Consider the following 57,671-nt stretch of genomic DNA (forward strand, 5'->3'; position numbering starts at 1 on the left):
GAGCTCTATCTGTCCGGCACCGGCTTGGCCATGGGGTACGTCGGCGCCGCCGCGATCACCGCGCAGCGGTTCGTCGCCGACCCGTTCGACGAACCGGGCGCCCGCATGTACCGCACCGGTGACCTCGCCAGCGTCCGGCCGGACGGCGCGCTGGACTTCCACGGCCGGGTGGACGACCAGGTCAAGATCCGCGGGTTCCGGGTCGAGCCGGGCGACGTCGAGGCGGCCCTGACCACGCACCCGGCCCTCGCCCACGCGGCCGTGGCCACGGGCCTGGACCGGCTGGGGGACAAGCGGCTGATCGCCTACGTGGTTCCCGTCGAAGGCGGCGTCGTCGACGAAGAGGACCTGCGCACGCACGTCGCCGAGCTGCTTCCCGACTACCTGGTGCCCGAGCTGTACGTGGAGCTGGCCACCTTGCCCGTGACGGACCTGGGCAAACTCGACCGGCACGCGCTGCCCGAGCCGGGGTCGACCTCGATGGCCGTGACCCGCTCGCCGCGGACCGTGGGCGAGAACGCACTCGGCAAGCTGTTCGCCGAAGTGCTCGGCCTGCCGTCGGCCGGCGCGGACCAGGACTTCTTCGCCTCCGGCGGCCACTCGCTGCTGGCGCTGAAACTCCTGCTGCGGATCCGGTCGTACTTCGGCGTGGACCTGAACATGCGGGATCTGTTCGAGGCGCCCACCCCGGCTCGCCTGGCCGACCGGGTCGGGCTGGACGACCGGGAGAGCCCGTTCGCGGTGCTGCTGCCGGTGCGGGTCGGCCGGGGCGCGCCGCCGCTGTTCTGCGTGCACCCGGCCAGTGGCATCGGCTGGAGCTACGCGGGGCTGATCCCGTTCGTGCCGCCCGAGCACCCCCTCTACGCCCTGCAGGCCAGGGGGATCGACACCGCCGCCACCAAACCCGCGTCCATCACCGAGATGGCGGCGGACTACGTCGCGCAGATCCGCTCGGTGCAGCCCACCGGGCCGTACCACCTGCTCGGCTGGTCGTTCGGCGGACTGGTCGCGCACGAGATCGCCGTGCAGCTGCAGGCCGCCGGGGAGGAGGTGGCCCTGCTGGCCCTGCTCGACTCGTACCCGCTGGTCGACAAGCCGGCCGAGTCCCGGGTGCCGGTGTCCTTCCTGGCGCGCGAAGTGATGCGCGAGAGCTTCCTGACCGACATGGTCGGCGAGCTGAAGGTGTCCGACCTGATCCACGTGGTGTCCAACAACGTCGGGATGTCCCGGCGGTTCGTCCCGGGGCGCTTCGACGGTGACGTGCTCTTCTTCAACGCCACCGAGAAACGGCCGGAAGGCCTGCCGGAGTACGACATCTGGACGGACTACGTCACCGGCACCATCACCAAGCACGACGTCGCCTGCGGCCACTACGAGATGATGAAACGGTCCGCCATGGCCGAGGTCGCCCAGGCGCTGTGCGACGCACTGGCCGGTGACGGGCGATGACCGGGACACCGCTGGTGTGCCTGCCGTTCGCGGGTGCCGGGCCGTCGTTCTACCGCGCGTGGGCGGGGCTGGCCGACGGCTTGGACGTGGCGCCGGTGTCCTTGCCGGGCCGGGAACGGCTCATCGACGTGGCGCCGTACCGGGACGTGCACGCGGCCGCCGACAGCGTGGCGGCCGGGCTGACCGGTCCGGTCGTCCTTTTCGGACACAGCATGGGCGCGGTGCTCGCCTTCGAGGTCGCCCGCCGGCTCGGGTCCGAGGTGCGCCACCTGGTGGTCAGCGGCTCACCCCCGCCGGGGGGCCGCCGGGTGCCCCGGGTGTCCGGGCTGCCCGACGACGAGTTCCTCGCCGAGGTCGAGCGGATGACGGGGTACCGCCACCCGGCGTTCGACCACCCGGAGATGCGGGCCCTGCTCCTGCCCCCGCTGCGCGCGGACTTCCGGATGGACGAGGACTACGTCCCCGACCCGGCCGGTCGGGTCGCCGTCCCGGTCACGGTGGTGCGCGGGGCGGACGACGAGCTGGTCGGCGCGGCGGACGCGGCCGCGTGGCAGGCGTTCACCACCGGCGGGTTCGCCACCGCCGAGCTCCCCGGCGGGCACATGTACCTCGCCGAGGACCCGCATCCGCTGCTGCGGTTGATCGCCCGGACCGTCCACGAAGGACGGTTGACGTGCTAGGCCCGCCCGGGTGGGGGCTGGCCGGACCCGGGGCGAGCGGCACGGCGACCGTCACCGTGCCCTTGGCGCAGCCGTCCGGTGACCGGACGGGCTGGCTGGGTGCCCTCGCCGTCACGCTCGGGCGGTACTCGGGCCGGGACTCCGTCGTGCTCGGCACCGACGACGGCCCGGTGCTGGTTGATCTCACCGGCACGATGGCGCAGTTGCGGCCGGTCCCGGCGGACCAGCCGGTCACCGCCGGGCTGTCGTCCGGGGACAAGGGATCCCGGTTCCCGTTGACCGTCTTCGTCCGCGAAGACCACCTGCTCGTCGAATACCGGCGCAGCCACTTCGCGCACGAGATCGTCGAGCAGTTCACACGCCACCTCGTCCACGTGCACCGGCAGGCTCCGGCCGGCCCGGTTGCGGCGATCGACCTCCTGGACGCCGCCGAGCGGACCCGGATCGCCGCACTGGGCCGGTCACCGGAACCACTGGTGACTTCCCGCGGCTGCCTGCACGAGGCGTTCGGGCGGGTCGCCGCCCGGACCCCGGACGCGGTCGCCGTCTCGGACGGGGACACCACTTTGACCTACGGGACGCTGGACGTGCTGTCGGCCAGGCTGGCGGGCGGGCTGTGGGCCGCCGGGGTGCGCGCGGGTGACCGGGTGGGCCTGTGTCTCGACCGGTCCGCGGACTTCGTCGTGGCCGTGCTCGGGGTGCTCAAGGCCGGAGCGACGTACGTGCCCGTCGATCCGGCGCACCCGGCCGAACGGCTGGCGCGGGTCCTCGACGGGGCCGGCGTGCGGCTCGTCGTCACCGGCCGGACCGGCCTCGCACCGCTTGTGCTGACCGTCGGGGAACTCCTGACGTCGGAACCGCGGGCGACCCGTCCCCGAAGCAGTCCGGACGACCCGGCCTACGTCATCCACACGTCGGGGTCGACCGGACGCCCCAAGGGCGTCGTCGTCCCGCACGCCAACGTGATCGCGCTGGTCGACGCCACCCGGGAGCTGTTCGGCCTCGGCGCGCACGACGTGTGGAGCTTCTTCCACTCCGGCGCGTTCGACGTGTCCGTGTACGAGATGTGGGGCTGCCTGCTCACCGGCGGCCGGCTCGCGGTGGTCCGGCACGACGTGTCCCGTGACCCGGCGCGCTTCCGCGACCTGCTGGTGGCCGAGCGGGTGACCGTCCTCAGCCAGACCCCGTCGGCTTTCGTGCAGCTGCTCATGGCCGACCACGGGCCGGTCGCCGCGAGGCTGGTCCTCTTCGCCGGGGAGCCGCTGGACGCCCGGGTCCTGATGCCGTGGTTCGACCGGCACCCGAAGTGCCGGATGGTGAACCTGTACGGCATCACGGAGACCACCGTGCACGCCTCCCAGCTGATGGTCACGCGCGAGCTGGCCGAGGCCGGGACCCGGTGCGTCGGCACGGCCCTGCCGGGCTGGCACTTCTACGTTCTCGACGAAGCGGGCCGCCTGCTGCCGCCCGGGGTCGTCGGCGAGATCCACGTGGGCGGCGCGGGCGTCGCCGCCGGCTACCTCGGCCAGGAAGAACTGACCTCGCAACGGTTCCTGCCCGACCCGTACACCGGCGGGGTGATGTACCGCAGCGGCGACCTCGGGCGGCTGCGCCCCGACGGCTCGCTCGACCACCTGGGCCGCGCGGACCACCAGGTCAAGATCCGCGGCTTCCGGGTCGAACTCGGCGAAATCCGCGCGGCCCTGCTGGAGGAACCCCGCGTACGCGCGGCGGCCGCGCTCGTGCGCCACGGTGACCCGGCCGATCCGGCGACGGCCCGGATCGACGCGTACGTCGTGCTGGCCGACGGCACCACCGACGGCATCAGGGACCGGGTGGCCCGGCTGCTCCCGGACTACATGGTTCCCGCCACGATCACCCCGCTGACGGAGCTACCGATCACGCCCAACGGAAAACTCGACACCGCGCGGCTCCCGGAACCCCGTTCCGGGTCGGCCCCGACCCCCGAGGACGAGAACGACCTGGTCGGCCGGCTGCGGCGGATCTGGAGCACGGTCCTCGGCGTGGCCGTCGGACCGGACGACGACTTCTTCGAGCTGGGTGGGAATTCGATGTACGCGGTCCGGCTCAGCACCGCCATGACGGAGGCCGGGATGCCGCCGATCGTCCTGGCGAACCTTTATCGGGCGCCCACGGTCCGCGCAGTCGCGGCGGGCTTGGAGAGCAGGGACTGAACGGGCCGAGTCATCCTCGTCGTTGTCGCGCAGGCCCGGCGCCGGCAGCTCGCCCTCGGGCGCGGGCGCACTGTTCGTGGGTGCCCTGGACCTGTGACGCCGGCTCGTTGAGCCGTTCGGGTGGCGGTTCGGTCGGCGGCCAAACCTCCCGGGGCTGCCGGGCGTGGTGGGGGAGACGGCCGACTCCCGGGGGAACCATGTTCAAGCGAACTCTTCTACTCGTGGCGGCGCTCGGCGCCGCCCTCGTGCCCGGCGCACAACCCGCGGTGGCGGCGGGCTGCACCTGGGCGATGACACCGCTGGCGCTGCCGGCGCCCTACACCAGCAGCGAGGTCTACGCGGCGGCCGAAGGCGGCTGGTTCGTCGGAGCGGTGCGCGGCCCCGACGCGTATTCGCAGGTGCGGTGGCACGGCGGTCAGGTCGTGTCGTCGTTCCGCCTGGTCGAAGTGCGCGACATCAACTCCTCCGGAGACGTCGTGGGGGACGGGGGGACCGGTGATTGGTGGGCCGCGAAACCCGTCGTGTACCGCGGTGGCCAATACGTGAACCTGCCCATGCCGCAAGGGTTCCGGTCCGCCAAGGCCACGCACGTCAACAACGCCGGGGACGTCATCGGTGTCGCCTACGGTCAGTTCGGCGGCGACGTCCACCCGGTGCTGTGGGCCGCCGCGCGGCCGGGCACGGCCGAGGTCCTGAACCCGGATCCGCAGCACCTCTACGACACCTACCCGGTCGACGTCGACGAGCAGGGCCGCGTCCTGCTCTACACCGACGTCGGCGAGCGCTCGGGCGAGGTGTTCGTCCGCGCCACCGACGGCGGTTACCGGCAGCTGCCCCCGCTGTACCCCGGCGGCGCGGTCTACCTCGAGGCCTTCCACGGCGGCCGCATCGCCGCTTCGGTCGTCACGCCCGAGCTGACGATGGTCGCCATCGAGGCGGACCTGGCCGGGAACGTCGTGCACACGACCACCGAAGCGGCCGACACCCTGTTCCTCGACGCCGGCACGACGATGGCCGGCGTGGCCCACACCTCCGGCCCCGAGAACTACGAACTCCGCATCTGGGACAACGGCGAACCCACCGCCGACCTGGCCGGCGACGCCGACTTCAACGCGGCACCGCGGCCCGCGGGGCTCACCGACGACGGAACGCTGGCCGCGACCATCAGGTTGCCGGGCACGACGCAACCGCGGGCGGTGGCCTACCACCGCGGCTGCTGACGTCGCTTGCATGCGGCCCGGAACCGGGCGGTTCGGCCGGTTCAGTGGCCAGGGTGGGGTCGGTGGTCAGGCGTCGGCGAGCTCGCGGCACACCTCGGCGATGTCGGTCAGCCGAGCCCGCGCCCACACCTCGGCGTCGCGGACGAACCGGTGTCAACACCGGCATGTGGGAGTTGCCCGCCTTCGTGTTCGTCATCGAATTCAGCGGTCGGTCGATGCCACCAGACCCGGTGACACCCCCCGAGATCATGGGTTCGCCTGGGGCGCAAGTCATGCCGAGCCTGGCGACCACAGCTCCTTGACCAGAAACTACCAAGACGGTAACGGGGCGCGGTGTTCCGGTGGTCAGTGGTGAAGGTGGTCGGACAACCGCCGGATCACCTCCCTTCGTCCGGTCGGAGGGGGAGCCGGGGAGGGCTCTTCACCGGTCGCGGAATCGCTCGAGTTGCCGGCCTGGTTCGGGATTTTGCTGGCAGTGACTTCTCTGGCTCCCTGACTACTGTTTTCGCTGGTCAGTGCGGGGACTTGAGGTGGGGAAGAGCTGGGGAGGACATGGGGATCCGGGGAGTTCTCCCCGATCGCCTCCCCGGCTTCTTCGGTGGTGTTTCGACGGGTGAGTGCGGCGGTCACATCGGCGGCGCGCACGGTCATGATGCCGTGGGACTTGCGGGCGGTGACGCCGTGGTCGGCGAGCATCGCGGCCAGCGCGGCGAAGCTCCACCCGCCGTAGTGCTCCGGGTTGTGCTCCCCCAGCCGCGTCAGCACCTGTTGCATGCGCATCCGGGCATCCCCGCCGATGACCTTGGCGAGATCGGTCAGCTCGTCCACCTCTGCCGGTCCGCCCGTCTCAAGTTGCGGGCGTGCGCTGGTTTTGACGGCCCGGCCCGCCTCCTCGATCACCGCCAGGGCCCGGCCGATAACCGGGGTGACGTCGTCGGCTCCGTCCTCGAACGGGACGTAGAACGTGCGGACCAGCTCGAACGTCTCATCGGTGATGCCGGCTGCGACGCAGGTTCCCCGGTCGGTGTTGATCCGTAGTTCGGTCACACGGATGCCGGCCGCGTACTTGCCCGACCCGAGTAGCCCGTCGTTGGCCACCTGATCGGCGACGCTGAACGCGACGCCGCAGGACACGTTGCGTGTGATCTCCCGGGGGATTGTCCTTGGTCGGTGACTGGGTGGCAAGCAACAACGTGATGCCGTACTTGCGTCCTCGCTTGATCAACCTGACAGCCAGCTCGGCTTCCGTGAAATGGAGAGGGTCCCGCCCGATCGGAAGGGCGGGACCCTTGCTCGTTATCTCCCTCCTCGCGCGCGAGGAGGGAGATTTAGGGAGAGACCTGCTTGACAATCATGCTGGCTGCGTCGACTTCGGTCGGGATGACACCGAGCTGTTGCATCAGACGCGGCACGCGCTGAAGACGTCTCGCGTCGAGAGTCGATGTGAACCGCGGCGCAACCATCAGACTCGCGTCCTCAGGCTCCACCTTCGCGTACTTGACAACCAGCGGCTCCCAGGTCGCGCGGGAGGCGTTGACGTCGCGAGTCGCCTTCAACATGGCGCGCTGGAACGCCGCCATCGTGTTGGGGTACTTCTCGGTCCACTCCCTCTGGGCGGAGTAGCCGAGAACCGGGAAGTCCTCCGTGCTCGTGCTCGGGTGTGCCACATCGATGAACGCTGTGGCGCCGACTGTCCGAGCGGTCTTTTGAGCGAACGGCTCCGGCTGGTAGGCCGCATCCGCCTGACCGTCCCTGAGCGCCGCCGCCATGTTCGGCAGGGGCAAGAAGACCCAGGTGACCTTGCTGTAGTCGAGCCCGTGGTCCCTCATCACGGCGCGGGTCAGGATGTCGGAGGTCGAATTCTTCGACGTGATGGCGATCCTCTTGCCCGGCAGGTCGGTGACCGCCTTCACCGGCGAGTTCGGGACCGTGAACAGCTGGTTGCTCTTGGGGCTCGCCGCCGTGCCATCGGCCACGAACCGCAGATCCACCGCCCCGCTCTGCTGGGCAACGAACGCCACCGGGTACGTGATTCCCCCGAGGTCGGCGTCCCCGGACTTCACCTTGGCCAGAACCGTAGGGCCGTCGTTCCCGACGACCGTCTGAACGTCGAGGCCCTCGGCCTTGAAGTAGCCGCCGTCCTGCGCCAGCCAGACCGGCGCGGCATCCACGGACGGCTGGATAGCAATTTTGAGGGAGGTCTTCTCCAGCCCGCCCGCGCCGGGCTTGTCCGGCTCATCGCTCGAACCCCCCAGGGCGGAGCATCCGGTGAGGCCAACGACCGCCGAGGAAGCTATGCAGCACAGCATTTTCCAACGTCTGACAGCCATGTTTCTGCCTTCTCTTGTGGTGGGGATGGGGTGCGCGCAGACCCCGGGTGCTGTCGCTCATCCCCGGGGTCTGCGCCTATGGCGCTCACGTTCGCGACAGAGCTAGAGCGCCAGCTTTCGAGGGACCTAGCGATGGTCCCGGTACGCCTCCAAGGAGGCAATCGCCTGGCGCTTGCGCTCGGGGTCGGGGAGCACGCCGGCTTTCCATGCGATCGTCACACGCTTGTGCGCGATGCGCTCGAACATCGCGTCCTTGGCTGCCTCCTCGAACAGCGCCTCGAACGTTTCGGGACCCTCTTCGGTCCACTCCCAGCCGAAGACCGCGATGTCGCCGTCATTGACGCGGAGAGCGAGGTGCGCGAAGTCGGGCACCAGGACGGCGGACAGGACATCCTCGGGTTCGTCGTCAGCCACAGGTCGGCTCCTCTGTGCTTCGGTGGCCCGGCCCCGCCCCCCGAGGGATGCGGGGAGGCGGGAGGCGGAGCCGGGGGCTGGGGCCTGTCCCGGCCCCGGGGGCTGGGTGTGCCGGGCCGGGACAGGCATGGAGGTGCGGCGAGGCGCGGAGCGGGATTGGAGCGCGCGCTCAGCCGCACCGAGGCGACGGGTCGGACGGAGCAACGGGGGCGAACACCTGGACTGCGGCGGTCGGGACGGCATGGTGCTCGTCAGCGGTCGTCACGACGAACGGCGGCCGGTCCTCCGAGGAGTCGGCCTTCACGGCTTCGAACGCCGTTTCCAGCGCCGCGAACACGATGTCCAGCGCGGACTTCCCTCGTGTGGGATTGACGCGTTGGTCGTCGATCGCCGCCTTGAACTGCATCAGGCCGACGAGCGCGCCGAACGCCGTGAACAGGTGCAGCGCCAGCTCGCCAACCGTGACCGGCACGACGAGTAGTACTACGACCACCTCCGCCACGGCTAGGAACACGGCTTCGGGCACGGGATGGGGAGGTAGCGCGGGTGGCCCGCCAACGCTGCCGGCCCGCAGTGGCCGGAGGCGGCCAGCCGATCGTGGTCGTAGCTACCGTGATCGCGTGCGGCAGACATCGGAGAATCCGGGCGGCCAGGGAAGACCGGTGCCTTCGAGTTCGCTCACAGCAGCACCGACCGGCTTGCCTGGTACCGGCTGATTGTGCTGCGCGGACCTTCCGGCGCCGGCAAGAGCACCATCGCGGCCGCGGCCCGCGCCCAGGACGCCCGGCGAGCAGATCATCACCGCGACGTCGACCGCGACGGAGACGGAGACGGAGACGGAGACGGAGACGGGTGCATTGCATCGTGACGCTGTTCGCCGGCCCGGCCAGGGACCTGGCGAAGAACCCCAGCTGACCCGTCGACCGAACGCGGGCTGGGCCCGGGCGTCGCGAACGTTCACATGGACCTGAGCCGATGCCGCCCGGTGATCCCGGCCGCGACTGATTGGCGCGTTAGTGGTCGCGCTCGACTGAGTCCGGAAACAAGGACGAAATCCTAGAGAATATTCCTTGGGAGGGGTCCCCGATCAATCGAGATAATATTGGCTGTTTCGGCAAAAAAATGCAGTCGTTAAGATTCATCCAAATGCACCTATATCCCGTTGCCTGAAGCTGTGACACTCGAAGTTGAACTTGCAAGTTCAACGGCTACTGCGTCAATCTCTGCGCCCTCTGTCGAGGGGCGCTTCGCCAATGAAAGGAGTCTCATGAACAAGGCTCTAGCGGCGATTGCCGGCCTGGCCTCAGCTGCTGGCATCATGCTGGTTGGGTCCACTGCCGAGGCTGCACCCAGCACGCCTGCCACCAGTGCTCCCAGCGCCGTCGCGGAAGGCACCCGTTGGATTGCCAATTACCCGTACGAGTGGCAATGCGACTATTATGGATCCGCGTACATCGACCAGTGGTGGCCCGCATATACCAGCTATGACTGCACGCCCCGGAACGGCAGGTGGGACCTTTGGGTAAACAACTAGCCTGAGCATCACTGGCCCATAGTGCCGCCCCGTTGCTCGGTCCGCTTCGGCCCGACCAATCGGGTTGAGGCGCGCAGCCGGCCGGGATGTTCGACCCGCCGCGATCGCCAACCGGTTCTCGCTCGTACCGGCTGGCGATCGCGAGCGGCCGATCACCGCGACCTACGAGGTCAGCGATGGAGATAGCGCTGACGTTCTCGCCACGCCGCGTAGCCGTCCAGCTCGGCGGCGAGCTGGACGCCGAATTCGCTGCGCAGCCGGGCCAGCGCGGCCGGGTCGCCGTGGCCGGAGGCGCCCAGCAGCGTCGGCAGGGGATAGGTGAGCAGCTGGCCGGACCAGCCGCAGTAGACCGCGATCGTGTCGAGGGTGAAGGTGTCGTGCCGGTCGGGCGCAAAAACTTCGACCGGCTGCGCCGGGTGTGGCGCAAGGTGCTGACAGTGGCCTGGGCGACGCCGATCCTGGCCAGCGTGGCGTGGATCGTGGCGCACGCAGCTGGCGACGTCGACGGCACATCGGCGACCGTCGCCTTCGGCGAGCGCGTCACCGCCATCACCCAACCCGGGGTTCCCCCGGCCGTGGTGCAGGAGTTCGACGCGCCCGACGGCCACCACGAGTTCGTCCCGGCCATGCGTGCGCTCGACGGCGCGCTGCGGCTCACGGCCGGCCAGGGCGCCCAGCTGGTGTTCGTCGTCAGCGACGGGCGCTACGGCTTCCACATCGAGCGGCAGGCCGCCGACATCGTCGACCGGTTCACCCGCCACGGCGTCCGCGTCCTGTGGCTGGATCTGGCCTCCGAACACGCCACCACGATCGTCCCAACCGGCGCGATCCCGATTCGGATCGCCGACATCGACGAGGTTCCGCGCCAGGTCGAGCACGCGCTCGTCGACGTCTTGCGCCAGGCCTGACCTCGCGGCAGGGGAGCGGGCGCGCTCCCACGGTGAGCCCGGCTGGTGACCGACAACCAGCGCAGCGGCCGGGCCCGGGGGCAGTCAGGAAGGGCGCAAGGCGCCGCTGACGCGGAAACCCTTGCCCACCCCGGGCCCGGTCGCTGCGCGTTCGCCCGTCACCGCCCATCACCGATCGGAGCGCGCCCATGCCCGACCTCGTCAACGGCTTCGCCGGCGACCACCTGTTCCTCAGCAACTTCTACGAGCACCCGCTGACCTGGGACGGCGACGCCTACCCGAGCGGCGAGGCCGCCTACAACGCCGGCAAGACCCTTGACCCGCAGCGGCGCGCCTGGATCGCCGCTGCGGCGTCTCCGGGGGAAGCGAAGCGCCGCGGCCGCCGGGTCGAGCTGCGTCCCGGCTGGGACGACTTACACCGCTACCTGGTCATGCAGCAGGTGCTCGAGGCGAAGTTCGCCGACCCGGTGCTGGCTGAGCGGCTGCTGGCCACCGGCACCGCCTGCCTGATCGAACGCCACACCTGGCACGACCAGACTTGTGCACGGTTGGTCAGTGACTGGTTAGCTAACCACGGATCCGGGTCAGAACCTTGTGGCGGATTCATCATACGTCTAACCTTCGAGTGAACCGTGTGCGCGGGCATGATGACGGCTCTCATCCGTGACTATGCGCTGTAAGGGGATCGCCGATGCTCGACCCTCCGCCACTCACCTGAGGCATGCGCCTGCCGGGCCACGAACTCGACCGAACTCGGCGGCCAACCCGCACCTTCCGCGGTTCATGTGGCGGACGTGCGGCCGGCGTTGAAGTCATCCGCGAGGAACGCGCGGCGCCCGATCGCTCGCCACCGTTCCACGCCGACAAGTGGCCACCTCCATGGATTTCAGGGGCAGCGGTGACCGCGCCAACTGACGACAGCGAGGAATGTGTGAACCCACTGAAGCGGCGCCCGGTCGGCCCTCACCGAGGGCGGACCCGTGGCAGAACGACATTGGCGGCACTGAGCGCGCTCGGCTCGGTCGTGCTCACCCTGTCCTTACCCAGCAACGCCATCGCGGCCGCATCCGTCCAGGTGGCCCCCTTGGCGCCCGCCGATTCGCCCGCCACGATCATCATGAAGGCCGCGGACATCGTGCCGTCACCGCGCCAACTGGCTGGCAGCGGCTCGAGCAGTACAACTTCATCCAGTTCGGCATCAACACCTTCACCGGCAGGGAGTGGTGCACCGGCACCGAGAACCCGAACTCCTTCCAACCCACCGGCTTGAACACCGACCAGTGGGCGGTCGCGATGAAGGACGCCGGGTTCAAGGGGGCGATCCTCACCGCCAAGCACCACGACGGCTTCCTGCTGTTCCCGTCGAACTACTCCAGGTTCGGCGTGACCTCCTCCTCGTGGGCCGGCGGCCGCGGCGATGTGCTCGAGAGCTTCACGGACTCGATGCACAAGTACGGGCTGAAGGTCGGCTTCTACGTCTCACCGGCCGACATGCGCGAGAACCAGCCCGGCGGGAAGTTCGCGAACGGCAGCCCCTCCAGGCCAGTGAACATCCCGTCGCACCCCGCGGATGTCGTCGACGGGGTGACGTTCCAGTTCAACTCCGACGACTACAACACGTACTTCGAGAACACGCTCTACGAGCTGCTCACCCGCTACGGCCCAGTGACCGAGATCTGGCTGGACGGTGCCAACCCCACCGGCCGCAACCAGCCCTACAACTTCGCAGACTGGACCGCCATGGCCCGCAAGCTGCAGCCCACGGCGGTCCTCGAAGGCGACGGCGGGCCGGACGTGCGCCGGATCGGCAACGAAGACGGCTACGCACGTACGTCGGAGTGGTCGGTCGTGCCGACCAACGGCAACATCGCCAACGCCGCCGACACCGCACTGCCCGTGCCCGGCTTCAACACCGCCCCCGACGTTGCGAGCGACGCGGTGCTGTCCCGGCGGAACTCGAACGGGACCAGCGCATGGAACGTGCTGCGATGGTCCCCCGGCGAGTGCAACGGCACCTTGTCGGCGCGCCACAACTGGTTCTGGCAACCCGGTGACAGCTGGCGACCCCTGCCCGAACTGCTGAACATCCACTACGGGTCGGTGGGGCGCAACTGCAACTTCCTGCTGAACATCTCCCCGAACCGGCAGGGACTGCTGGACCGCCTGGCCGCCCCGGTCTCCACGAGCCGGCTACGGCTGCGGATCACCGGCTCCCGAGCGGTACCGGCCATCGCCGAGTTCGGCCTCCACCTCCGGCCCGGCAGCGTCGGTGGCGGCACCACCTCCACGATCGTCGGCGGCCAGTCAGGTCGCTGCATCGACCGCGGGGCGGCGGCCAACGGCACCCAGGCGCAGCTGTGGGACTGCACCGGTGGCACCAACCTGCGCTGGACGTACACCGCGAACAAGCAGCTCACCGTCGGCGGCAAGTGTCTCGACGCCTACGCCTGGGGCACCACCAACGGCACCGCGGTGGTGACCTGGGACTGCAACGGCGGCACCAACCAGCAGTGGAGCCTGCGCAGCCGACCAGCGAGTTCCATCCCCACGGTCGCTCCACACACTCCTGAGTGACACCGTACGAGAGGAATCGATGAGCGTGAGCACAAGGATCAGTCGCCTCATGGCCGCCGCGGGATTACCGCTGCTCCTGGCCCTCAGTACCGCCAGCTATGTCGTCGCCGACGCGCCGAAAGCCTGGGCCGCCACAGTGGGCCCGTGCGACATCTACGCCTCCGGCGGCACGCCGTGCGTCGCCGCGCACAGCACCACCCGGGCGCTGTCCGGCGCCTACAACGGTCCGCTGTACCAGGTCCGCCGCTCGTCGGACAACACCACCAAGGACATCGGCGTGCTGAGCGAGGGCGGGGTAGCCGACGCGGCCGCGCAGGACGCGTTCTGCGCCAGCACGAACTGCGTCATCACCGTCATCTACGACCAGTCCGGCCGGAACAACCGCCTCACCCAGGCCATGGGTGGCGGCGTGCCGGGCCCCGGCCCTGGCGGGTCGGACAACCTCGCAGACGCGAAGGCGGCGCCGATCAGCATCGGCGGTCAGAAGGCGTACGGCGTCTACATCGCGCCCGGCACCGGCTACCGCAACAACAACACCAACGGCATCGCGAAGGGCGACCAGCCGGAGGGCATCTATGCCGTCCTCGACGGTACGCACTACAACGACGGGTGCTGCTTCGACTACGGCAACGCGCAGACGAACGCCATGGCCGACGACATCGGCATCATGGAGACCATCTACTTCGGCAACAACAGGGTGTGGGGCTACGGGGACGGCAGCGGCCCATGGATCATGGCCGACATGGAGTGGGGACTGTTCACCGGGGTGAACGCGCGGTACAACCCCATGCCCCCCATCAGCCACCGCTTCCTGACGGCCATCGTCAAGGGCGAGCCGAACCACTGGGCGATCCGCGGCGGCAACGCGCAGTCCGGCGGGCTGACGACATTGTTCGACGGACGCCGCCCCAACGGCTACCACCCGATGAAGAAGGAAGGCGCCATCCTGCTCGGCATCGGCGGCGACAACAGCAACACCGGCCGCGGCACCTTCTACGAGGGCGTGATGACCTCCGGCTACCCGACCGCGGCGACCGAGGACGCCGTACAAGCCAACATCACAGCAGCCGCCTACGCACCGGGCGACCCGCAGCAGGGCGCCCAGATCGTGGGCGGCGCGTCCAGCCGCTGCGTCGAGGTGCCGAACGGCAGCACCACCAACGGCACCCAAGCGCAGCTCTGGGACTGCGGTAGCGCCAGCCAGCAGCGCTGGACGCACACCGCCGGGAGACAACTCCAGGTCTACGGCAACAAGTGCCTCGACGCCTCCGGCCGAGGCACCAGCAACGGCACCCAAGTCGTCATCTGGGACTGCCACGGCCAGAACAACCAACAGTGGAACGTCAACGCCAACGGCACCATCACCAGCGTCCAGTCCGGGCTGTGCCTCGACGCCAACGGCGCCGGCTCCGCCAACGGCACGAAGCTGATCCTCTGGGCCTGCCACGGCGGCAGCAACCAGCAGTGGAAACTCCGCAGCTGATCGTCGGAGAACGTCCGGTCGGGCGTGCCGCCGTCGTGGTCTTGCGGCGGCACGCCCGGCCCTCTCCGGCACTTCATCGACCCATCACCGCGGCACCAGGCCGGGCACGCGTGAATGGAGATGGATGGACGCAGGAAGAAGAACAGGCGGCATCATGCTTGCCGCGGCGACCTCACTCGCGCTCGTCGCGAGCACCGGATTCGTCCTGCTCTCGGGCGCGCCGAGCGCCCAGGCCGCCACCACCGGGCCCTGCGACATCTGCGCCTCGGGTGGCACACCCTGAGTGGCGGCGCACAGCACCACGCGAGCGCTGCCTTGAGGCGTGCGCGATCACTTGACGAGCACGCCGACGGTGGTGGGAGACGAGCGCACGAGGACCGCCCAGCCCGCCGCGGAGACGATCGCCTGTATCAGCACCGGACCCCAGCCCAGTGCTTCTGACCCGGATCCACGGATAGTGGGGTCATGATCGGAACGCATCGCTGGTAGTCGATGGGTGATGTGGTGTTTCGGTCGGTGGGCATGCCGGTAACCCAGGTGGCGCCGGGTCGCTGGTCTCCGTGGGCTGGGACAGGGCCGATGGGCCGAGTGGTCAGGTCCAGATGGGTAGTCGGCGTAGCCGGGCCAGCACCTGAGCTAGTAACTGTTGCCCTGGTGCACGAATCGCTGTTGACCGAGTTGAACGGTGCCGGCGCGCTGGACTGGTCGCGGGCGGTGATCGACGGCTCGCACCTGCGAGCCATGAAGGGTGGCCCAAAACCGGGCCGAGCCCGGTCGACCGTGCCCGGCCTGGCTCGAAGCATCATCTGATCACCGAAGCGCACGGCATCCCGTTGGCGGTGTCGCTGACCGGCGGCAACCGCAACGACGTCACCCAGTTGATGCCCTTGATCCAGGCCGTCCCCGCGGTGCGGGGCCGTCGCGGTCGTCCGCGCCGACGACCCGACGCCCTCTACGCCGATCGCGGCTACGGCCACGACAAGTACCGCAAGCAGGTGCGAGAGGTCGGGACCGCGCGAGCTTGCTCCGCGAGGTGGCCTGGGCTGACGCTTGGCCAGGACCACTCGTGGGGCGGTGGTTCACACACTCGATATTCTTTCACAGCACCGAATTGACCGGGTTCGCCGGGCACTCGACGCCGCTGGCACGCCGCATGAGTTGCACTCGCCTGGTTACTGACCGCCAGAGCCCGTGTAATTTTCCCGAGTGCGTTCCGGATCAAGATGGCAGGTGTTCTACACGGCTCGGGATCTGCCTGCCGTTGACAAGCCGATGGGGTTTCTGGCCGGGTTGCCATCCGACCTGTCTGGCTGTCTGGACGCGGAGGACGTTCCGGACGGAACTCCATACCTCCTGTCGCCGACATTCCAGTACGACGTCACGCTGAACTCGTACTTTCTGTCCCACCAGGTTGTCGGGGCACCGGAGAACACCAGCGTGAACCAAGCTGGAGCCTTGAAACGGTTTCTCGACTTCCTGTGGGGAGCGAGGTCTGGCCGCTCGTGGCGCGATGCCACCCAAGCTGATCACTTGGCCTTTCACCAGTGGCGCCGCCGGGACGAAAACGGGCCACGGGTGGCCGCCACGACTTGAAGCCAAGAGGTCTCTCACGTCAACCAGTTCTATGCGTGGGCTGTGAAGGCCGGACACGTCCACGCGAACCCGATTCCACAACGACGGCGCCGATCAGCACCACCCGGCGCGGTTCAGTGGCGAGGTTCCTCATCGGACACGGTCCCGGCGACCTACGCCTACGACGAGAACGGCCGGCGCATGGAGTGGCTGCCGCCGGTGTCCTACCGCAGGTGGCGCGATGTCGGGCTCCGCGGTTACGGCAGGAACGGGGTGCCGGACACCCGATTTCGGGGCCGGTGGGCGTCACGAAACGCGACCTACGCGGATCTGATGGTCCGCACCGGGATGTGACTGACCGAGCAGTCGAGCCTGACGGTGCTGGAGATCCCTGCTCCGCGCGGGCTGGGCGGCTACCAGCGGTTCTGGCTGCCGGGAACGATCGCGAAGTACTTCTCGGCACGGCTCTGGTTCCGGACGGCTGGGAGGACCCGCGGGACATTCCGTTGTCCCAACTCGACGACGCTCACATCGCCGACCGGTGACTACGAGCCGCTCGACGGCCAGCTTGACGTCGATGAGGGTCCGCCCGATGACCAGGTCGGGGACCGCGTAGCCGGAGGCGAGCTCGGGCGCCACGATCACCTTCTCGCCTCGCTCCTGGAACCGCCGGCGGCCGTGGGCGAGGTAGGTGTTCCAGCAGTGCTCGAGCGCGGCGAGCAGCATCTGCGGGGGACCGGCGTTCTCGTCGGCGAAGTCGATGATCGCGCTGGTGAACAGCGCTCGCCGCTGCTCCACGTCCTGGTCGCGGATCAGCCGGTGGTGCATGACCTTGCGGAGCGAGGCCAGGTCCAGGCAGGTGGTGAACACCGCGCGGCGCGCGTTGTCGAGCGCGCTGGGGTGGTCGGCGCGTTTCCAGTGCCGCAGCAGCGGGTCCGCAGCAGCGTCGGCGGGTGGCCCGGCGATGGGGTGGTGCTGGTAGCCGGCCGCGGTCAGCAGCGCTTCGTAGCGGTCGGCGAGCAGGAAGGACAGCTCGCGTTCGCTGCAGTTCGCCACCGGCACATTCGAGCGGCTGCGTGCGGTGGTTCCTTCGGAGGCAGCGGAGGTTCTGCTTCCTGGCGCTGAACGTCCGGTCACAGCTTTGCGCAAGGTGCAAGACGGGTTCTACCTCGCTCGGCAGTTCGGCGCGGACGAGATCGATGTTGTGAACAACGGTTTCGGGACGAACGAGGCGCACCCGCATCGGCGTGACGAACGCACTCTTGGCGCATCACGACGGCGACGTGCCCCATGACATCGGATTCCTGGGATACCTGTACCTCTTGGACTTGATGACCCAGCCGGAGATGCTGAGGTGCGCGCTATACCGCGGAGACAGATCTGATGCAGCCGAACCGGCCGCTGCATCCTGCAGTTGACCGGCAGCCTTTCCGCGTCTGCGGGTACCGAAACGGCTGGTCGGCGGTTCGCTCGCGGAAGTGCCGGCCGACGGGGTGCCGCCGTTCCGGCCGTCGGCCGAACTCTTGCTGGTGACTCTGGCCGTGACCGCCGGATCGCGAGTGATCGCGGTAGCGCTGTCCGGGCAGAGTGACAACGCGACGGCCGGTGCTGCGGCGCCGCCGAGCGACCGCTGGATCCTGATGAGTCCACTTTCACCACATCCGCTGCAGACCTGCGTAGTTGCGTAAGACGGCCGGGAGCCCGACCGATCGGGGCCTGGCCGGGCGTGCGCATTTCTCGTCCACAACGCTGTCCGACGCGGCCGGCGGCGCATGCGTCGTTGGCATGAGGTCAACTGAAGAATTCGGCGATTCGCGCTCCGGCCTCGGCTCGGCCGGCGAGTGCGAAGCTCTTGGTGCGCGCGGCCGGCAACTACGCGGGCTGGGGCAACGTGGTCAGGTTCAAGGCGTGCACGGCCGCACGAATCGGCGAGGTCTCCGGGGTACAAACGCGGCGAACCGGACGTTCTGCGGCGGAACGGGCGCGCGGCATGGCGAGACGTCGCCCTCTTTCCGGCACCTGCCGCACCGCGCTGCGCAGACGGGGTAGCACCACCCGTGAGAAATTCACGGTCCAAGTTGGGGGCACAGGAGAAGATGACCGTTACGTGAGCACGTTCGTACGCTGCGAGCAGGGTAGGGAAATCTCGACGCAAGTTGAGAACGAGGGGAATTCGCTGTGCGGGGAAACGATGCGGTGGCGGTAGTGGGAATGGCCTGCCGGCTGCCGGGGGCGGCCGATCCCGCGGCATTCTGGCGGCTGTTGCGCGAGGGCCGGTCCGCGGTGGGGGAGACCCCGCCGGGACGGGGCTGGCAGTGGGCACGGCCCGGCGGTTTCCTCGACGACGTAATGGGTTTCGACGCTCCATTCTTCGGTATCTCCGCACGCGCGGCCGCAGTGCTCGACCCGCAGCAGCGGCTGATGCTCGAGCTCAGCTGGGAAGCACTGGAAGACGCCGGAATCTCCGCCGGCCGGGTCCGAAGCGCGCCTGGCGGGGTCTATTTCGGCGTGACGGCGGGGGACTACGCCACGCTCATGCGGGAGCAGGGCGCCGCAGCCACGGAACACACCCTCACCGGCACCAGCCGGGCCATGGTCGCCAATCGGGTGTCCCACTTCTTCGGTCTCACGGGACCGAGCATGGTGGTCGACACCGGCCAGTCGTCGTCGCTGGTCGCCGTGCACCTCGCCGCCGAGGCGCTCCGCTCGGGCCGGTGTGAAATCGCGTTCGCCGGCGGTGTGAGCCTGATGCTGGCGGAATCCACTGCCGAGGCCACCGCTCGCTTCGGCGCGCTGTCCCCGGACGGTCGGTGCGCTCCGTTCGACGCCCGTGCCAACGGTTACGTTCGCGGCGAAGGCGGTGGCGTGATCGTGGTCAAGCCGCTCGAGCGGGCGATCGCGGACGGCGACCGCGTGCATTGCGTGATCAGCCGCAGCGTCGTGGCCGCCGACGGTCCGCGCCGGGAGCTGGTGGTGCCGGACCGGGCGGGCCAGGTACGCCTGCTGCGCGAGGCGTACCCGCCAGAGGACGCCACCGTCCCGCAGTACGTCGAGGTGCACGGCACCGGTACCCGCGCCGGTGACCCGGTCGAAGCCGCCGCACTGGCCGAGGTCCTGGGCCGGGGCCGCGAGACACCCTTGCTGCTCGGCTCGGCGAAGACCAACGTCGGTCACCTCGAAGGCGCTGCGGGCATCGTCGGCGTACTCAAGACCGCGTTGGCCCTGGCGCACCGGGAACTTCCGCCGAGCCTGAACTTTGAGCACCCACACCCCGAAATCCCCTTCGAGGAGGGCAACCTCCGCGTCATCACCACCCGCACGGCGTGGCCGCGGCCGGACCGGACGCTGATCGCCGGCGTCTCCGGCTTCGGCATGGGCGGCGCCAATTGCCACCTCGTCCTCACCGAACCGCCACCGACGGCAGCGCCGTCGCGGACCGCCGTGACCAGCGCGCCCGGCGGTCTCCCCACGCCATGGGTGCTGTCGGCCGGCTCCCCGCGGGCGCTGCGCGCGCAGGCCGCCGCCCTCGAGACCGTGGTCGGTGACCTCGATCCGGTCGACGTGGGTTGCGAACTGGCCACTGCCCGCACCGCGCTCGGGCACCGGGCCGTGGTGTTCGGACGCGCGGGCCTGCGCGCCGTGGCCGCGAACGAGCCGGCCGTCACCGGATCCGTGGTGCCGGGCGGGCTCGCCTTCTTGTTCACGGGGCAGGGGGCGCAGCGAGCCGGCATGGGCAGTGCCCTCTATGCCGCGTTTCCCGCCTACGCCGAGGCGTTCGACGAGGTCTGCGCCGCCTTCACGATTCCGGTGCGCGATGCCGTCTTCGCCGGCACACACCTCGATCGCACCGATCTCACCCAGGCCGGGTTGTTCGTCGTCGAGGTCGCCCTCGCTCGCCTGCTCGGCCACTTCGGCGTGCGTCCCGGCCACCTGCTCGGCCACTCCATCGGGGAACTGGCCGCGGCCCGCGTCGCCGGGGTGCTGTCCCTCGCGGACGCGTGCCGGCTCGTCGAGGCCCGCGGTGCACTCCTGCGCCGGCTGCCCCGCGGGGCGATGGTCGCCGTCCGCGCCTCGGAAGCCGAAGTCCGGGCCCATCTGGGAAACGCGGCCATCGCGGCGGTCAACGGGCCGGACTCGGTGGTCGTCTCCGGGGACGAGGACGAAGTCCTGCGTCTCGCCGCGCGCTGGCGCCACAAGCGGCTGCGGGTCGGGCACGCCTTCCACTCCGCGCACCTGGACCCGCTGCTCGCGGAGTTCGCCGAGGTGGCCGGCAGCCTGACCTACCACCCGCCGCGGATCCCGGTCGTCGCCGCGGTGACCGGCGCGATCGAAAACGTCGCCGACCCGGGCTACTGGGTCCGCAATGTCCGGGAGACCGTTCGGTTCGCCGACGGCCTCGCGGCGCTGGACGCCGCCGGCGTGAAGACCTGCCTGGAACTGGGTCCCGACGCCGTGCTGAGCGCGCTCGCCCGCGAAGCCGCCATCGTCCCGCTGCTGCGCGCCGGCCACGACGAAGCCGAAACCCTCGCCGGCGCGCTGGCCCGCGTGCACGTTCGCGGCACCCCCGTCGACTGGACGCCGCTCCTGCCCGGGGGCCGCCGCGTCGACCTGCCGAAGTACCCGTTCCAGCGCGAACGCCACTGGTTCGACGCCCAGGCTTCCCCCGCGCCCGCGGCGGACCAGCCCGACACCCTCGCCCTGGTCCGGGCGCACACGGCCGCCGTCCTCGGCCACGGTGACCCCGTCGACCCGGGTACCACCTTCCACGACCTCGGGCTGGACTCCCTGGCTTCGGTCGCCCTGCGTGACGCACTGGCCGCCGCGACCGGCCGGGCGTTGCCGCCGACCCTCCTGTTCGACCACCCGACCCCGGCACTGCTCGCCCGCCACCTCGACCCGGACACCGGTGCCGGCGAGGAGGCACCCGCGCGGACCACGGCCGAGGAGCCCATCGCGATCGTGGCGGCGGCCTGCCGCTTTCCCGGCGGTGTCTCCTCTCCGGCCGAGCTCTGGCGGCTGGTCGAAGCCGGGCTCGACGCGACCGGGGCGGTGCCCGCCGACCGGGGCTGGGACCTGCCCGCCCGCGGCGGCTTCCTCTCCGGCGTCGCCCAGTTCGACGCCGGCTTCTTCGGCATCCCACCCCGCGAAGCCACGGCCATGGAGCCCCAGCAGCGGCTGCTCCTGGAAACCTCCTGGGAACTGTTCGAGCGCGCCGGCCTCGACCCGGCCGGGCTGCGCGGCACCCGGACGGGCGTGTACGTCGGGGCCACCGCCCAGGAGTACGGCGGCCGGATGGCCGATCCCGGTTCGGCGGCCGAGGGCCACCTGCTCACCGGCACCACGCCGAGCGTCGCGTCCGGCAGGCTCGCCTACACCTACGGGCTGGAAGGCCCGGCGATGACCATCGACACGGCTTGTTCGTCGTCCCTGGTCGCCGTGCACACCGCGGCCGGGGAACTCCGGCGAGGTGAGTGCACGCTCGCGGTGGCGGGCGGGGTGACGGTGATGTCCTCGCCCGGCATGTTCGTCGAGTTCGCCCGTCAGGGCGGGCTCGCCGCGGACGGGCGCTGCAAGCCGTTCTCGGCGGCCGCCGACGGCACCGCCTGGGCCGAGGGCGCGGGCCTGGTCCTGCTCGAGCGCCTGTCCGACGCCCGCCGCCACGGGCACCCGGTGCTCGCGGTGATCCGCGGCAGCGCGGTCAACTCCGACGGCGCGTCCAACGGCCTGACGGCCCCCAACGGGTCCGCGCAGCAGCGGGTCATCCGCGCGGCACTGGCCGCCGCCGGGCTCCGTCCGTCCGAAGTGGACGTCGTCGAGGCGCACGGCACCGGTACGCGGCTGGGCGACCCGATCGAGGCGCGGGCCATCCTGGCCACCTACGGGCAGGACCGCGAGCAGCCGCTGCTGCTGGGCTCGCTGAAGTCCAACATCGGGCACGCCCAGGCGGCCGCCGGGATCGGCGGCCTGATCAAGCTGGTCGAGGCCATGCGGCACGGCCGGGTCCCGGGCACCCTCCACCTGGACGAACCGACTCCGCACGTCGACTGGGCCCAGGGCGCCGTCCACCCGCTGGCCCAAGCCGCGCCGTGGCCGGAAACCGGACGTCCGCGGCGGTCGGCGGTGTCGTCCTTCGGCATCAGCGGCACCAACGCCCACGTGGTGCTGGAGCACGTCCCGGCCGAGCCGGGGCCGCCGCCGCGCGGCGGCCGGGTCGTGCCGTGGGTGGTGTCCGGGCGGGAGCGCGCCGCGGTCGACGCCCAGCTGCAGCGGCTGGCCACCGTCGAGCACGATCCGCTCGACGTCGGCGCCACCCTGCTGACCCGGGCGAGCTGGCCGCACCGGGCGGTGGTGCTGGGCGGCGACGTGGTCCGGGGTACCGCGCCGCCCGAAGGCCGGACCGTGTTCGTCTTTCCCGGCGCGGGGTCCCGGTGGTCCGCCGAGACGGTGCTGGACCTCGTGCGGGAATCGCCGGCCTTCGCCGAGTCGATGGCGCGGTGCGGGGAAGCGTTGCGGCCGCACACCGGCTGGTCGCTGCCGGACGTGCTCGCCGGGCCGGACGTCACCCGGGTCGACGTCGCCCAGCCCGTCCTGTTCGCAGTCATGGTGTCCCTGGCCGAGCTGTGGCGTTCGCACGGCGTCGAACCCGACGCCGTCGTCGGGCATTCGCAGGGGGAGATCGCCGCCGCCTGCGTCGCGGGCGCCCTGTCGCTCGATGACGCGGCCCGCGTCGTTGCCGTGCGGGCCGCCGCGCTGGCGGAGCTGACCGGGCAGGGCGGGATGGCCCTCGTGCCGCCGGACGCCGACCTCGGCCGGTGGGAGGGCAGGCTGACCGTCGCCGCGGTCAACAGCCCTCGTGCCACGGTCGTTTCCGGCGACCTGGACGCACTGGCCGAACTGCTCGACCGGGACGAGCGGGCCCGCCGCCTGCCGACCGAGCACGCCTTCCACTCCCACCAGGTCGAACCGGTCCGCGCGCGGCTGGTCGCCGCGCTCGAGGGGATCCGGCCGCGGCACCCGGACGTCCCGCTGGTCTCGACGCTGACCGGGGAGCCGGTCGAGGGCCCGGTCCTGGATCCGCAGTACTGGGGCCGCCACCTGCGTGAGCCGGTCCGGTTCGCCGACGCCGTCCGGGTGCTGCTCGGGACCGGGGCCACCGTGTTCGCCGAGATGAGCCCACACCCGGCACTCACGACCGCCGTCGCGGAAACCGCCGAGGCGGAGGGCGCGGAGGCCGCTGTCGTCGGCTCGCTGCGCCGGGGTGAGCCCGGCCGGATGACGCGTTCGCTGGCCGAGGCGTACGTCCACGGCACTCCGGTGGACTGGACGCCGTTCGTGGCCGGCGGCCGCCTGGCGGAGCTGCCGACATACCCGTTCCAGCGCCGCCGGTACTGGCTGGCCGGCGCCGGCTCGGTGCCGGCCGGGGTGCGGACCGCGGAGCACCCGCTGCTGCGGGCGACCGTGCCCCTCGCCGACGGCGGGCTGGTCTGCACCGGGCGGGTGTCGACGGGCTCGTCGCCCTGGCTGGCCGACCACGTCATCACCGGAACCGTGCTGCTGCCCGGCACCGCGTTCCTGGACCTCGCCTGCTTCGCCGGAACAGCGGCCGCCTGCGGGCGGATCGAGGAACTCACCGTCGAAGCACCCCTTCAGCTCGGCCCGGACCCCGTCGACCTGCAGGTGCTCGTGTCCGCGCCGGACGAGGACGGCAGGCGTCGCCTCGCCGTGCACTCCGGCGGGACGGCGGGCTGGACCCGGCACGCGGCGGGCACGGTCCGGCCCGCCGAGCCGGTACCGGTGGCCGAGACCCCCTGGCCGCCGCGGGGGGCGGTGGCGATCGACCCCGAGGAGCTGTATGACCGGCTCGCCGGCACCGGGTACCACTACGGGGCCGCGTTCCGGGGTGTCCGGGCCGCCTGGCGCGACGGTGCCGAAGTCTTCGCGGAGGTCGCCGTCCCCGACGACGCCGGGTTCCCGCTGCACCCGGCGCTGTTCGACGCGGCACTGCACCCGGCCCTGCCGCCGGGGGAGATCCGGCTGCCGTTCGCCTGGGCGGGCGTCACGCTGTTTTCCACCGGCGCGAAGACCCTTCGGGTCCGCGTGACGCCGAAAGGACCGGACGCGATCGGCATCACGGCCACCGATCCCGAGGGCCGGCCGGTCGTGGTGGCCGACTCGCTGACCCTGCGCCCGGTCACCGCGGACGCCCTCGGCGGCGGCGCCCTCCACCGTCCGGAGTGGACGAAGATCGACCTGCCCGGCGTCGCCGCCACCTCGCCGGTGGTGGTCGAGCTGACCGCGGGCGAGGCCGGGCCGGCGGGGGTGCGGGACCTGACCCACCGGGCCCTCGCCGCCATCCAGTCCATTGTGGATGAAGACGGCGACGCGGTCGTGCTGCGCACCCGCGACGGTGCCGGCCCGGACGCCCGCGACCTCGCGGGCGCGGCCGTGTGGGGCCTGGCGCGCTCGGCGCAGTCGGAGAACCCGGACCGCCTCGTGCTCGTCGACGTCGACGGCACGCCGGAGTCGGACGCCGCGCTGCCCGCCGCCGTGGCCACCGGAGAACCCCGCATCGTCCTGCGGCGCGGGGAGGCGTTCGTCCCTCGCCTGACCCGCTTCGGCACCGGCGCGGACGCCGTGGTCCTGCGTGGCACCGTGCTGCTCACCGGGGCCGGCGGCGCGTTGGGCGGCCTGCTCGCGCGGCACCTGGTCACCGAACACGGAGTGACCCGGCTCGCGCTGGTCGGCAGGCGCGGCTGCCCGTCGGAACTGATCGAGGAGCTGACCGGGCTGGGTGCCGAAGTCCACGCGATCGCGGCCGACGCGGCCGACCGGGCGGCGATGGCCGCGGTGCTCGACGGCCTGCCCGGCCTCACGGCCGTGGTGCACGCGGCGGGCGTCCTCGACGACGGGCTGGTCCGTTCGCTGACCCCGGACCGGCTCGACGCCGTGCTGCGGCCCAAGATCGACGCGGCCTGGGTGCTGCACGAGCTGACCGCGGACCGGGACCTGACCGCGTTCGTCCTGTTCTCCTCGATCATGGGCATCATCGGCGGCCCCGGCCAGGCCGCCTACGCCGCGGCGAACTCCGCGCTCGACGCACTGGCCTGCCACCGGCAGGCGCTCGGCCTGCCCGCGCAGGCGCTGGCGTGGGGACTGTGGGACCAGCCCGGCGGCATCACGCGCGGGATCGGCGACGTCGACCGGCGGCGCATGTTCCGGGCGGGGATGAGCGGGCTCTCCCCGGCGGCCGGCCTGCGGCTGTTCGACGCCGCACTGGCCACCGGCCTGCCCGTGGTCGTGCCCGCCCGGCTGGAGCGCACGGCGGAGGTCCTCGGGAGCGCCGCGCCGAAGCACCGGCCGAAGCCGGCCGGCGCGGCGGTGGACATCGTGCTCGCCCAGATCGCGGAGGTGCTCGGCCACCCCGACGCGGGAGCCGTCGAGCCCGCCCGGACCTTCCGGGACCTCGGCTTCGACTCCCTCACGTCGGTCGAGCTGCGCAACCGGCTCGCCGACGCCACCGGGCTGCGGCTGCCGGTGACCCTGATCTTCGACCACCCCACGCCCGCCGCCCTCGTCGCGCACCTGGAAGGCGAGCTGGGGGCGGCGGAACCGGCGCTGCCCGACCTGACGGCGGTCGGCGCCTTCCTGGCCACGGCGGAGGCGGGCGACGAGCGGCGGGCGGAGCTGGCCACCCGGCTCAAGGCGCTGCTTCGCAGCTGCGAGACCACCGTTCACGTGGTCGACGACACGGTCGGCGACGACGTGGCCGAGGCCAGTGACGAGGACCTGTTCGACTACATCGACAAGGAGCTCGGTGCGTGATGGGCGAGTCGACCGAGGACAAGCTGCGGGGATACCTCAAGCGCGCCACCGCCGGGCTCAAGGAGGCCGAACGGCGCCGCCGCGAACTCGAGGACCGCGCCACCGAGCCGATCGCGATCATCGGCATGGCGTGCCGCTACCCCGGCGACGTCGCCTCGCCCGGCGGGCTCTGGACGCTCGTGCGGGACGGGATCGACGCGATCACCCCGTTCCCCACCGACCGCGGCTGGGACCTCGGCCGCCTGTACGACCCCGATCCGGAGACTCCCGGCACCTGCTACAGCCGGGAAAGCGGTTTCCTGCACAACGCCGCGGACTTCGACCCCGGGTTCTTCGGCATGAGCCCCCGCGAGGCGCTGTCCACCGATCCGCAGCAGCGGCTGCTGCTGGAAACCACGTGGGAGGCGTTCGAGCACGCCGGCGTCGACCCCGAATCGGTCCGCGGCAGCCGCACGGCGGTGTTCACCGGCGTGATGTACGACGACTACGCCGCCCGGATCCGGGAAATCCCGCCGGAGCTGGAGGGCTACCTGGCCAGCGGCAGCATGGGCAGCGTGGCCTCCGGCCGGGTGGCCTACACCTTCGGCTTCGAGGGCCCGGTCGTCACCGTCGACACCGCCTGCTCGTCGTCGCTGGTCGCGCTCCACCTGGCCTGCCAATCGCTGCGGCGCGGGGAAAGCACGCTCGCCCTCGCCGGAGGCGTCACCGTGATGGCAGGCCCGCGGACCTTCGTCGAGTTCGCCCGGCAGCGCGCCCTGTCCCCGGACGGCCGGTGCCGGTCGTTCGCGGCCGCCGCGAACGGCACCGCGTGGTCGGAGGGCGCGGGAATGCTGCTGCTGGAACGCCTTTCCGACGCACGCGTCCACGGGCACCGGGTGCTCGCGGTGGTCCGCGGCAGCGCGGTCAACTCGGACGGCACGTCCAACGGCCTCACCGCGCCGAGCGGGCCCGCGCAGCGGCGGGTCATCCGGCAGGCGCTCGACGCCGCCGGCCTGACCCCGGCCGACGTCGACGCGCTGGAGGCCCACGGCACCGGCACCACCCTCGGCGACCCGATCGAAGCCGACGCCGTCCTGGCCACCTACGGCCAGGACCGCCCGCGCCCGTTCCTGCTGGGGTCGCTGAAGTCCAACATCGGGCACAGCCAGGCCGCGGCCGGGGTCGGCGGCGTGATCAAGATGGTGGAGGCGCTGCGGCGCGCCACCCTGCCGCCGACCCTGCACGTCGACGAGCCGACCCCGCACGTGGACTGGTCCGCCGGCGCCGTGGAGCTGCTGACCGGCGCGGTCGCCTGGCCGGAGACCGGCCGGCCGCGGCGGGCGGCGGTGTCGTCGTTCGGGATCAGCGGGACCAACGCACACCTGATCCTGGAGCAGGCACCCCCCGAAGACGCGGAAAACACCGAGGACACCGGAACGCCCGCCGGGCGGGTCGTTCCCTGGGTGCTGACCGCGAAGTCGCCGCCGGCGCTGCGCAAGCAGGCCGAGCGGCTCGCCGGGTTCGTCACCGCCCGTCCCGACGCCGGCCCGCGCGAAGTGGCCGCCTCCCTGCTGGCCCGCACGGCGTTCGGGCACCGGGCCGTGGTCACCGGCGCGGACCGCGCCGAGCTGCTGGCCGGGCTCGAAGCGATCGCCCGGGGCGAGCACGCGGCCGTCGCCGCACCGGCCGGCGTCGGGCTGCTGTTCCCCGGTCAGGGTGCGCAGCGGTTGGGGATGGGGCGGGGTTTGGTTGGTCGGTTTCCGGTTTTTGCGGCGGCGTTTGATGCGGTGGCGGGGTTGTTGCCGGGGGTTCGGGACGTCCTGTGGGGTATGGACGAGGTGTTGCTGGAGCGGGCGGAGCATGCGCAGCGGGCGTTGTTTGCGGTTGAGGTGGCGTTGTTCCGGTTGGTGGAGTCTTTTGGGGTTCGGCCGGATTTTGTGGTGGGGCATTCGGTGGGGGAGATTGCCGCTGCGCACGTGGCGGGGGTTTTGACGTTGGAGGATGCGTGTCGGTTGGTGTCGGCGCGGGCGTCTCTGATGGGGAAACTGCCCCCCGGCGGCGCCATGGTGGCCATCCCGGCCCCCGAAGCCGAAGTGGCGGCCCGGCTGGTGGACGGGGTGACGATCGCGGCGGTGAACGCGCCCGGTTCGGTCGTGGTGTCCGGGCCCGAGCCCGCCGTGCAGGAGGTCGCGGGCCGGTTCGCCCGGTCCCGGCGGCTGCGGGTTTCGCACGCGTTCCACTCGCCGTTGATGGACCCGATGCTCGACGAGTTCGCCGCCGTGGTCGCGTCGCTGACCTTCGCCGAGCCGCGGATCCCGGTGCTGTCGACGGTGACCGGCGGGCCCGGCGCCGACCTGGCCGATCCCGCCCACTGGGTCCGCAACGTCCGGGACACGGTGCGCTTCGCGGACGCGCTCGCCGCCGCGCCCGCCTCGGCCGTGCTGCTCGAACTGGGTCCCGGCGTGCTCTCGGGCCTGTCGCCGGACCGGCCCGCCGTGCCGGTGCTGCGCGAGGGCCGCGACGAGGAGGAAACCGCGCTCGCCGCGCTCGGCAGGCTGCACGAACTCGGCGCCGCCGTCGACTGGTCACCGCTGACCCGCGGCGCCGGCCGGATCGACCTGCCGGGCTACGCCTTCGACCGGCAGCGGTACTGGCTCGACGCGGAACCCGCCGCGGCCGCGGCCTGGACTTACCGCGTCACCTGGGTGCCGGCCGCACCGCCCGGACCGGCGCTCTCCGGCCGCTGGCTGGTGGCCGCCGGCGAGGACGTGGCCGGCGAGCTGGCCCGCGCGGGTGCCGAAGTCGTCCGCCTTCCGCTGGACGACGCCGACCGGGCCACCGTCGCCCGCCGCGTCGCCGAAGCACTGGCGGACACGGCGATCGACGCGGTACTGGCCGAACCCGGAGTCACCGGGGGGCCGCACGGGCCGGTCCTCCGCAGTCTCGTGCTGACCCAGGCCCTCCGCGACGCGGGGGTCACCGCGCGCACCTGGTGGCTGACCCGGGGCGCGGTCGCCGCCGATTCCGGCGATCCTGCGCCCGACCCGGCCTCGGCGATGGTGTGGGGCCTGGTCCGCAGCATCGCGCAGGAGGATCCGGCGACCGCCGGCGGGCTCGTCGACCTGCCTGCCGCGGGTACCGGCGGGCTCGCCGCGGCCCTGGGCAGCGGTGAGCCGGAAGTGGCCGTCCGCGGCACCGGGATCCTCAAACGGCGGCTGACCCGGACGTCCCCGCCGGCGGGCGGGAACTCGGACTGGCTGCGCGGCACCGTCCTCATCACCGGGGGCACGGGCGCGCTGGGCGCCCGGGTCGCGCGCTGGGCGGCCAGGGAAGGCGCCGGGCACCTCGTGCTGCTCAGCCGGCGAGGAACGGACACCCCCGGCGCCCGGGAACTGCTGGCGGAACTCGGCCCGCGCGCCACCGTGGCCGCCTGCGACGCCGCCGACCGGGACGCCTTGGCGGCGGTACTGGCCGCCCTGCCCGCCGAGCACCCGCTGACCGGCGTGGTGCACGCCGCCGGGGTCCTGGACGACGGCCTCGCCGAGGCACTGACGCCGGAACGGCTGGCCGCGGTACTGCGGCCGAAGGCGGACGCCGCGCTGGTCCTGGACGAACTCACCCGCGACCACGAACCGGCCGCCTTCGTCCTGTTCTCCTCCATCGCCGGAGTCACCGGGAACGCGGGACAGGGCGCCTACGCGGCGGCGAACTCCTTCCTGGACGCGCTGGCGCAGCGGCGGCGCGCCGCCGGGCTGCCGGCCACGGCCATCGCCTGGGGCGCCTGGGCGGACGCGGGCATGGCCGAGAGCGACGACGTCCGCACCGCCCTGCGGCGCCGCGGTTTCGTGCCGATGGACCCCGACCGCGCCCTGCTCGCGATGCGCGACTGCGTCGGCGAGACAACGGTGACCGTCGCCGACGTCGACTGGCCGCGCTACCCGGCGAGCCCACTGGTCGAGGAGCTGGTGCCGGCGCCCGAACGGGAAACGCCGGCGGCCGCGCGGCTGGCCGGGTTGCCCCCGGCCGAACAGCTCCGGGTCCTCGACGGACTGGTCCGGGCCCGGGTCGCGCGGGTGCTCGGGCACACCGACGCGAGCGCGATCGCCGCGGACCGGCCGTTCAGCGGGCTCGGGTTCGACTCCCTCACCTCGATCGAGCTGCGCAACCAGCTCAACGCCGCCACCGGGCTCACGCTGCCGGCCACCCTCGTGTTCGACCACCCCACGCCGGCCGCGCTCGCCGGGTACCTGCGGGCCGCCCTGCTCGACCTCGGCGACGACCAGGGCGGCGACCGCGGCGACGGGTCCGTGACCGCCGTTGACGAGCCGGTCGCGATCGTCGGGATGGCCTGCCGCTTCCCCGGCGGGATCGGCTCTCCCGCGGACCTCTGGCGCGTGGTTGCCGACGGCGTCGACGCGGTGACCGGATTCCCGGCCGACCGCGGCTGGGACCTGGGCGCCCTGTTCCACCCCGACCCCGACCACGCCGGGACCTCCTACACCGACCGGGGCGCGTTCCTGGCCGACGCCACCGGGTTCGACGCGGCGTTCTTCGGGATCAGCCCGCGCGAAGCACTGGCCACCGACCCCCAGCAACGTCTCCTGCTGGAGACGACCTGGGAGGCGCTGGAGCAGGCCGGCCTCGATCCGGCGGGGCTGCGCGGCAGCCGCACCGGGGTGTTCGCCGGCTCCAACGGCCAGGACTACGGCCCGCTGGCCGCCGCGGCGAGCGACGACCTGGAGGGCACCGCCCTGATCGGCAGCGCCGCCAGCGTGCTGTCCGGCCGGGTGTCCTACACCTTCGGCTTCGAAGGTCCGGCGGTCACCGTCGACACCGCGTGCTCGTCGTCCCTGGTGGCGTTGCACATGGCGGCGAACGCGCTGCGCACGGGGGAGTGTTCGCTGGCTCTGGCGGGCGGTGTCACCGTGATGGCCACGCCGCGGATCTTCGTGGAGTTTTCGCGGCAGCGGGGGCTGTCCGCCGATGGCCGGTGCAAGGCGTTCGCGGAGGGGGCTGACGGCACCGGGTGGGGTGAAGGTGCCGGCGTCCTGGTGCTGGAGCGCCTGTCCGACGCTCGCCGCAACGGTCACCAGGTGCTGGCGGTGGTGCGGGGATCGGCGGTGAATCAGGATGGCGCGTCGAACGGGCTGACCGCGCCGAACGGTCCGTCGCAGCAGCGGGTGATTCGTCAGGCTCTTGCGGTTGCCGGGCTGGAACCGTCCGATGTGGACGCCGTGGAGGCGCATGGGACCGGTACGAGGCTGGGTGATCCGATCGAGGCCCAGGCGTTGCTGGCGACGTATGGGCAGGATCGGGAGCAGCCGTTGCTGCTGGGTTCGGTGAAGTCGAACATCGGCCACACCCAGGCGGCCGCGGGTGTCGCAGGCGTCATGAAAATGGTGCTGGCGATGCAGCACGGGATTTTGCCCGCGACGTTGCACGTGGACGCGCCGTCGTCGCATGTGGACTGGACGGCCGGCCGGGTCGAGCTGCTGACGGAATCGGTGGAGTGGCCGGAAACGGGCCGTCCTCGCCGGGCCGGCGTGTCGTCGTTCGGGGTCAGCGGCACCAACGCCCACGTCGTGCTGGAGCAACCGGAACCGGCCGATTCCGCGCCACCCGCCGAAGACGGGCGGCTCGTGCCCTGGCTGCTTTCCGCCGCCTCCGCCGAAGCGTTGCGTGCGCAGGCCGCCCGCTACGCCGGCGACTTCGCGACCCGCGGACCCGTCGACGCGGCCGCCGCGCTGCTGACGCGCCCGGCGTTCGAACACCGTGCCGTCGTGGTCGGCGACGACCATGCCGGGCTCCTCGCCGGCATGGCCGCGCTGGCCCGCGGTGAGGCACACCCGGCCGTGGTCACCGGCCGGGTGGTGCCTCATGCGGCTGAGCCGGTGTTCGTGTTTCCGGGGCAGGGTTCGCAGTGGGTGGGGATGGGTTTGGGCCTGTTGGGGGTCTCGGAGGTTTTTGCGGCGTCGATGGGTGAGTGTGCGGAGGCGTTGGCGGAGTTCGTGTCGTGGGATTTGTTTGAGGTGTTGGGTGATGCGGGGGCGTTGGCGCGGGTTGATGTGGTGCAGCCGGCGTTGTGGGCGGTGATGGTGTCGTTGGCTCGGTGGTGGATTGCCTCGGGGGTGGAGCCGGTTGCGGTGGTGGGGCATTCGCAGGGTGAGATCGCGGCGGCGGTGGTTGCGGGTGCGCTGTCCCTGCGGGATGGGGCGCGGGTGGTGGCCGTGCGCAGCCGGCTCATCGGCGAGCACCTTTCGGGACCCGGCGGGATGCTTTCGGTGTCGCTGTCGGCGGAAGCAGCCGGACGGCTGCTCGCCCCTTGGCCCGGCCTGGCGGTGGCGGCGGTCAACGGGCCCGCCGCGGTCGTCGTCTCCGGCGATTCGGCGGACCTGGACGCACTCGAAGCCGTCTGCGCCCGAGAAGGGGTGCGAGCGCGGCGGATCGCCGTGGACTACGCCTCGCATTCGGCGCATGTCGAGTCCGTGCGCGAAGTGCTGGCCGATGCCTTGGCCGACCTGCGCCCGCAGCCCGCCCGGGTGCGGCTCTGCTCCACCCTCACCGGCGCCGACCTCGACCGGCCGATGGACGCGGGGTACTGGGTCGACAACCTGCGCAACACCGTCCGGTTCGAACCGGCTGTCCGCACCCTGCTCGCCGACGGGCTCGGCACCTTCGTCGAGGTGAGCCCCCACCCCGTCATCCTGCCCGCCATCGAGGACATCGACCCGGCCGCGGCCACCGTTCCCACGCTGCGGCGGGGTGCCGACGACGCGCGCAGCACCGCACTGCGCCTGGCCGAAGCCCAGGTCCGCGGCGTGCCGGTCGACTGGCAGCTGCCCACCGGGAGCGGCACCGGCCTGCCGACCTATCCCTTCCAGCACAAGCGGTTCTGGCCCGGCGCCCCGCGCCCGGCGGCCGATCCCGAGACCGCGGGTCAGTCCGGCGCCCGCCACCCCCTGCTCGGCGCCACCGTCGAACTGGCGGGCGACGGCGGTGTCGTGCTGACCGGCCGCGTCTCCGTGGGCACCCACCCGTGGCTGGCCGAGCACGTCGTCGGCGGGCAGGTGCTCTTCCCGGGGACCGCGTTCCTGGAACTGGCGGTGCGGGCGGGCGACGAGGTCGGCTGCGGCCGGGTGTGCGAGCTGGCCCTGACGACTCCGCTCGCCCTGCCCGACAGCGGCGGGGTCGCGGTCCAGGTCGTCGTCGGTCCCGCCGGTGACGGCGGACCCCGCACGGTCCAGGTGCACGCCAGAGCCGCCGGTCAGGAGTGGACCACGCACGCGAGCGGTCTGCTCGACACCGCCCCGCCGGTCCCGGCCGAGGTCACCGCGTGGCCGCCGGACGCCGAGCCCGAAGCCGTCGAAGACCTCTACGACCGCCTCGCCGACGCGGGTTACGGCTACGGGGACACCTTCCGGGGCGTCCAGGCGATCTGGCGCCGCGGGGACGAGGTGTTCGCCGAGGTCGCGTTGCCCGACCCCGCCGAAGCCGACGGCTACCGGCTGCACCCGGCCCTGTTCGACGCCGCCCTGCACCCGCTCGCCGCGACCGCCGGCGCACCCCGCCTGCCCTTCGTGTGGACCGGCGTCACGCTGCACGCCACGGGGGCGACGCGCCTGCGCGTCCACCTCACCCCGCTGGGGGACGACTCCGTGGCCGTCGAGCTGACCGACGCCGCGGGCCGGCCGGTCGCCTCCGTGGAGTCGCTTTCCCTGCGTGCCCCGGGGAAAGCCGTGGGCGGCGGCACGATGCTCGTGCCGCACTGGGTGCCGGTCGAACCGGCGCCCCGCGGCGAGGTGCCTGCGTTCGAGGTGCCCGCCGGCTCCGCGCAGGCCGCGCTGTCCGCGACACTGGACGCGGTCCGCGCGTGGCTCGCCGGTCCCGGTGAGTGCCTCGCGGTGGTCACCCGCGGCGGGGCCGCGTTCGGCGGCGAGCCGGCCGACCCGGTGGCCGCCGCCGTGGGCGGTCTGGTGCGCTCCGCCCAGTCCGAGCACCCCGGCCGGCTCGTCCTGGCCGACCTCGAACCCGGCGCCGCGCTCCCCGGGCTGCCGGACGGCGAGCCGCACGTGGTCGTGCGCGACGGCCGGGTCCACGTGCCCAGGTTGCGCCGCGCCCGGGCCGGCGGCGCCGGACGGCTCACCGGGACGGTGCTGATCACCGGCGGCAGCGGCGTGCTCGCCGGGCTCGTCGGACGGCACCTGATCACCGAGCACGGTGTGCGGGAGCTGATCCTGGTCAGCCGCACCGGTGGTGACGCCGGCCTGACCGGGCTGGGGTGCGCCGTGCGGGCGGTGGCCGCCGACGTGACCGACCGCGACGCGATGGCCGCGGTCCTCGCGGACGTCCCCCGGCTGGACGCGGTGATCCACGCCGCGGGCGCGCTGGACGACGGCGTGCTCGAAACCCTCACCCCGGAACGCCTCGAGCGGGTCTTCGGCCCCAAGGCCGCCGGTGCCGAGCTGCTCGACGAGCTGACCCGGAATCGCGACCTGGCGGCCTTCGTCGTCTTCTCCTCCGCCGCGGGGGTGCTCGGCGCCGCGGGCCAGGGCAACTACGCGGCCGCCAACGCCTACGCCGACGCCGTCGTGACCCGGCGCCGTGCGGCCGGGTTGCCCGCGCTGTCACTGGCGTGGGGGTTCTGGGCCGACCGCGGCGCCATGACCGTGCACCTGTCCGACGCCGACGTGCGGCGCATGGCCGCGCTGGGGATCGCCCCGCTGTCCGCGGACGACGGGCTGCGGCTGTTCGACGCCGCACTCGCCGCGGGCGAGCCGCTGGCGGTTCCCGTGCGGCTCGACCTGGCGGGGCTGCGCGGACAGGCCGGGCCGGTGCCCGCCCTGCTGCGCGAACTGGTACCCGCCGTGCCCCGGCCCGTCGCCGCGCAGGACGCCGCGACCCGTTCCCCCGGCGAGCTGCTGGACCTGGTGCGCGGCCTCACCGCGGCCGTGCTCGGGCACGGCGACGCCGTCGACGTCGAGCCGGACACGCCGTTCACCCGCCTCGGCGTGGATTCGCTCACCGCGCTGCGGCTGCGCAACCAGCTCGGCGCGGCCGTCGACCGGAGGCTCCCGGCGACGCTGGTCTTCGACTACCCGACCCCCGCGGCACTGGCCGCCCACCTGGCCGGCGACCGGCCCGCGGCCGAGCCGGCCCGGCCCGCCGCCGTCACCGGCGATCCGATCGCCATCGTCGGCATGGCCTGCCGGTTCCCGGGCGGCGTCGCCTCGCCTGAAGACCTGTGGCGGCTGGTGGCCGACGGCGGTGACGTCATCGGGGCCTTCCCCGCGGACCGCGGCTGGGACCTGGCGAACCTGTTCCACCCGGACCCCGGCCACCTCGGCACCAGCTACACCCGCGAAGGCGGTTTCCTCTACGACGCGGCCGACTTCGACGCCGGCTTCTTCGGGATCAGCCCGCGCGAGGCCACCGCGATGGACCCGCAGCAGCGGCTGCTGCTGGAGGTCTCCTGGGAGGCCGTCGAGTCGGCCGGGATCGACCCGGCCGCCCTGCGCGGCAGCCCGACCGGGGTCTACGCCGGGCACATGTACCACGACTACGCCGGCCGCCTCCCGCACGTGCCGGAGGAACTGGAAGGACTGGTGGGCAACGGGAACGCCGGCAGCGTCGTCTCCGGCCGGGTGTCCTACACCTTCGGTTTCGAAGGTCCGGCGGTCACCGTCGACACCGCGTGCTCGTCGTCGCTGGTGGCCGTTCACATGGCGGCGGGCGCGCTGCGGGCGGGGGAGTGTTCACTCGCACTGGCCGGCGGTGTCACCGTGATGGCCACCCCGCAGACGTTCGTCGAGTTCTCGCGGCAGCGCGGCCTGGCCGCCGATGGCCGGTGCAAGGCGTTCGCGGACGCTGCCGACGGCACCGGGTGGGGCGAGGGTGCCGGCGTCCTGGTGCTGGAGCGGCTGTCGGACGCCCGCCGGAACGGACATCGGGTGCTGGCGGTGGTGCGGGGATCGGCGGTGAATCAGGATGGCGCGTCGAACGGGCTGACCGCGCCGAACGGTCCGTCGCAGCAGCGGGTGATTCGTCAGGCTCTTGCGGTTGCCGGGCTGGAACCGTCCGATGTGGACGCCGTGGAGGCGCATGGGACCGGTACGAGGCTGGGTGATCCGATCGAGGCCCAGGCGTTGCTGGCGACGTATGGGCAGGATCGGGAGCAGCCGTTGCTGCTGGGTTCGGTGAAGTCGAACATCGGCCACACCCAGGCGGCCGCGGGGGTGGCCGGGGTGATCAAGATGGTGGAGGCGATGCGCCACGGCGTGTTGCCCGCGACGTTGCACGTGGACGCGCCGTCGTCGCATGTGGACTGGACGGCCGGCCGGGTCGAGCTGCTGACGGAATCGGTGGAGTGGCCGGAAACGGGCCGTCCTCGCCGGGCCGGGGTGTCGTCGTTCGGCGCCAGCGGCACCAACACGCACCTGATCCTCGAGCAGGCCGAGCCCGACGCGGCACCGGAACCGGCTCCGGACGGATTCGTGCCCTGGGTGCTGTCGGCCCGCACCCCGGGCGCCCTGCGCGGCCAGGCCGGGCGGCTGGCCGGCGTCGCCGACGGCGCGAGCACCGGCGACATCGCCGCCGCGCTCCTGGCCAAACCGGCGTTCGAACACCGTGCCGTCGTGCTCGGCGACCGGGCCGGCCTGCTCGCCGGACTGGACTCCCTCCTCCGCGGCGAGCCCGGCGCCGGGGTCGTCACCGGCCGGGTGGCGCCCCACGCGGCTGAGCCGGTGTTCGTGTTTCCGGGGCAGGGTTCGCAGTGGGTGGGGATGGGGCAGGGGTTGCTGAAGGTGTCGGAGGTTTTCGCGGCGTCGATGGGTGAGTGTGCGGAGGCGTTGGCGGAGTTCGTGTCGTGGGACTTGTTCGAAGTGCTTGCTGACGAAGAGGCGTTGGCGCGGGTTGATGTGGTGCAGCCGGCGTTGTGGGCGGTGATGGTGTCGTTGGCTCGGTGGTGGATGTCGGTGGGGGTGGAGCCGGTTGCGGTGGTGGGGCATTCGCAGGGTGAGATCGCGGCGGCGGTGATCGCCGGCGCGCTGTCCCTGCGGGACGCCGCCCGGGTCGTCGCCGTGCGCAGCCGGCTCATCGGCGAGCACCTGTCCGGGCCCGGCGGCATGGTCTCGGTCGCCCAGTCCGCCGAGGCCGCCGCCCGGTTGGTCGCCCGCTGGCCCGGTCTGGCGGTGGCGGCGGTGAACGGGCCCGCCGCGGTCGTCGTCTCCGGCGACGTCGATGCGCTCGACGAACTGCTGGCCGCGTGCGAGGCGGACGGCGTCCGGGCGAAACGGATCGCCGTCGACTACGCCTCCCACTCGGCGCACGTCGAACCGCTGCGCGACCGGCTGCTGGCCGTGCTCGAACCCGTGCGCCCGCGCCCGCCCCGCATCCCGGTCTACTCCACCGTCACCGGTGCCGAACTCGACCGGCCGATGGACGCCGCGTACTGGGTCGACAACCTGCGCAACACCGTCCGGTTCGAACCCGCCGTCCGCGCGCTGCTGGCCGCCGGCCGGGACACGTTCGTCGAAACCAGTCCCCACCCCGTCCTGCTGCCCGTGCTGGAAGAGATCGGCGCGACCGCCGTGGTCGCGAGCCTGCGTCGCGGCGAGGACGGGCAACCTGCCGCGCTGCGCGGTCTCGCCGGGGCACACGTGCGAGGCCTGCCGGTCGACTGGTCCTTGCCGGCCGGACGCCACGTTCCGCTGCCCGCCTACGCCTTCGAGCGCGAGCGGTACTGGCTCGACGCGCCCACGCCGGAGGCAGCAGACGGGGACGCCGCGTTCTGGGACCTCGTGGAAGGGGCGGACGGCGCGGCGCTGACCGAGCACCTGGGCGTTCCCGTCGACGAGGCGGTGGTCTCGGCGCTGTCGCGGTGGCGGCGGCGCAGGCAGTCCGAGTCGGCGGTCGGATCCTGGCGGTACAAGGTCGCCTGGCACCCGATCGCCGCCCGCCCGCGGCCCGTCCTCGGCGGGCGCTGGGCCCTCGTGGTGCCGCCGGGATTGCCCGCCGACGTGGCGGCGGCGTTCGACGACGAGCTGGCCGCCGCAGGTGCGGAAGTCGAGCGCGTCGGCCCCGGCGACCCGCTCCCGGACGACGTCACCGGCGTGCTTTCCCTGCTGGGCCTCGCCGCCGACGCCCTCACCGGCTCCCTGGCACTGGTGCACCGGCACGCGGCGACCGGTTCGCCCGCAAGGCTCTGGTTCGCCACGGCCGGTGCGGTCGCGGCCGCACCGGGCGAGCGGGTCGACCCGGGGGCCGCGGCGCTCTGGGGGCTGGGCCGCGTGGTGGCGCTCGAACAGCCGCAGACGTGGGGCGGGCTGGTCGATCTCGCGGCCCCGGCCGGCGTGGCCGGCTTGGCCGGGGTCCTGGCGGGCACCGAGGACCAGGTCGCGCTGCGGCCGTCCGGCACGTTCGGCAGACGGCTGGTCCGGGCTCCGCTCGCCGCGGTCACCGGTGCGGGCGTGGACTGGCTGCGGGGCTCCGTGCTCATCACCGGCGGCACCGGCGCGCTCGGCGCGCGGGTGGCCAGGATGGCTGCCGAGCAGGGCGCGCCCCACATCGTGCTGTGCAGCCGCGGCGGCCGAGCCGGGGACCTCCCGGACGAACTGCGCGCGCTCGGCGCGAAGGTGACCGTCGCGGCGTGTGACGTCGCCGACCGGGCGGCGCTCGCCGAAGTCGTTGCGGCCGTGCCCGCCGAACACCCGCTCTCCGCGGTGGTCCACGCCGCGGGGGTGCTCGACGACGGCGTGCTCGGCGCGCTGACGCCGGAGCGCTTCGCCGCGGTCATGCGGCCCAAGGTCGACGGCGCGGTGAACCTGCACGAGCTGACCCGCGACCTGGACCTGGCGGCGTTCGTGGTGTTCTCCTCGCTCGCGGGCGTGGTCGGCAGTGCCGGGCAGGCCAACTACGCCGCCGCCAACGCCCACCTCGACGCGCTGGCTGAGCTCCGCCGGGCCGAGGGGCGGCCGGCGACGGCGATCGCCTGGGGCGCCTGGGCGGAGGCCGGGCTCGCCACCGAAACCGGGGTGCGGGGGCGGCTCACCCGCAACGGCGTGGTGGGCATGGACCCCGGCCTCGCCGTCACGGCGCTGCGCCACGCCGTCGAGCACGGGGAGACGGCGATCGTGGTCGCCGACGTCGAATGGGAGCGCTTCGCCGGGGACTTCACCTCCGCGCGGCCCAGTCCGCTGCTCGACGCCCTGCCCGAGCTTCGTGGTGGTGCCGCCCGGCGGACCGTCGACCTCGCCGGCCTGCCCGGCCCCGAGCGCGCGGCGGCGATCGGCGACCTGGTGCAGGCGCAGGTGGGCGCGGTGCTCGGGCACCGCACCGCCGTGCCCGGCGACCGGCCCTTCGCCGAGCTGGGGTTCGACTCCCTGACCGCCGTCGAGCTGCGCAACCGGCTCGCCGCGGCCACCGGGCTGCGGCTGCCGGCCACCCTCGTGTTCGACCACCCGACCCCCGCCGCACTGGCCGCGGCACTGGTCGCCGAGCTGGCGGGCGACGCCGGCACGGCGTTCGCCGAACTGGACCGGCTCGCCACCGTGGTGACCGGCGGCACCCTCGACGACTCCGCCCGGGCCCGGCTGGCGGCCCGGTTGCAGGACCTGCTGCGCGGCTTGGCCGGCGAGCCGGACGAGCCCGTGGCCGCGAATCTGGCGGATGCCACCGACGAAGAGATGTTCGACCTGATCGGCAAGGAGTTCGGGATCTCGTGACGAACCGGCGCTGGAGGACAGCCTGATGGCGAACGAGGAGAAGCTGCGGCACTTCCTCAAGGAAGTCACCGCCGATCTGCGCGAGACGCGGCGGAGGCTGGCCGAAGCGGAAACCCGCACCGGCGAACCGATCGCCGTGGTCGGGATGGCGTGCCGGTTCCCCGGCGGCGTCGGCTCACCGGCCGACCTGTGGCGCCTGGTCAACGCGGGTCAGGACGTCGCCGCGGAGTTCCCGGCCGACCGCGGCTGGGACCTCGCCGCCCTGTCGGCCGAGCCCGGCGGGCCGGGCGGTTCGGTCACCACCAAGGGCGGCTTCCTCGACTCCGCCACCGGGTTCGACGCCGGGTTCTTCGGGATCAGCCCGCGCGAGGCGCTGGCGATGGACCCGCAGCAACGGCACCTGCTCGAAACCGCGTGGGCGGCGGTGGAGGACGCCGGCGTCGACCCGCTCGGCCTGCGCGGCAGCCCGACCGGGGTGTTCATCGGCTCCAACGGCCAGGAGTACGCCGGGCTGGTCGCCGGGTCCGCGCCGGAGGTCGAGGGGCACGTGCTCACCGGCAACGCCGGCAGCGTGCTGTCCGGGCGGGTGGCCTACACCCTCGGGCTCGAAGGCCCCGCCCTGACCGTCGACACGGCGTGCTCGGCGTCCCTCGTCGCGATCCACCTGGCCTGCGGATCGCTGCGCGGGGGCGAATCGACGCTGGCGCTGGCGGGCGGGGTGTCGATCATGGCGACGCCCAGTGTGTTCGCCGAGTTCTCCCGCCAGGGCGGTCTCGCCGAGGACGGGCGGTGCAAGGCGTTCGCCGACGCGGCCGACGGCACCGGCTGGTCCGAAGGCGTCGGGGTACTGGTGCTCGAGCGGCTCGCCGACGCGGTCCGCAACGGCAGGCGCGTCCTGGCCGTGGTCCGCGGATCCGCCGTGAACTCCGACGGCGCGTCGAACGGGCTGACCGCGCCGAACGGCCCGGCCCAGCAGCGGGTGATCCGCCGGGCGCTGGCCGCCGCCGGGCTCTCGGTGTCCGATGTGGACGCCGTCGAGGCGCACGGCACGGGGACCCGGCTGGGCGATCCGATCGAGGCGCAGGCGCTGCTCGCGACCTACGGGCAGGACCGGACCGAGCCGCTCTGGCTCGGCTCGGTCAAGTCGAACCTGGGGCACACCCAGGCCGCGGCCGGCGTGGCGGGCGTGATCAAGATGATCCAGGCCATGCGGCACGGCGTGCTGCCCGCGACCCTGCACGTCGACCGGCCTTCGGCGCGGGTGGACTGGGCGGCGGGCCAGGTGCGGCTGCTCACCGAGGCCCGGCACTGGCCCGCCGACCGGCCGCGCCGGGCCGGGGTGTCCTCGTTCGGCGTCAGCGGCACCAACGCGCACGTGGTCCTGGAGCAGGCACCCACACCCACGGTGCCCGAGCGGGTCGTGCCACCCGTGGTGCCGTGGCCCGTGTCGGCCGCGTCGGCCCCGGCGCTGGACACCCAGATCGCGCGGCTCACCGAGACGGGGGCGGACCGGCTCGACGCGGGGGCGACCTTGGCCGCCCGGTCCGCGTTCCCGCACCGCGCGGTACTGCTGGCGACCGCGCAGGACGTGCGCGAGGTGGCCCGGGGCGTTGCCGCGCCGGGAAAGCTCGCCGTGGTCTTCCCCGGTCAGGGTGCGCAGCGGTTGGGGATGGGGCGGGGTTTGGTTGGTCGGTTTCCGGTTTTTGCGGCGGCGTTTGATGCGGTGGCGGGGTTGTTGCCGGGGGTTCGGGACGTCCTGTGGGGTATGGACGAGGTGTTGCTGGAGCGGGCGGAGCATGCGCAGCGGGCGTTGTTTGCGGTTGAGGTGGCGTTGTTCCGGTTGGTGGAGTCGTTTGGGGTTCGGCCGGATTTTGTGGTGGGGCATTCGGTGGGGGAGGTTGCCGCTGCGCACGTGGCGGGGGTTTTGTCGTTGGAGGATGCGTGTCGGCTGGTGTCGGCACGGGCGTCCCTCATGGGAGACCTGCCCCCCGGCGGGGCGATGGTCGCGGTGCGGGCCGCGGAGGGCGCCGTGCGCGCGTCGTTGGTCGACGGGGTGGCGATCGCGGCGGTGAACGGCCCGGAGTCGGTCGTGATCGCGGGGGAGGAGGCCGCTGTTCTCGCGGTCGCAGGCGAGTTCGCGAAGACGACGCGGTTGCGGGTTTCGCACGCGTTCCACTCGCCCCTGATGGACCCGATGCTCGACGAGTTCGCCGCCGTGGCGGACTCGCTGGCGCAGCACGCGCCGGAGATTCCCTTCGTGTCCACTGTGGACCCTTCGGTGACCGTCCCGGCGGGGGACTACTGGGTCCGCAACGTGCGCGAGACGGTCCGCTTCGCCGACGGTGTCGCCGCGTTGCGCGCCGCCGGGGCGACCACCCTGCTCGAACTCGGTCCCGACGGCGTGCTCACCGCGCTGGCCGGGGAGCTACCCGGCGCCTGCGCGCTGCGCAAGGACCGCGACGAGGAAACCACCTTCCTGACCGCACTGGCCCACCTGCACACCAGCGGGATCCCGGTCGACTGGGCGCCCGCGGTCGACGGCGGCAGGCACATCGACCTCCCGACCTACGCCTTCCACCACGAGCGCTACTGGCCCCCGGTCAAGGCCGCCGGCACGGCGGCGGACTGGGGCCTGGACGCCGTGGGGCATCCGCTGCTCGGCGCGGCCGTCCCGGTGGCGGGCGGTGCCGAGGTCCTGTTCGCCGGGAGCCTGTCCACCCGCACCCACCCGTGGCTGGCCGAGCACGTCATCCAGGGCCGGACGCTGGTCCCCGGGACCGCCCTGCTCGAACTCGCGGTGCGGGCGGCGGCCGAGACCGGGTGCGCCCGCGTCGACGAACTGACGATTTCCGCGCCCCTCGTCCTGCCTGCGCAGGGCGCGGTGCGGGTGCAGGTCCGGGTCGAGGAGCCCGATGCCGCGGGACGGCGCGTCCTCGGCGTGCATGCGCGGACGGACGCGGCCGACGACTGGACCACGCACGCCACGGGGGTCGTCGCGACCGAACCGGTCGCGGTCGACGGGTTCGAGTGGCCGCCGCCGGCCGCCGAACCGATCGACGTCGCCGAACTGCGGGCCGGGCTGGCCGACGCGGGCTGGGCCTACGGTCCGGCGTTCCAGGGCCTGCGCGCCGCATGGCGCTCGGCGGCCGGTGAGGTCTTCGCCGAGGTGGCGCTGCCCGGGGGCGGCGCCGAGGCGGGCCGGTACGGCCTGCACCCCGCCTTGCTCGACGCCGCACTGCACCCGGTGGCCTTCCTCGGCCTGGCGGCCACCGCCCGGTCCGGGGCGCTGCCGTTCAGCTGGTCGGGGGTGACGGTGGGCCACCACGGCGCCACCGCGATCCGCGTCCGGCTGACCCGCACCGGCCCCGACGGCCTCGCGATCGCCGTCACCGACACCGCGGGCGTGCCCGTGGCCGCCGTCGAAAACCTGACGCTCCGGCCCGCGAAGACGCCCGGCCCGGCCGCCGACGCGCTGTTCGGCCTCGACTGGGCACCCCTCGCCGCGGCCGTCCCGCCGGACCCGGCCGCCGTGGCGGTCGTGCGACCGGACGTCCTCGGCCTGGCCGGCCTGGTCGGCACCGCCGACGTGGCGGACACGGTACTGGCCGGCGTGGCGGGCGACCCGGACGACGTCGTGGCTTCGGCTCACCGCGAAACCGCGCGGGCGCTCGCGCTCGTGCAGGACCACCTCGCCGGGGACACCGACCGCCTGGTGTTCGTCACCCGCGGCGCCACCGGCGGCCGGGACGTCGCGGCCGCCGCCGTGTGGGGCCTGGTGCGCGCGGCCCAGCTCGAGCACCCGGGCCGGTTCGGCCTGCTCGATCTCGACGAGGCCGAAGCCGAACCCGATGCGGTCCAGGCCGCACTGGCCGTCCTCGCCGCCGGTGAGCCACAGGTGCTGGTTTCCGGGTCCCGTGTCTCGGCAGCGCGCCTGACGCGGCGCACCGGCACCGGCACGGAGGCGGAGTGGCCCGAGGACGGCGTCCTCGTGACCGGCGGCACGGGCGGCCTCGGCGCCGTGATCGCCCGCCACCTCGCCGCCGAACACGGCGTCCGGCGCCTGCTGCTGGTGTCCCGCCGCGGCCCGGCCGCCCCGGGAGCCGGTGCCCTGGTGGCGGAACTGGCCGCACTGGGCGCGGAGGTCGAAGTGGTGGCGTGCGACGTCGCCGACCGCGCCGCCGTGGCGGAGCTGCTCGACGGGCACCCGGTCCGGGCGGTGGTGCACGCGGCGGGTGTCCTCGACGACGGCGTGCTCGGCCACCTCGACCCCGGCCGGCTCGCGACGGTGTTCGCGCCCAAGGCCGACGCCGCGTGGACCCTGCACGAACTGGCCGACGTCGAGAAGTTCGTCGTGTTTTCCTCCGCCGCGGGCACCTTCGGCTCCGCTGGCCAAGCCGGCTACTCCGCGGCGAACGCGTTCCTCGACGCGCTGATCCGGCACCGCCGGTCCCGCGGCCTGCCCGGCGTCTCCCTGGCCTGGGGGCCCTGGGTGCCCGAGGCCGGCATGACCGGCACCCTCGACGACGCCGCGGAGGACCGCCTGGCCCGGTCCGGGATGACGCCGTTGACGGCCGCCGAGGGCGCCGAGCTCTTCGACGCGGCGCTCGCTTCCGGAGCGCCGGTCGTCGCTCCGGTCCGGCTCGACCTGCGAGCCAGGGCCGAGGTTCCGCCCCTGCTGCGCGGGCTGGTGCGTGCGTCCCGGCCCCGCGCCGCACCGGGCGACGGGCTCGCCGCGCGGCTGGCGGCGGTACCGCCGGCCCGGCGGCGCGACGCCGTGCTGGACGTGGTCCGGGGACAGGTCGCCACCGTGCTCGGTTACGCGGGCGCGGCCACCATCGATCCGGACCGGTCGTTCCAGGAACTGGGTTTCGATTCGCTCACCGCGGTCGACCTGCGCAACCGGCTCGCCACGAGCACCGGGCTCCGGCTGCCGGCCACGCTGGCCTTCGACCACCCGAACGCCGCGGCGCTCACCGGCCGGCTGCTCGAAGAGCTGTTCGGCGCGGTGGCGCCCGAAGCCGTGACGGCGAGTGCGAGCGCCGGCGACGACGACCCGGTGGTCGTCGTCGGGATGGCGTGCCGCTACCCCGGCGGGGTGCAGTCGCCGTCGGACCTGTGGCGGCTGGTCGAGAGCGAAACCGACGCCATCACCGGCTTTCCCGCCGACCGTGGCTGGGACATCGAAGACCTCTACCACCCGGATCCCGACGCGCCGGGCAAGACGTACCTGGTCGAGGGCGGGTTCCTGCACGACGCGCCCTGGTTCGACGCGGACTTCTTCGCCATGAGCCCGCGGGAAGCCGCCGCCACCGACGCCCAGCAGCGGCTGCTGCTGGAGGTGAGCTGGGAAGCGTTCGAACGGACCGGCCTCGACCCCCGTGCCCTGCGCGGCAGCGCCACCGGCGTGTTCGCCGGGGTGATGTACAGCGACTACGGCGGCCTGGCGCACGGCGCGGACGCCGAAGGGTTCTCCGGCAGCGGCAGCGCGCCGAGCGTGGCCTCGGGTCGGGTCGCCTACCACTTCGGCCTCGAAGGCCCCGCGGTCACCGTCGACACGGCGTGCTCGTCGTCGCTGGTGGCCGTGCACCTGGCGGCCCAGTCGCTCCGCTCGGGCGAGTGCGGCCTCGCCTTGGCGGGCGGTGTGACCGTGATGGCCACGCCCGCCGCGTTCGTGGCGTTCTCGCGGCAGCGAGGCCTCGCCGCCGACGGGCGGTGCAAGGCGTATTCCGACGGCGCCGACGGCGTCGCGTGGGCGGAGGGCGCGGGCGTCCTGGTGCTGGAGCGGTTGTCGGACGCTCGTCGCCACGGCCACGAGGTGCTCGCCGTGGTGCGGGGTTCGGCGGTGAACTCCGATGGCGCGTCGAACGGGCTGACGGCGCCGAACGGACCGGCCCAGCAGCGGGTGATCCGCCAGGCACTGGCCAACGCCGGGCTGGCACCGTCCGAAGTGGACGTGGTCGAGGGCCACGGCACGGGAACCGCGCTCGGCGACCCGATCGAGGCCCAGGCCCTGCTGGCCGCCTACGGGCAGGACCGGGCACGGCCGTTGCTGCTGGGCTCGGTGAAGTCCAACATCGGGCACACCCAGGCCGCCGCCGGCGTGGCGGGCCTGATCAAAATGATCGAGGCCATGCGCCACGGTGTGGTTCCCGCGACCCTGCACGCCGCCGAGCGGTCGTCCCATGTGGACTGGGACGCGGGCGCCGTCGAACTGGTAACCGCGGCGACGGCGTGGCCCGCCGGGGACCGGCCGCGCCGGGCGGGGGTGTCGTCGTTCGGGGTCAGCGGCACCAACGCGCACGTCGTGCTGGAGCAGCCGCCCGCGGTGCCGGTGCCCCCGCCGGTGTCGGTGGACGTGGCGCCGTGGGCGGTGTCGGCGAAGTCGGCGGCCGCCCTCGACGTCCGGCTCAAGCACCTGGCCGAACCGCTCGGCTTCGGCACCGCCGACGTCGGGCTGACCCTCGCCGGGCGTACCCGGTTCGCGCACCGGGCCGTGCTGCTGGCCACCGCGGACGGCGTCGTGGAGCAGGTCGCCCGCGGCGTCGCGGAACCCGGGCCGGTCGCGGTGCTGTTCGCGGGGCAGGGGTCCCAGCGGCTCGGCATGGGCCGGGAACTGCATCGACGGTTCCCGGTGTTCGCCGGGGCGTTCGACGCCGCCGTCGCCCACCTGCCCGGCGTGCGCGACGTCGTGTGGGGCGCCGGGGCGGCGGCCGCCGCCGCGCTCGACCGGACCGAGTTCGCGCAACCGGCGTTGTTCGCCCTCGAAGTGGCCCTGTTCCGGCTGGCCGAGTCGTTCGGGCTCCGCCCGGGCCTGCTGGCCGGGCATTCGGCGGGCGAGATCGCGGCCGCGCACGTGGCCGGGGTCCTGTCCCTGCCCGACGCCTGCCGCCTGGTCTCGGCCCGCGCGTCCCTGATGGGCGCCCTGCCGCCGGGCGGGGCGATGGTCGCGGTGCGCGCGACCGAGGCCGCCGTCCGCGAGGTGCTGGCCGACGGGGTGTCGATCGCCGCGGTCAACGGCCCGGAGGCGGTGGTGATCGCCGGGGCCGCCGACGCGGTCGCCGGCGTCGCCGCCGGGTTCGAGCGGGCCCGGCCGTTGCGGGTCTCCCACGCCTTCCACACCGCCGCCGTGGAGCCGATGCTCGAGGCCTTCCGCGCCGTGGTGCGGGAACTGTCCTTCGCACCGGCGGAGATCCCGGTCGTCTCCACCGTGACCGGTGCCGTCACCGACCTCACCGATCCGGAGTACTGGGTCACGCAGGTGCGCGCGCCGGTCCGGTTCGCCGACGCCGTCGGCACCCTCGCCGCCGAAGGCGTGACGGCCGCCCTGGAACTGGGTCCGGACGGCGCGCTCGGGGCCGCGGCCGCCGGCTCCCTGCCCGGCGCCGCCGTCGCCGCGGCCCTGCGCCCGGACTCCGGCGAGCAGGCGACGTGGTTCACCGCACTGGCCACAGTGGACACCGCAGGGCACGACGTCGACTGGGCGGCCGCGTTCGACGGCACCGGGGCCCGGCGCGTCGAGCTCCCGACCTACCCCTTCCAGCGCGAGCGCTTCTGGCCCGCAGCCGCCCCGGCCGCCACCGGCACCGGGGTCGTCGAGCTCGCCGACCGCGACGGCTTCCTGGTCACCGGTGACCTGTCCGCCCGGACGCACCCGTGGCTGGCCGACCACGTCGTCGACGGGGCCGTGCTCGTGCCCGGCACCGGGCTGCTCGAGCTGGCCCTGCGGGCCGCGGCGGAGGCCGGCTGTGCCCGGGTCGCCGATCTCGTCGTCGCGGCGCCGCTCGTGGTGCCCGACGGCGGCACGGTCCGGTACCAGGTCACCGTCGGCGCCCCGGACGGTGACCGGCGGCCCGTCGCCGTCCACGCGCGCGCCGGGGACACCGGGGAGTGGACCGTCCACGCCACCGGCTTCCTGGACTCCGCGCCGGCGACCGGCGAAGGGGTCGCCCTGCCGCCGGATGCCGGGCCACTCGACGTGTCGGGGTGTTATGACGCGTTCGCCGCGGCGGGCCTGACGTACGGCCCGGCGTGCCAGGGCCTCCGGGCCGCCTGGCGCCACGGAGACACCCTCTACGCCGAAGCCGCGCTGCCCGAGCACGTCCCCGACGACGGACCCGGCCCGCACCCGGCGCTGCTCGACGCCGTCCTGCACGCTCTCGGCTGCGCCGACCTGGGTATCCGGCCCGGGGCGATCCCGTTCGCCTGGACCGGGGTCAGCCGGCACGCCGGTCGTGCCCGGACGGTCCGCGCCCGGCTGCGCGCGGTCGCCCCGGACACGGTGTCGATCGAAGTGGCCGGGCTCGACGGCACACCCGTGCTGTCGGCGGACACGCTCGTGCTGCGTCCCCGCGCCGCCCGCACCGACGCACTGCACGGCATCGACTGGGTGCCCGCCGGGCCGGCGGACGGGGCGACCGGCGACGTGCTCCGCACCGTTCCCCGCGACCCGGCCGAGCCGGTTCCCGCCGCCGCGCACCGACTCACGGCGTGGGCACTGGCGGAAATCCAGGACTGGCTCGCCGGAGACGGCGACCGGCTGGTCTTCGTGACCGAGGACGCGCCGGACGATCCCGCCGTCGCCGCCCTGCGCGGCCTGGTCCGCACGGCCGAATCCGAGCACCCGGGCCGGTTCGCCACGGCCGACACCGATGCGGTCGCCGATCCCGTGCTCGGCCGGCTGCCCGCCGAGCCGGAACTGCGCGTCCGCGTGGGCGAGGTCACCGCACCGCGGCTCACCCGCGTCGCGGCCGGCCCGGGGCGCGGGCCCGAGTGGTCCGGGACCGTGCTGGTCACCGGCGGCACCGGCGGACTCGGGGCGCTGGTTGCCCGCCACCTCGCGGCCGCGCACGGCGTCCGGGACCTGCTGCTGGTCTCGCGCCGCGGGCTCGCGGCGGAGGGCACCGGACAGCTGGTCGCCGACCTGGCCGAACTGGGGGCCCGCGCCCGGGTCGCCGCCGTCGACCTCACCGACCGGGCCGCGGTCGCGGCACTGCTCGACGGGCAGCCGGTCGGCGCCGTGGTGCACGCGGCGGGCGTGCTCGACGACGGGCTGGTCGAAACCCTGACGCCGGACCGGCTCGCGGCCGTGCTGCGGCCCAAGGTGGACGCCGCCTGGAACCTGCACGAACTGATCGGCGAGCGCACCGCGTTCATCGCCTTCTCGTCCGCCTCCGGCGTGTTCGGCGCGGCGGGCCAGGGCAACTACGCCGCGGCGAACGCCTTCCTCGACGCACTGGCCCGGCACCGCCGCTCACTGGGCCTGCCCGGGGCATCGCTGGCGTGGGGGCCGTGGGCGTCGGGCATGGCGGCCGGCCTGGACACCGGCCGCGCCGGCCTTCCCCCGCTGCCGGTCGAAGAGGGGCTCGCGCTGTTCGACGCGGCACTGACCACCGGCCGCGCCGTCGTGGTCCCCGCGAAGATCGAGGCACCCGCCGGAGACGTCCCCGCGCTCCTGCGCGGCCTGGTCCGCGCCCGGTCCGGCCGGCCGCCGTCCGGCGGTGCCCTGGCCGGCCGCCTGACCGGGCTCGAGGAAACCGAGCGCGCCGCCGCCGTGCTGGCCGTGGTGCGGACCGAGGTCGCCCGGGTGCTCGGCCACGCGGAGACCGCGCGGATCGCGCCCGGCCGTCCGTTCACCGAACTGGGTTTCGACTCGCTCACCGCGGTGGAGTTGCGCAACCGGCTCGCCGCGGTCACCGGGTCGCGGCTGCCGGCCACACTGGTGTTCGACCACCCGACGCCGGCCGCGCTGGCGGACCGGCTGCTGGCCGAATTCGCCGGGAAGTCCGCCACGGCCACGGCCACGGCCGCGCCCGTCCGGGCCGGCACCGCGGACGACCCCGTGGTGATCGTTGGGATGGCGTGCCGCTACCCCGGCGGGGCCGACACCCCGGAAGCCCTGTGGCGCCTGGTGTCCGAAGGCGCGGACGTGGTGGGCGCCTTTCCCGCCGACCGCGGCTGGGACCTCGAGGGGTTGTACCACCCGGATCCGGAGCATGCGGGCACTTCGTACACGCGTCAGGGCGGTTTTTTGTACGACGCGGCGGATTTCGATGCCGGGTTCTTCGGGATCAGCCCGCGGGAGGCACTGGCGATGGACCCGCAGCAGCGGCTGCTGCTGGAGACCTCGTGGGAGGCCGTCGAAGCCGCGGGCATCGATCCCGCGGCGCTGCGCGGCAGCCAGACCGGGGTGTTCGTCGGCCACATGTACCACGACTACGCGAGCCGCCTGACCACCGTGCCCGAGGAGCTGGAAGGCTTCGTGGGCAACGGCAACGCGGGCAGTGTGGTCTCCGGCAGGATCGCCTACACCTTTGGCTTCGAAGGGCCCGCCGTCACCCTCGACACGGCGTGCAGTTCCTCGCTGGTGGCCCTGCACTGGGCGACGCGGGCCCTGCGGGCGGGCGACTGCGAGCTCGCGCTGGCGGGCGGGGTGACCGTGATGGCTTCGCCGGACGTGTTCGTCGAACTCTCGCGGCAGCAGGCCCTGTCCCCGGACGGGCGGTCCAAGGCGTTCGCCGAAACCGCCGATGGCGCGGGCTGGGCCGAGGGCGCGGGTGTGCTGGTCCTGGAGCGGTTGTCGGACGCTCGCCGCCACGGTCACCGGGTGCTGGCGGTGGTGCGGGGTTCGGCGGTGAACTCCGATGGCGCGTCGAACGGGCTGACGGCGCCGAACGGACCGGCCCAGCAGCGGGTGATCCGGCGCGCGCTGGCCGACGCGGGCCTGTCACCGTCCGATGTGGACGTCGTGGAGGCGCACGGCACCGGCACCCGGCTGGGTGATCCGATCGAGGCGCAGGCGCTCATCGCGACCTACGGGCAGAACCGGGAACGGCCGTTGCTGCTGGGCTCGGTGAAGTCCAACATCGGGCACACCCAGGCCGCCGCGGGGGTCGCCGGGGTGATGAAGGTGGTCCACGCGATGCGTCACGGCATCGTCCCGGCGACCCTGCACGTGGACGCGCCGACGTCACACGTGGACTGGAGCGCGGGCACGGTCCGGCTGGTCACCGAGGCCGAGCCGTGGCCGGACGCCGGACGGCCCCGGCGGGCGGGTGTGTCGTCCTTCGGGATCAGCGGCACGAACGCCCACGTGGTGCTCGAAGCACCCGCCGAGGCGGCCCGGCCCCCCGTGACGGCGGGGCCGGTCGTGCCGTGGGTGCTGTCGGCCAGGTCGGCGACGGCTCTGCGGGCGCAGGCGGACCGGCTCGCCGGGCACCTCGGCGACCACCCCGGCCTCGACCCGGCCACGGTCGGGGCGGCCCTGCTGAGCCGTTCGTCGTTCGACCACCGCGCGGTCGTCGTCGGGGAGGGCCGGGCCGAGCTGCTGGCCGGCCTGGACGCGCTGCGCCGGGACCAGCCGCACGCCGACGTGCGCACCGGGACCGTCGCGACCGGCGAAGGCCCGGTCTTCGTCTACCCGGGCCAGGGCCCCCAGTGGGCGGGCATGGGCCTGCGCATGGTCGAGTCCGCACCCGCGTTCGCCGAGGCGATGACCCGCTGCTCCGCCACGCTCGCCGAGTTCGTCGACTGGGACCCGCTCGCGGTGCTGCGCGGTGAACCCGGCGCGCCGCCGCTGGACCGGGTCGACGTCCTGCAGCCGGTGCTGTTCGCGATCATGGTGTCGCTCACCGAGTGGTGGGCGTCGCTGGGCGTGCGGCCCGCCGCCGTCGTCGGGCACTCGCAGGGCGAGATCGCCGCCGCCTGGGCCGCGGGTGCCCTGTCCCTGTCCGACGCCGCCCGGGTGGTCGTGCTGCGCAGCCGGATGATCGGCGAACGGCTCGACGGACACGGCGGGCTGGCGTCGGTGTCGCTGTCGCACGAAGAGGTCACCGAACGGATCGCGCCGTGGGCGGGCCGGCTCGTCGTCGCGGTGGTGAACAGCCCGGACGCCGTCGTCCTCGCCGGGGACAACGAGTCCCTGGACGAGTTCGCCGAATCCTGTGCCGCGGAGGGCATCCGGACCAAGCGCATCGGCTCCGGCTTCGCCTCCCACTCCCACTACGTCGACCCCCTGCGCGACGACCTGCTCGCCGCCCTGACCCCGCTGGAGGTCCGGCCGCCGCGGATCCCGCTGTACTCCACCGTCACCGGAGCCGAGCTGGCCGGCACCCCCTTGGACGCGGCGTACTGGGTGGAGAACCTCCGCCGCCAGGTCCGCTTCGACCCGGCGGTCCGCGCCCTGCTCGACGCCGGGTTCGGCACGTTCGTCGAGATCAGCGCCCACCCCGTGCTGCTGGGGGCGATCGGCGCGGTCGCCGAGGACGCCGGGCACCCGGCCGCCGTGGTGGCCAGCCTGCGCCGAGGTGAGGGCGACGTCCGCGACCAGGTCCGGCGGATGGCCGACGCGCACGTCCGCGGGCTGCCGGTCGGCTGGAACCCGGTGCTCGTCGCGGGCGGCCCGGCCGGCCTTCCTGCCTACGCCTTCGAGCGCGAGCGCTACTGGCTCACTGCCGGTGCGCCCGCCGAGGGAGCGGGCGACGGCGAGTTCTGGGACCTGGTGGCCGACTCGGACGCCGGCGCGCTCGCGGCCGGCCTCGGCGACCCGGCCCTGGCGCCGGCGCTGACCGAAGTGCTGCCCGCGCTGACCGCGTGGCGCGGTGCCCGGCAAGATAAGTCCACAGTGGACTCCTGGCGGTACGCGGAGTCGTGGTCACCGGTCACCGCGGGGCCGTCCGCGGTCGGCGGACGCTGGCTGGCCGTCGTCCCGCCGGGCCAAGCGAGCGACCCGTGGGTCGACCAGGTTCTGGCCGGGCTGGGCGCGGACGTCGTCCGGGCCGGCACGGACCGGGCGGCCCTGGCCGAACAGCTCGCCGGTGCCGGCGAACTGGCCGGCGTGCTGTCCTTCACCGGACTGGCCGCCGGACCGGTGCCCGGGCACCCGGTCGTCCCGGCCGCCGTGGCGGAGACGCTGAACGTGCTCCAGGTCCTCGCCGAAGCCGGGGTCACCGCGCCGTCCTGGTGGATCACCCGGGCCGGCCAGCCCGTGCTGCCCGGCGACCCCGCCTGCCCGGTGGCCGCCATGGTCTGGGGGCTCGGCCGGGTGGCTGCGCTGGAACACCCGGCCGGCTGGGGCGGGCTGGTCGACCTGCCCGGAACCGTCGACGCCGCGACCTGCCGCCACCTGGCGGCCGTGCTGGGCGGCGCCGCGGGAGAGGACCAGGTGGCGATCCGCCCGTCGGGGGTGCTCGCCCGGCGGCTCGTCCGCGCCGGGACCCCGGCGGCCGCCGGCCGGGCCGCCGGCTGGCTGGCCGGGACCGTCCTCATCACCGGGGGCACCGGCGCGCTCGGCGCCCAGGTGGCCCGGTGGGCCGCCGGCCAGGGCGCGCCCCACCTGCTGCTGCTCAGCCGGCGTGGCGCGGACAGTGACGCCGCCCGCGAGCTCGTCGCCGAGCTGGGCACGCGCGTCACCGTCGCCGCGTGCGACGCCGCCGACCGGGACGCGCTCGCCGGGGTACTGGCCGAGATTCCCGCCCAGTACCCGCTTTCGGCCGTGGTGCACGCGGCCGGGGTGGGCGACACCGGCTCCCTCGCCGAGCTCGGGCTGCCCGAGCTGGACCGGGTGCTGGCGGGCAAGGTCGCGGGCGCGCTCAACCTGCACGAGCTGACCGGCGACCTCGCCGCGTTCGTGGTGTTCGCCTCCGGCGCCGGCGTCTGGGGCAGCGGGGGTCAGGGCGCCTACGCGGCGGCCAACGCCTTCCTCGACGGCCTCGCGCGGCAGCGTGCCGCCGCGGGACTGCCCGCGACCTCCATCGCCTGGGGTTCGTGGGCCGAGGGTGGCATGGCGGCCGACGGCACCGCCGACGAGTACCTGCGTCGCCGGGGTTTCGCCCCGATGGACCCCGGGCTCGCGGTGACGGCGATGGCGCGGGCGGTGGCGGGCGGCGACACCTGCGTCACCATCGCGGACGTCGACTGGGACCGGTTCGCCGTCGGGTTCACCTCCGGCAGGCCGAGCCCCCTGCTCGCCGGGCTGACCACGGCCGCGGACGACGCTCCCGAGGCGACCGATCAGGCGGCCCGGCTGGCCGGTCTCGACCCGGCCGGGCGCGCGGAGGCCGTGGCCGAGCTGGTGCGCGCCGCCGCCGCGGCCGTGCTCGGCCACCGCGGCGGGGACGCCGTCGATCCCGCGCAGCCGTTCACGAGCCTCGGGTTCGACTCGCTGACCGCGGTCGAACTGCGCAACCGGCTCGGTGCGGCCACCGGGCTGCGGCTCCCGGCGACCCTCGTGTTCGACCACCCCACCCCGGCGCGGCTCGCCGAGTACCTGCTGGACCGGCTCGGCAGCGGCCCGGCCGGACCCGCGGGACCGCTGGCCGAACTGGACCGGGTGGACGCGGCCATCGCGGCCGACGCGTTCGACGGCGCCGAGCGTGCCCACGTCGCCGACCGGCTGCGCGCGATGCTGCGCGCCTTGGACGGCCGCACCGACCCGACCGAGACCGAAGACCTGGCCGGAGCCACTGCCGAGGAGATGTTCGAACTCCTCGACGGTGAGCTCGACTGAGCCCGACCGAGCTGGAGTGGGGAACCCGATGGCCGAGGACCAGAAACTGCTCGACTACCTCAAGCGCACCACCGTCACCCTGCGCGAGACGCGGCGGCGGCTGGACGAGGCCGAGTCGGCGGTCAGGGAGCCGATCGCGATCGTGGGCATGGCGTGCCGGTTCCCGGGGGGCATCGACTCCCCGGACGGGTTGTGGCGGCTGGTGTCGTCGGGCGGTCACGCGGTGACCGACTTCCCGGCCGACCGCGGGTGGGACGTCGACGCGCTGTACCACCCCGACCCCGCCCACCACGGCACCAGCTACACCCGCCGGGGCGGCTTCGTCGCCGACGCCGGCGCGTTCGACGCGGCGTTCTTCGGCATCAGCCCCCGCGAGGCGCTGGCCATGGACCCGCAGCACCGGCTGGTCCTGGAGGCCTCCTGGGCGGCGATCGAGCACGCGGGCCTCGACCCGGCCGCCCTGCACGGCAGCCGCACCGGGGTGTTCGTCGGTTCCATCGGCCAGGACTACGCCGCACTGGTTACGCGGTCGGCCGCGTCCGCCGAGGGCCACGTGCTCACCGGGAACGCCGGCAGCGTGCTGTCGGGCCGGGTGTCCTACACCTTCGGGTTCGAGGGGCCCGCGGTCACCGTGGACACCGCGTGCTCGTCGTCGCTGGTCGCCCTGCACCTGGCGGCGCAGTCCCTGCGGGCGGGGGAGTGCTCGCTGGCGCTGGCCGGCGGCGTGACCGTGATGGCCACCCCGGGGGTGTTCGTCGAGTTCTCGCGCCAGCGCGGCCTGGCACCGGACGGGCTCTGCAAGTCCTTCGCCGACGCCGCGGACGGCACCGGCTGGGGCGAGGGGGCCGGGGTGCTGCTCGTGGAGCGGCTGTCCGACGCCCGGCGCAACGGGCACCCGGTGCTCGCGGTGGTGCGGGGTTCGGCGGTCAACTCCGACGGCGCGTCCAACGGCCTCGCCGCGCCGAACGGCCCGGCGCAGCAGCGGGTGATCCGGCGCGCGCTGGCCGCCGCCGGGCTGTCACCGTCCGATGTGGACGTCGTGGAGGCGCACGGCACCGGCACCCGGCTGGGCGACCCGATCGAAGCGCAGGCGCTGCTGGCGGCCTACGGCCAGGATCGCGAGCGGCCCCTGTGGCTCGGCTCGGTCAAGTCGAACATCGGCCACACCCAGGCCGCGGCCGGCGTGGCCGGGGTGATCAAGGTGGTGGGCGCGCTGCGCGCCGGCCTGCTGCCGCCGACCCTGCACGTCGACACCCCCACCACCCACGTCGACTGGACGACGGGCGCGGTCCGGCTGCTGACCGAAACGGTGCCGTGGGAAACGGGGCGGCCGCGCGTGGCGGGCGTGTCGTCGTTCGGGATCAGTGGAACCAACGCCCACGTGATCCTGGAGGAGGCACCGCCCGAACCGGCGGTGCCGGTCGAATCCGCGCGGGTGATCCGACCGGCGGGCCCCGCACCGGTCGTGCCGTGGGTGCTGTCGGCCAAGACCCCGTCCGCCCTCCGGGCGCAGGCCGCCCGGCTGGCCGAGCGCGTCAGCTCGGCGGAGCTCGAGCCGGCCGATGTCGCGCGCGCCCTGGCGCAGCGGACCGTGTTCCCCTACCGGGCCGTCGTCGCCGGGCCCGACCGGGAGCGGCTGGTCGCGGAGCTGACGGAGATCCGGCCGTTCGAGCCGGCCGGGGCGGGCACGACCGCGGTCGTGTTTCCCGGGCAGGGCGCCCAGTGGCTCGGCATGGGCCGGGCCCTGCACGCCGCCTTCCCCGTGTTCGCCGAGGCCTTCGACGCCGTGCTGGCCGAGCTGGCCCCACCGGTCCGCGCGGTCGTCTGGGGTGACGACCCGCTCACCCTGGACCGCACCGAGTTCGCGCAGCCGGCGTTGTTCGCCTTCGAGGTGGCGCTGTTCCGGCTGCTGGAGTCGGCCGGCGTTCGCGCCGACGCGGTACTGGGGCACTCGGTCGGCGAGATCGCCGCGGCCCACGTGGCCGGCGTGCTGTCGCTGCCGGACGCGGGCCGGCTGGTCTCCGCCCGGGCGGAGCTGATGGGCGGCCTGCCGCCGGGCGGGGCGATGCTGGCCGTCCGGGCGGACGAGGACGAGCTGGGCGTCCTGCCGGACGGGGTCGCCGTCGCGGCGGTCAACGCCCCGGGCTCGGTGGTGCTCTCCGGCCCCGAAGACGCGATCGGCGAACTCGCGACCCGGTTCGCGAAGACGACCCGGCTGCGCGTGTCGCACGCGTTCCACTCGGCCGCGATGGAGCCGATCCTCGCCGAGTTCGCCGCCGTCGCCGAATCCTTGACCTACCACGATCCCGTCGTCCCGGTGGTGTCCACTGTGGAGCCCGGCGCGGACGTGCGCGAGCCGGGTTACTGGGTGCGCAACCTGCGGCGGACCGTGCGGTTCGCCGACGGCGTCCGCGCCCTCGAGGCCGCCGGGGTGCGCACGGTGCTCGAAGCCGGGCCGGACGGCACACTCGGTGCGCTGGGCGAACAGAGCACCGGACTGACCTTCGTGCCGTTGGCGCGCCGCGACGACGACGGTGCGGAGCGGCTGTTCCGTGGCCTCGGGACGGCCTTCGCGGCGGGCGTGCCGGTGGCCTGGGAGCGGCTGCTGCCGGACGGCGCGCGGGCGGAGCTGCCCGCCTACGCGTTCGACCGGACCCGGTTCTGGGTGACGGGCTCGACCGCGGCCGGGATCGCCGAGGCCGGGCAGGTGGCCGCCGGGCACCCGTTGCTGGGTGCGGCGGTCGAGCTGGCCGGGGCGGGCGGGGTGGTCCTGACCGGGCGGCTGTCCCTGGCGACCCACCCGTGGCTGGCCGGCCACGTCGTCGGCGGTGACGTGCTGCTGCCCGGCACGGCGTTCGTCGAACTGGTCGCCCGCGCGGGCGACGAGGTCGGCTGCGACCGGATCGAGGAGCTCACGCTCGCGGCGCCGCTGCGCATGCCGTCGACCGGGGGGATCGCGGTGCAGCTGGCGGTCGGCCCGGAGGGTGCGGACGGCACGCGTCCGGTCGAGGTCTTCTCCCGGCCCGAAGACGCCGGTGAGGAGTGGGTCCGGCACGCCGGTGGCGTGCTTTCCGCGGGCGAGGCGCCCGGCGTCGCGCTCGCCGGCTGGCCGCCGCCCGGCGCGGAGCCCGTCCCGGTCGAAGGCCTCTACGACCGGTTCGCCGCCCTCGGGTACGACTACGGTCCCGCGTTCCAGGGCGTTCGCGCCCTGTGGCGCCGCGGCGCCGAGGTCTGGGCCGAAGTCGCCCTGCCCGAGGAACAGCACGCCACCGCGGACCGGTACCGGCTGC

General features: G+C 73.6%; 20 protein-coding genes and 1 pseudogene (2 of these 21 cut by a window edge). 15 read left to right on the forward strand and 6 right to left on the reverse strand.

Features of this window, described 5'->3' with window-relative positions; all coding sequences use genetic code 11:
* From ACLJQE_RS33845 to ACLJQE_RS33860, 4 genes are all read left to right on the forward strand, one after another.
* Positions 1-1,449 carry the 3' end of an amino acid adenylation domain-containing protein gene (locus ACLJQE_RS33845; protein ID WP_410643607.1) on the forward strand. Its footprint begins 8,424 nt before the window's first position, so the window shows 1,449 of its 9,873 coding nt (coding positions 8,425-9,873); its start codon lies beyond the left edge, outside the window; it ends in the stop codon at positions 1,447-1,449.
* Complete coding sequence (locus tag ACLJQE_RS33850) at positions 1,446-2,129, forward strand: thioesterase II family protein (protein ID WP_410643608.1); 684 nt, start codon at positions 1,446-1,448, stop codon at positions 2,127-2,129. Before ACLJQE_RS33845 ends, ACLJQE_RS33850 begins: the two co-directional genes overlap by 4 nt.
* Complete coding sequence (locus tag ACLJQE_RS33855; protein WP_410643609.1) at positions 2,123-4,324, forward strand: non-ribosomal peptide synthetase; 2,202 nt, start codon at positions 2,123-2,125, stop codon at positions 4,322-4,324. Before ACLJQE_RS33850 ends, ACLJQE_RS33855 begins: the two co-directional genes overlap by 7 nt.
* 221 nt (positions 4,325-4,545) lie before the next feature.
* Positions 4,546-5,544 (forward strand): hypothetical protein, encoded by a 999-nt coding sequence (locus ACLJQE_RS33860; RefSeq protein ID WP_410643610.1) that lies wholly within the window; start codon positions 4,546-4,548, stop codon positions 5,542-5,544.
* A gap of 345 nt (positions 5,545-5,889) precedes the next feature.
* Here the strand turns inward: ACLJQE_RS33860 and ACLJQE_RS33865 are convergent, their stop codons facing one another.
* The 4 genes from ACLJQE_RS33865 to ACLJQE_RS33880 all read right to left on the reverse strand — a co-directional run bounded on the left by ACLJQE_RS33865 (position 5,890) and on the right by ACLJQE_RS33880 (position 8,814).
* The gene (locus ACLJQE_RS33865; RefSeq protein WP_410643611.1) at positions 5,890-6,678 is read right to left on the reverse strand and encodes a hypothetical protein; all 789 of its coding nucleotides are present in this window, start codon (positions 6,676-6,678) and stop codon (positions 5,890-5,892) included.
* Between the two features lie 194 nt (positions 6,679-6,872).
* On the reverse strand, positions 6,873-7,874 hold the full coding sequence (locus ACLJQE_RS33870) for an ABC transporter substrate-binding protein (protein ID WP_410643612.1): 1,002 nt from the start codon (positions 7,872-7,874) through the stop codon (positions 6,873-6,875).
* Positions 7,875-8,000: 126 nt separating this feature from the next.
* Positions 8,001-8,288 carry a hypothetical protein gene (locus ACLJQE_RS33875; RefSeq protein WP_410643613.1) on the reverse strand — a complete coding sequence of 96 codons (288 nt, stop codon included), beginning with the start codon at positions 8,286-8,288 and terminating at the stop codon, positions 8,001-8,003.
* A gap of 169 nt (positions 8,289-8,457) precedes the next feature.
* Positions 8,458-8,814, reverse strand: a complete 357-nt coding sequence (locus tag ACLJQE_RS33880) for a hypothetical protein (protein ID WP_410643614.1) — start codon at positions 8,812-8,814, stop codon at positions 8,458-8,460.
* A gap of 1,184 nt (positions 8,815-9,998) precedes the next feature.
* Between ACLJQE_RS33880 and ACLJQE_RS33885 the strand changes: the two genes are divergently transcribed.
* On the forward strand, positions 9,999-10,730 hold the full coding sequence (locus ACLJQE_RS33885) for a hypothetical protein (protein WP_410643615.1): 732 nt from the start codon (positions 9,999-10,001) through the stop codon (positions 10,728-10,730).
* Positions 10,731-10,918: 188 nt separating this feature from the next.
* Positions 10,919-11,359 (forward strand): NADAR family protein, encoded by a 441-nt coding sequence (locus ACLJQE_RS33890; protein ID WP_410643616.1) that lies wholly within the window; start codon positions 10,919-10,921, stop codon positions 11,357-11,359.
* A 334-nt stretch (positions 11,360-11,693) separates the two neighbouring features.
* Here the strand turns inward: ACLJQE_RS33890 and ACLJQE_RS33895 are convergent, their stop codons facing one another.
* The gene (locus tag ACLJQE_RS33895) at positions 11,694-11,864 is read right to left on the reverse strand and encodes a hypothetical protein (protein ID WP_410643751.1); all 171 of its coding nucleotides are present in this window, start codon (positions 11,862-11,864) and stop codon (positions 11,694-11,696) included.
* A 63-nt stretch (positions 11,865-11,927) separates the two neighbouring features.
* Here ACLJQE_RS33895 and ACLJQE_RS33900 point away from each other — a divergent pair, with 63 nt between their 5' ends.
* The 5 genes and pseudogenes from ACLJQE_RS33900 (at position 11,928) to ACLJQE_RS33920 (ending at position 16,380) form a co-directional block, all read left to right on the forward strand.
* The gene (locus ACLJQE_RS33900; RefSeq protein WP_410643744.1) at positions 11,928-13,304 is read left to right on the forward strand and encodes an alpha-L-fucosidase; all 1,377 of its coding nucleotides are present in this window, start codon (positions 11,928-11,930) and stop codon (positions 13,302-13,304) included.
* 19 nt (positions 13,305-13,323) lie between these two features.
* Positions 13,324-14,787 (forward strand): arabinofuranosidase catalytic domain-containing protein, encoded by a 1,464-nt coding sequence (locus ACLJQE_RS33905; protein ID WP_410643617.1) that lies wholly within the window; start codon positions 13,324-13,326, stop codon positions 14,785-14,787.
* A 124-nt stretch (positions 14,788-14,911) separates the two neighbouring features.
* Positions 14,912-15,070, forward strand: coding sequence for a hypothetical protein (locus ACLJQE_RS33910; protein ID WP_410643618.1), 159 nt, complete (start codon positions 14,912-14,914; stop codon positions 15,068-15,070).
* 371 nt (positions 15,071-15,441) lie between these two features.
* A pseudogene (locus ACLJQE_RS33915) lies at positions 15,442-15,797 on the forward strand (transposase); the annotation flags it as partial.
* Positions 15,798-16,017: 220 nt separating this feature from the next.
* Positions 16,018-16,380 carry a hypothetical protein gene (locus ACLJQE_RS33920; RefSeq protein ID WP_410643619.1) on the forward strand — a complete coding sequence of 121 codons (363 nt, stop codon included), beginning with the start codon at positions 16,018-16,020 and terminating at the stop codon, positions 16,378-16,380.
* Between the two features lie 285 nt (positions 16,381-16,665).
* Here the strand turns inward: ACLJQE_RS33920 and ACLJQE_RS33925 are convergent, their stop codons facing one another.
* Positions 16,666-17,415 carry a hypothetical protein gene (locus ACLJQE_RS33925; protein WP_410643620.1) on the reverse strand — a complete coding sequence of 250 codons (750 nt, stop codon included), beginning with the start codon at positions 17,413-17,415 and terminating at the stop codon, positions 16,666-16,668.
* A gap of 1,140 nt (positions 17,416-18,555) precedes the next feature.
* Between ACLJQE_RS33925 and ACLJQE_RS33930 the strand changes: the two genes are divergently transcribed.
* The 4 genes in view from ACLJQE_RS33930 to ACLJQE_RS33945 are tightly spaced (at most 28 nt apart) and all read left to right on the forward strand, a layout consistent with a single transcriptional unit that may run on beyond the window.
* Positions 18,556-26,181: a type I polyketide synthase gene (locus tag ACLJQE_RS33930; RefSeq protein WP_410643621.1), complete on the forward strand. Its 7,626-nt coding sequence runs from the start codon at positions 18,556-18,558 to the stop codon at positions 26,179-26,181.
* The gene (locus tag ACLJQE_RS33935) at positions 26,181-39,878 is read left to right on the forward strand and encodes a type I polyketide synthase (RefSeq protein WP_410643622.1); all 13,698 of its coding nucleotides are present in this window, start codon (positions 26,181-26,183) and stop codon (positions 39,876-39,878) included. The genes ACLJQE_RS33930 and ACLJQE_RS33935 overlap by 1 nt, the downstream gene beginning before the upstream one ends.
* A 22-nt stretch (positions 39,879-39,900) precedes the next feature.
* Positions 39,901-54,381 carry a type I polyketide synthase gene (locus ACLJQE_RS33940; RefSeq protein ID WP_410643745.1) on the forward strand — a complete coding sequence of 4,827 codons (14,481 nt, stop codon included), beginning with the start codon at positions 39,901-39,903 and terminating at the stop codon, positions 54,379-54,381.
* 28 nt (positions 54,382-54,409) lie between these two features.
* A protein-coding gene (locus ACLJQE_RS33945; protein WP_410643623.1) for an SDR family NAD(P)-dependent oxidoreductase crosses the window boundary here: on the forward strand, positions 54,410-57,671 show its start. It continues 11,441 nt past the right edge of the window; the window shows 3,262 of its 14,703 coding nt (coding positions 1-3,262); the start codon lies at positions 54,410-54,412; the stop codon falls past the right edge of the window.

The sequence above is a fragment of the Amycolatopsis sp. lyj-346 genome, from assembly GCF_046548975.1.
GTDB lineage: Bacteria > Actinomycetota > Actinomycetes > Mycobacteriales > Pseudonocardiaceae > Amycolatopsis.

Bases quoted from the DNA above. Each gene is read 5' to 3' on its own strand.
- ACLJQE_RS33850 (WP_410643608.1), top strand. From the start codon at position 1,446: ATGACCGGGACACCGCTGGTGTGCCTGCCGTTCGCGGGTGCCGGGCCG.
- ACLJQE_RS33870 (WP_410643612.1), bottom strand. From the start codon at position 7,874: ATGGCTGTCAGACGTTGGAAAATGCTGTGCTGCATAGCTTCCTCGGCG.
- ACLJQE_RS33885 (WP_410643615.1), top strand. From the start codon at position 9,999: ATGGAGATAGCGCTGACGTTCTCGCCACGCCGCGTAGCCGTCCAGCTC.
- ACLJQE_RS33890 (WP_410643616.1), top strand. From the start codon at position 10,919: ATGCCCGACCTCGTCAACGGCTTCGCCGGCGACCACCTGTTCCTCAGC.
- ACLJQE_RS33895 (WP_410643751.1), bottom strand. From the start codon at position 11,864: ATGTCCGCGGCCTTCATGATGATCGTGGCGGGCGAATCGGCGGGCGCC.
- ACLJQE_RS33905 (WP_410643617.1), top strand. From the start codon at position 13,324: ATGAGCGTGAGCACAAGGATCAGTCGCCTCATGGCCGCCGCGGGATTA.
- ACLJQE_RS33910 (WP_410643618.1), top strand. From the start codon at position 14,912: ATGGACGCAGGAAGAAGAACAGGCGGCATCATGCTTGCCGCGGCGACC.
- ACLJQE_RS33935 (WP_410643622.1), top strand. From the start codon at position 26,181: ATGGGCGAGTCGACCGAGGACAAGCTGCGGGGATACCTCAAGCGCGCC.